This is a genomic window from Streptomyces sp. NPDC051921, assembly GCF_040680975.1.
GTDB lineage: Bacteria > Actinomycetota > Actinomycetes > Streptomycetales > Streptomycetaceae > Streptomyces.
On sequence record NZ_JBFAXU010000021.1, the window covers coordinates 114,306 to 164,478 of the forward strand.

General features: G+C 73.1%; 40 protein-coding genes (1 of these 40 running past the window's edge). 22 read left to right on the forward strand and 18 right to left on the reverse strand.

The genetic code is table 11. From position 1 onward, the window contains the following. The 3 genes from AB0M16_RS26240 to AB0M16_RS26250 all read right to left on the reverse strand — a co-directional run. Positions 1-79, reverse strand: the start of a protein-coding gene (locus AB0M16_RS26240) for a geranyl diphosphate 2-C-methyltransferase (protein WP_365346981.1). The gene continues 806 nt to the left of window position 1, outside the view; 79 of the gene's 885 nt are visible here — the first part of the coding sequence; it begins with the start codon at positions 77-79; its stop codon lies off the left edge, out of view. 18 nt (positions 80-97) lie between these two features. Next, positions 98-1,429, reverse strand: a complete 1,332-nt coding sequence (locus AB0M16_RS26245) for a family 2 encapsulin nanocompartment cargo protein terpene cyclase (RefSeq protein WP_365346983.1) — start codon at positions 1,427-1,429, stop codon at positions 98-100. Positions 1,430-1,521: 92 nt separating this feature from the next. After that, the gene (locus AB0M16_RS26250; protein WP_365346985.1) at positions 1,522-2,937 is read right to left on the reverse strand and encodes a family 2B encapsulin nanocompartment shell protein; all 1,416 of its coding nucleotides are present in this window, start codon (positions 2,935-2,937) and stop codon (positions 1,522-1,524) included. Positions 2,938-3,596: 659 nt separating this feature from the next. On the opposite strand from AB0M16_RS26250, the gene AB0M16_RS26255 reads away from it, so the two are divergent. The 7 genes from AB0M16_RS26255 to AB0M16_RS26285 all read left to right on the forward strand — a co-directional run bounded on the left by AB0M16_RS26255 (position 3,597) and on the right by AB0M16_RS26285 (position 12,166). Continuing rightward, positions 3,597-4,280 (forward strand): class I SAM-dependent methyltransferase, encoded by a 684-nt coding sequence (locus tag AB0M16_RS26255; RefSeq protein ID WP_365346987.1) that lies wholly within the window; start codon positions 3,597-3,599, stop codon positions 4,278-4,280. Positions 4,281-4,455: 175 nt separating this feature from the next. Next, the gene (locus AB0M16_RS26260; protein ID WP_365347093.1) at positions 4,456-5,001 is read left to right on the forward strand and encodes a hypothetical protein; all 546 of its coding nucleotides are present in this window, start codon (positions 4,456-4,458) and stop codon (positions 4,999-5,001) included. Positions 5,002-5,069: 68 nt separating this feature from the next. Beyond that, positions 5,070-5,906: a DUF4097 family beta strand repeat-containing protein gene (locus AB0M16_RS26265; RefSeq protein WP_365346989.1), complete on the forward strand. Its 837-nt coding sequence runs from the start codon at positions 5,070-5,072 to the stop codon at positions 5,904-5,906. 288 nt (positions 5,907-6,194) lie between these two features. Beyond that, positions 6,195-7,412, forward strand: coding sequence for a cytochrome P450 (locus tag AB0M16_RS26270; protein ID WP_365346991.1), 1,218 nt, complete (start codon positions 6,195-6,197; stop codon positions 7,410-7,412). Positions 7,413-7,414: 2 nt separating this feature from the next. After that, positions 7,415-7,630: a ferredoxin gene (locus tag AB0M16_RS26275; RefSeq protein ID WP_365346993.1), complete on the forward strand. Its 216-nt coding sequence runs from the start codon at positions 7,415-7,417 to the stop codon at positions 7,628-7,630. A gap of 90 nt (positions 7,631-7,720) precedes the next feature. Beyond that, complete coding sequence (locus tag AB0M16_RS26280; protein ID WP_365346995.1) at positions 7,721-9,961, forward strand: MMPL family transporter; 2,241 nt, start codon at positions 7,721-7,723, stop codon at positions 9,959-9,961. 210 nt (positions 9,962-10,171) lie between these two features. Next, complete coding sequence (locus AB0M16_RS26285; protein ID WP_365346997.1) at positions 10,172-12,166, forward strand: calcium-binding protein; 1,995 nt, start codon at positions 10,172-10,174, stop codon at positions 12,164-12,166. On the opposite strand, the gene AB0M16_RS26290 is transcribed toward AB0M16_RS26285, so the two are convergent. From AB0M16_RS26290 to AB0M16_RS26305, 4 genes are all read right to left on the reverse strand, one after another. Continuing rightward, positions 12,153-13,577 (reverse strand): tetratricopeptide repeat protein, encoded by a 1,425-nt coding sequence (locus tag AB0M16_RS26290; RefSeq protein WP_365346999.1) that lies wholly within the window; start codon positions 13,575-13,577, stop codon positions 12,153-12,155. The two genes, AB0M16_RS26285 and AB0M16_RS26290, sit on opposite strands and share 14 nt — an antisense overlap. Before the next feature lie 136 nt (positions 13,578-13,713). Then, positions 13,714-14,532 (reverse strand): pyridoxamine 5'-phosphate oxidase family protein, encoded by an 819-nt coding sequence (locus AB0M16_RS26295; RefSeq protein WP_365347001.1) that lies wholly within the window; start codon positions 14,530-14,532, stop codon positions 13,714-13,716. After that, the gene (locus AB0M16_RS26300) at positions 14,529-16,043 is read right to left on the reverse strand and encodes a globin domain-containing protein (RefSeq protein WP_365347003.1); all 1,515 of its coding nucleotides are present in this window, start codon (positions 16,041-16,043) and stop codon (positions 14,529-14,531) included. The genes AB0M16_RS26295 and AB0M16_RS26300 overlap by 4 nt, the downstream gene beginning before the upstream one ends. Positions 16,044-16,361: 318 nt before the next feature. Continuing rightward, positions 16,362-16,745, reverse strand: coding sequence for a VOC family protein (locus tag AB0M16_RS26305; protein ID WP_365347005.1), 384 nt, complete (start codon positions 16,743-16,745; stop codon positions 16,362-16,364). Positions 16,746-16,864: 119 nt separating this feature from the next. Between AB0M16_RS26305 and AB0M16_RS26310 the strand changes: the two genes are divergently transcribed. Both AB0M16_RS26310 and AB0M16_RS26315 read left to right on the forward strand, forming a co-directional pair. After that, positions 16,865-17,224: a hypothetical protein gene (locus tag AB0M16_RS26310; protein WP_365347007.1), complete on the forward strand. Its 360-nt coding sequence runs from the start codon at positions 16,865-16,867 to the stop codon at positions 17,222-17,224. A gap of 309 nt (positions 17,225-17,533) precedes the next feature. Next, positions 17,534-19,051, forward strand: a complete 1,518-nt coding sequence (locus AB0M16_RS26315; RefSeq protein ID WP_365347009.1) for a carboxylesterase family protein — start codon at positions 17,534-17,536, stop codon at positions 19,049-19,051. A 36-nt stretch (positions 19,052-19,087) separates the two neighbouring features. Here AB0M16_RS26315 and xdhC read toward each other — a convergent pair whose 3' ends face one another. The 5 genes from xdhC to AB0M16_RS26340 form a co-directional block, all read right to left on the reverse strand. Continuing rightward, positions 19,088-19,897, reverse strand: a complete 810-nt coding sequence (xdhC, locus tag AB0M16_RS26320) for a xanthine dehydrogenase accessory protein XdhC (RefSeq protein ID WP_365347011.1) — start codon at positions 19,895-19,897, stop codon at positions 19,088-19,090. A gap of 1 nt (position 19,898) precedes the next feature. After that, positions 19,899-22,304: a xanthine dehydrogenase molybdopterin binding subunit gene (xdhB, locus tag AB0M16_RS26325; protein ID WP_365347013.1), complete on the reverse strand. Its 2,406-nt coding sequence runs from the start codon at positions 22,302-22,304 to the stop codon at positions 19,899-19,901. After that, positions 22,301-23,776 carry an FAD binding domain-containing protein gene (locus AB0M16_RS26330; protein ID WP_365347015.1) on the reverse strand — a complete coding sequence of 492 codons (1,476 nt, stop codon included), beginning with the start codon at positions 23,774-23,776 and terminating at the stop codon, positions 22,301-22,303. Before AB0M16_RS26330 ends, xdhB begins: the two co-directional genes overlap by 4 nt. A 700-nt stretch (positions 23,777-24,476) precedes the next feature. Further along, positions 24,477-25,163, reverse strand: a complete 687-nt coding sequence (locus AB0M16_RS26335) for a methyltransferase domain-containing protein (RefSeq protein ID WP_365347017.1) — start codon at positions 25,161-25,163, stop codon at positions 24,477-24,479. Between the two features lie 132 nt (positions 25,164-25,295). Continuing rightward, complete coding sequence (locus AB0M16_RS26340) at positions 25,296-25,922, reverse strand: TetR/AcrR family transcriptional regulator (RefSeq protein ID WP_365347019.1); 627 nt, start codon at positions 25,920-25,922, stop codon at positions 25,296-25,298. Between the two features lie 211 nt (positions 25,923-26,133). Here AB0M16_RS26340 and AB0M16_RS26345 point away from each other — a divergent pair, with 211 nt between their 5' ends. Next, the gene (locus tag AB0M16_RS26345) at positions 26,134-27,462 is read left to right on the forward strand and encodes an ABC transporter permease (RefSeq protein WP_365347021.1); all 1,329 of its coding nucleotides are present in this window, start codon (positions 26,134-26,136) and stop codon (positions 27,460-27,462) included. Positions 27,463-27,708: 246 nt separating this feature from the next. Here the strand turns inward: AB0M16_RS26345 and AB0M16_RS26350 are convergent, their stop codons facing one another. Next, entirely contained in the window at positions 27,709-28,329 is a 621-nt protein-coding gene (locus tag AB0M16_RS26350) for a TetR/AcrR family transcriptional regulator (protein ID WP_365347023.1), read from the reverse strand. A 455-nt stretch (positions 28,330-28,784) separates the two neighbouring features. Between AB0M16_RS26350 and AB0M16_RS26355 the strand changes: the two genes are divergently transcribed. Continuing rightward, positions 28,785-30,263 carry an aldehyde dehydrogenase family protein gene (locus AB0M16_RS26355; RefSeq protein WP_365347025.1) on the forward strand — a complete coding sequence of 493 codons (1,479 nt, stop codon included), beginning with the start codon at positions 28,785-28,787 and terminating at the stop codon, positions 30,261-30,263. 56 nt (positions 30,264-30,319) lie between these two features. After that, a complete protein-coding gene (locus AB0M16_RS26360; protein ID WP_365347027.1) occupies positions 30,320-30,580 on the forward strand; it encodes a DUF1272 domain-containing protein in 261 nt (86 codons plus the stop codon). Positions 30,581-30,601: 21 nt separating this feature from the next. Here AB0M16_RS26360 and AB0M16_RS26365 read toward each other — a convergent pair whose 3' ends face one another. The 4 genes from AB0M16_RS26365 to AB0M16_RS26380 are packed head-to-tail and all read right to left on the reverse strand — an operon-like array spanning position 30,602 to position 34,039. Beyond that, positions 30,602-31,771 carry a helix-turn-helix domain-containing protein gene (locus tag AB0M16_RS26365; protein ID WP_365347029.1) on the reverse strand — a complete coding sequence of 390 codons (1,170 nt, stop codon included), beginning with the start codon at positions 31,769-31,771 and terminating at the stop codon, positions 30,602-30,604. A gap of 44 nt (positions 31,772-31,815) precedes the next feature. Beyond that, complete coding sequence (locus AB0M16_RS26370; RefSeq protein ID WP_365347031.1) at positions 31,816-32,397, reverse strand: NAD(P)H-dependent oxidoreductase; 582 nt, start codon at positions 32,395-32,397, stop codon at positions 31,816-31,818. Next, entirely contained in the window at positions 32,394-33,191 is a 798-nt protein-coding gene (locus tag AB0M16_RS26375) for an alpha/beta fold hydrolase (protein WP_365347033.1), read from the reverse strand. Before AB0M16_RS26375 ends, AB0M16_RS26370 begins: the two co-directional genes overlap by 4 nt. Continuing rightward, positions 33,188-34,039 carry an alpha/beta hydrolase gene (locus AB0M16_RS26380; protein WP_365347035.1) on the reverse strand — a complete coding sequence of 284 codons (852 nt, stop codon included), beginning with the start codon at positions 34,037-34,039 and terminating at the stop codon, positions 33,188-33,190. Before AB0M16_RS26380 ends, AB0M16_RS26375 begins: the two co-directional genes overlap by 4 nt. Positions 34,040-34,763: 724 nt before the next feature. On the opposite strand from AB0M16_RS26380, the gene AB0M16_RS26385 reads away from it, so the two are divergent. The 10 genes from AB0M16_RS26385 (at position 34,764) to AB0M16_RS26430 (ending at position 48,629) form a co-directional block, all read left to right on the forward strand. Next, positions 34,764-37,880 (forward strand): amino acid adenylation domain-containing protein, encoded by a 3,117-nt coding sequence (locus tag AB0M16_RS26385; protein WP_365347037.1) that lies wholly within the window; start codon positions 34,764-34,766, stop codon positions 37,878-37,880. Next, a complete protein-coding gene (locus tag AB0M16_RS26390) occupies positions 37,873-40,605 on the forward strand; it encodes a beta-ketoacyl synthase N-terminal-like domain-containing protein (protein WP_365347038.1) in 2,733 nt (910 codons plus the stop codon). Before AB0M16_RS26385 ends, AB0M16_RS26390 begins: the two co-directional genes overlap by 8 nt. A gap of 5 nt (positions 40,606-40,610) precedes the next feature. Beyond that, positions 40,611-42,218 carry an aldehyde dehydrogenase family protein gene (locus tag AB0M16_RS26395; protein ID WP_365347040.1) on the forward strand — a complete coding sequence of 536 codons (1,608 nt, stop codon included), beginning with the start codon at positions 40,611-40,613 and terminating at the stop codon, positions 42,216-42,218. Beyond that, positions 42,215-43,390, forward strand: coding sequence for an acyl-CoA dehydrogenase family protein (locus AB0M16_RS26400; protein ID WP_365347042.1), 1,176 nt, complete (start codon positions 42,215-42,217; stop codon positions 43,388-43,390). Before AB0M16_RS26395 ends, AB0M16_RS26400 begins: the two co-directional genes overlap by 4 nt. Before the next feature lie 43 nt (positions 43,391-43,433). Beyond that, on the forward strand, positions 43,434-44,708 hold the full coding sequence (locus AB0M16_RS26405; RefSeq protein ID WP_365347044.1) for an aminotransferase class III-fold pyridoxal phosphate-dependent enzyme: 1,275 nt from the start codon (positions 43,434-43,436) through the stop codon (positions 44,706-44,708). A 1-nt stretch (position 44,709) separates the two neighbouring features. Then, the gene (locus tag AB0M16_RS26410) at positions 44,710-45,156 is read left to right on the forward strand and encodes an SRPBCC family protein (protein WP_365347046.1); all 447 of its coding nucleotides are present in this window, start codon (positions 44,710-44,712) and stop codon (positions 45,154-45,156) included. Beyond that, a complete protein-coding gene (locus AB0M16_RS26415) occupies positions 45,156-45,635 on the forward strand; it encodes a hypothetical protein (RefSeq protein ID WP_365347048.1) in 480 nt (159 codons plus the stop codon). Before AB0M16_RS26410 ends, AB0M16_RS26415 begins: the two co-directional genes overlap by 1 nt. Continuing rightward, positions 45,632-46,627, forward strand: a complete 996-nt coding sequence (locus AB0M16_RS26420) for a DUF2156 domain-containing protein (protein WP_365347050.1) — start codon at positions 45,632-45,634, stop codon at positions 46,625-46,627. The genes AB0M16_RS26415 and AB0M16_RS26420 overlap by 4 nt, the downstream gene beginning before the upstream one ends. Positions 46,628-46,770: 143 nt before the next feature. Next, positions 46,771-47,730, forward strand: a complete 960-nt coding sequence (locus tag AB0M16_RS26425) for a VlmB-like protein (protein WP_365347052.1) — start codon at positions 46,771-46,773, stop codon at positions 47,728-47,730. After that, positions 47,727-48,629, forward strand: a complete 903-nt coding sequence (locus AB0M16_RS26430; protein WP_365347054.1) for an alpha/beta fold hydrolase — start codon at positions 47,727-47,729, stop codon at positions 48,627-48,629. The genes AB0M16_RS26425 and AB0M16_RS26430 overlap by 4 nt, the downstream gene beginning before the upstream one ends. A 43-nt stretch (positions 48,630-48,672) precedes the next feature. Here AB0M16_RS26430 and AB0M16_RS26435 read toward each other — a convergent pair whose 3' ends face one another. Continuing rightward, positions 48,673-49,884 carry an FAD-dependent monooxygenase gene (locus AB0M16_RS26435; RefSeq protein WP_365347056.1) on the reverse strand — a complete coding sequence of 404 codons (1,212 nt, stop codon included), beginning with the start codon at positions 49,882-49,884 and terminating at the stop codon, positions 48,673-48,675. Positions 49,885-50,173: the final 289 nt, after the last annotated feature.

Sequence of the window (50,173 nt, forward strand, 5' to 3'; positions counted from 1 at the left end):
TGTCCCCCTGGTAGGGCGTCGCGGGCGCAGGGACGAACGCGGAGGTGCCTTCGGCGGTGGTGAACTCGGTGCTGGTCACTGATGAAAATCCGTTTCTTTACCAGAAGTCGGGCAGGCTGTATCGATAGGTGTTGGTCTGGTGCCAGTAGTGGTTGCCGTCGAGCCACACGGCCACGCCCCTCAGGAAGCGGAGCACGTCGGGGACGGGGCAGGCGACGGCGAGGGCGGCCGATTCGGCCTCGAAGGCGTGCATGAGGTCGTTGTGGACCTCGACGGCCTTCAGATAGCCCTCCTTGGCGGAGCGGCCCTCGCGTTCGGCGATCACCACGGGCAGGTTGAGGTGCGTGCCGGGGCTGTCCAGCTCCTTGGTGTAGGAGTACAGGTCGTTCACGATGGTGGTCGCGTTCCCGGCGAGCGCGATGACCCGCTGCATGGCGGGCTGGGCGTGCAGGTCGGCCGGCAGCTCGTAGCCGCCGACGGTGTCGGTGATCGTGGGACAGGGGCGGAAGTTGTTGAACTGGCGCATCGCCAGGTACTCCCACACCTCCGGCACGTGGTCGCTCTCCGCCCAGGCCGCCTCGGCGAGGTAGCCCATGTGCAGGCGGGCCATGTCGTGCCGGTAGCGGTCGGCCTGTGACGGCGTGGCGATGGCGGTGAAGTAGCGCATCGCGGAGCGGTAGGCGCGCCGCGGGGCGTCCGACAGGAGCGATTCCTCCCAGGAGGGCTCGTACTCCTTCGTGGTGTGCAGGGGGTCGAGGGCCGTGTGGGCGAGGAGGAGGCGGCTCCCGAGACCGATGGGCGAGCCTCCGTGGTCCTCGCAGTAGCAGTCGTCGACGGCGTTCTCGGCCACCATCAGCCGCGTGGCGGCCATCAGGTGCTCGACCGTCGGGGCGTCGGGGTGGCAGGCCACCATGTAACGCCCGACGGAGAAGCCGTCGAACTGGTCCTCCCACTCCGGGGGGAAGATCTGGACCTCGTCCACGGCCCAGTCCTTGATCCGGCGGCTGACCTCCGCCACCCGCCCCGCGTCGGGCTCCGGAATCGGGTGGAAGTACAGGCCCGGGATGGGCGTGCCCTCCGCCGCGGACGTGGGGCCCGGCGGCTCCGGTGCGGCCGACGGCTCCGGACGGCGGGCCAGCGAGAGGGCCGCCGTGCCGAGACCGCTGGGGCCGCGCAGGATCCGGGCGATCTCGGGCCGCGCCGGTACGGGCGGTTCGACGGGCACCTCGACGCGCAGGTCGGCCAACGGGGGGACCGACGGGGTCGCCGGCGGGATCGCCGGCACCTCGACGGGCACCGCGTCCACCGACGGCGCGGGCGCCGGGGCGGTCACGGCCCCGAGGGCGGGGAACGCGGGGGACGGCGGACCGGGCAGCGGCGGCCGGGCGGCCGGTCCTGACTGCCCGGGGGAAAGCCCGGGATCGGGCATCCGTGGCTCCTTGCTGGGGTGGTGGGGCCGTCCCGGACCAGGACGGTCCCGGCCCGGCGCGGCCCTCGGGCGGTTTCGTCGCCGGACCTGGACTAGTCGCGCCTACGGGCGATCTGCACGTTCTCCAGCACGCCGAGCGCGTCGGGCACCAGGACGGCGGCGGAGTAGTACGTGGTGACGAGGTACGAGATGATCGCCTGCTCGCTGATGCCCATGAAGCGCACCGACAGGCCCGGCTCGTACTCCTCCGGCAGACCGGTCTGGTGCAGGCCGATGACGCCCTGGTTGTCCTCGCCCGTACGCATGGCGATGACCGAGCTGGTCTGCTCCTTGCTGATGGGGATCTTGCTGCAGGGCAGGATCGGCACGCCGCGCCAGGCCGGGACCGACTGCCCGCCGAGGTCGACGTGGTCCGGGTAGAGCCCGCGGGCGTTGAACTCGCGCCCGATCGCCGCGATGGTCTTGGGGTGGGCGAACAGGAACTTGGTCCCGCGGCGGCGGCAGAGCAGCTCATCGAGGTCGTCCGGGGTGGGCGGGCCCGAGTGGGTCTGGATCCGCTGCTTGAAGTCGGCGTTGTGGAGCAGACCGAACTCACGGTTGTTGATCAGCTCGTGCTCCTGGCGCTCCCGCAGCGCCTCGATGGTGAGCCGGAGCTGTTCCTCGGTCTGGTTCATCGGGCCGTTGTAGAGGTCGGCGACCCTGGTGTGGACCTTGAGCACGGTCTGGGCGACGGAGAGCTCGTACTCGCGCGGCTTGAGCTCGTAGTCCACGAAGGCGCCGGGGAGTTCGACCTCGCCGACGTGGCCGGCGGACATCGCGATCTCGGCCTCGCCGTGCTTGTTCTGCCGCTGCTGGGGCAGCGAGCTGAACTCCTGGATGTGGGTCTGCAGGCTCGGCGCGGCGGACATCACGGAGGCGAAGTCGGCGCGGGAGAGGGTGAGCAGGGTGCCGGGCGTCTCGGCGGTGGCGGTGTAGTCCCACCTGGCGTCGGCGTCCAGGAGGGCGTTCTCGCCGAACCGGTCGCCGTCGGCGAGGACCGCGACGGCGACCTCGTCGCCGTACTTGCCGACCGAGCTCTGGCTGACGCGGCCGTGGGCGACGAGGTGGATCTGCTCGGCGGGGGCGCCGCGTTCGACGAGCACCTCGCCGGCACGGAAGTCGCGCTGGACGCACCGGTCGGCCAGGGCGCGCAGCACCTCCTCGTCCTCGAAGCCGCGCAGCAGGGCGAGTTCGCCGAGTTCACGAGGGATCACGCGGACGGCGCCGCCGTCCTGGATGAACTCGATCACCCCGTCGCCGACGGTGTAGCTCAGTCGGCGGTTCACCCGGTAGGCGCCGCCCTTCGTCTCCACCCAGGGGAGCGAGCGCAGCAGCCACCGGGAGGTGATCTCCTGCATCTGCGGGGCGGACTTGGTCGTGGTGGCGAGGTTCCGGGCAGCCGCGGTGCTCAGGCTGGACTGCGGCCGCGGCTGCTCTACCTGCGTGTCCGGGCCGGTCTCAACGGTCATGGGACGAGCTCTCCTTGAAAAGAGGAAAAACCGACACAATCTCTGGGAATCCAGGGGAATCCGTCCAGATCCCGGGGAACAGTAACGGCCCGCTCACCCGGCACGCCCGGCGAGCCCGGGGGCATTACCTCGAAGCGGTGATCTTGCTTCGCGCGGGGTTTATCCGGGCCGACGACGACATTCGAGCCACGGGTGGAGCGCGCACGCCGGCGTACGGCACAGCCTGCAGGCCCTACGACAACTTTTATGCAAGCAGCCGCTTTTGACGACTCATCAGGGAGGGAGGCAGGGGGGCGCGGGACGACAGGGGCGCACGACCGCGTCCGCCGAACGGGGCGCCCCGAGCCGTCACGGCGAAGAGGTTTCAGCCACGGTCGGGCGGTCCGCAGGCCCCGAGCACGCCCGTTCGACGCCGACACGACCCGGCGCACGCCGCGCCGACGGGTCACGCCTCGCGCCTCCCTGGCCCTCGCGCCGTCCCGTCGCCTCCCGCCTCCCACCTCCCACCTCCCACGCCTCTCGCATCCCGTCACCCGTGGGCGCCCGCCGGCATGCGATGACATGACCGTTCCGCCCGATGGGTACGCGGTCCATGACCCCGGCGCGGACCGCGCACCCGGGGAGGCAGGGCCCGGACGGCCCGGAAGAGGGGGAACGGAATGCGCGACGAAGGGGCGGAGCAGGGGGCGCTGTCGGCGGCAGAGCTGTTCGACGGTCTGGGCCTCGACTACGAGAAGGCCTTCGGGCAGCTGCCGGAGCAACGGGCCGCGGTCGACTGGCTGACCGCACGTCTCGCCCCGGGCTCCCGCGTCCTGGACGTCGGCAGCGGCACCGGCCGGCCGGTCGCCGAGCTGCTCGTCCACGCCGGACACGAGGTCACCGGCATCGACGTGTCCGCGACGATGGTGGAGCTGGCGCGACAGCAGGTGGCCGGAGCCCGCTTCGAGCAGTGCGACGTCCGCGACTTCACACCCCCCGAGGGCGGCTACGCGGCCGTGTGCGCGTTCTTCCCGCTCCTCATGATGACCCGCGCCGAGGCCTCGGCGGCCCTGCGCCGCATGTCGACCTGGCTGGCCCCCGGCGGCTACCTGGTGAGCGCCACCGTGCCCGCGGACGTCGAGGACGTGGAGATCGTCTGGATGGGCCGCCAGGCCCGGGTCTCCAGCTTCTCCGCCGCCGACTACGTGCGCCTGCTGCGCGAGGACTGCGGCCTCGACATCCTCCACGAGTCCGTGTCCGTCTTCCGCCCGGCGGAGGCCTCGGCGGGACCGGAGGAGCACCTGTTCTGCTACGCGCGCCGCGGGGCCACCACCGCCGCGCCCCGACCCGCGGTCTCCCCCTGAGCGGCTCCGTCCCCACCATGGCGCCACCCTGACCTCGGATGGCGCCACATGGCACCGCCTGGCGCCACGCGAGTTCCCGCAGGGGGCCCATCATGGCGTCACCGCAGCGCCATCTCGTGCCAGATGGCGCCACATCCGCTTGCCATGGCGCCACGATGGTGCCATGATGATGCACATGGACCTGACCCCCTACGTCGATCACCTCCGCCGCGAGCTGGCGGTCGCCGCCGACGCGGGCGGGGAGGACGCGCGTGCCCTGGCCGAGCGCCTGACCGCCCCCTTGGAGTCCGCCGCACGACTCACCCTCCTGAACGCACTGTCCGCGGCCTCCGACGAGATCACCCGTGAGCTGGCGCCCGGCTCGGTGGACGTACGGCTGCGGGGGCTCGACCCGGAGTTCGTGGTCACGGCGCCGCCGGCCGCGGAGGTGCCTGCCGTCGGCCCGGCCGACATGGCGCCACCGACGGCACCGCCCGCACCACCCGCGCCCCTCCCGGCGGACGCCGACGAGGGCAACACGGCCCGCATCAACTTCCGCCTCCCGGCCCACCTCAAGGCCCGCGTCGAGGACACGGCCGGCCAGGAGGGCCTGTCCGTCAACGCCTGGCTCGTACGGGCGGTGGCCACCGCGCTGGACCCGGGCGCGGCCGCACAGCCGGCCGCCGCCCCGCGCTCCGTGCGTCCGGCCAAGGGCAACAGCTACCAGGGGTGGGTCCGCTAGCGGCCCCGACGGCCCGCACCTCCCCCACCTGCGCCTCCAGCCTTCACCGTCGAGAGGACGGCACAGCCATGCCTTCTTACGAAACACCCCAACCCATCACCGTCATCGTCGAGTTCGACCTCGGCAACGTGCAGCTCACCGCGAGCGGGCGCACGGACACGGTCGTCGAGGTGCTGCCGAGCACCGGCGTCGAGGACAACGACGTGAAGACGGTGCAGCAGACGAAGGTCACGTACGCCAACGGCGTCCTGACGATCAAGGGGCCCAAGAAGCGCTCCCCGTTCGGCAAGGTCGGCTCCATCGACGTCACCGTCGAGCTCCCCGCCGGCTCCCACCTCCAGGCCACCACCGCCATGGGCGACTTCGTGAGCCAGGGCCGACTCGGCGAATGCCGGGTCAAGACCTCGGTCGGCGACATCCGGCTCGACGAGACGGGCGTCGCCAACCTGCGCACCAGCCACGGCGACATCCGCGTCGAACGCATGGTGGGCGACGCCGAGATCAACGGTTCGGGCCGGATCGACATCGGCGAGATCGTGGGCGCGGCGACCCTCAAGAACGGCATCGGCGAGACCATGATCGGCACGATCACGGGCGACCTGAAGGCGAACACCTCCATGGGTCGCGTCACGGTCGGCCTCGCGGAGACGTCGGTCGACATCAGGACCTCCCAGGGCACCATCCAGGTGAACGAGGTGGTCCGCGGCAGGATCGACCTCCAGACCTCGCTCGGCGGTCTCGACATCGGCCTCCGCGAGTCCAGCGCGGCCTGGCTGGACCTCAGCTCCAAGGTCGGAGTCGTACGCAACTCCCTCGGCGCCGCGGAGGGCCCGGGCGACGCCGAGCACACCGTCGAGATCCACGGCCGCACGCACGCCGGCGACATCGTGATCCGTCGCGCCTGATCCGTCGCGCCTGATCCGTCGCGCCTCATCGCCCGGTCCTCACGCCGGCCGTCGGTGACGAGGGAGTCGGACGCCGCCGCCCCCGACGGCGTCCGGCCCATGCCTCCCCGTGTCCCGTACGCACATGTGACATGTCACATCGCATGGTGCCGAGTCCTGCTCCACGAGCTCTGCGGCCCCGCCCCTTCGCCCCCCTTCCCAGACCACGGACGACCACGGACCACCACGAAACCGCATGCCCCTCATCGCACAGGACCCACCGCAGTCCACTCGTCCACGGAGGACACCATGTCGCACACCCCGTCGCCGGACGCGCCGCTTACGCTCCCCACGGAGCGCGCGGCCGGCTGCCCCTTCGACCCGCCCGCCGGCCTGGCTGCGGTCCGCGATCGGGCCCCGCTGACCCGGCTCACCTACCCGGACGGCCACCTCGGCCGGCTGGCCACCGGCCACGCCGCGGTCCGGGCGATCCTGGCCGACCCCCGGTTCAGCTCCCGCTACGAGCTCATGCACCATCCCTTCCCCGGGGGCCCCGAGGGCCCGCTGCCACCCGCCCCCGTCGGCGACATGACCGGGATGGACGCCCCCGAGCACACCCGCTACCGCCGTCTCCTCATGGGCCGGTTCACCGTTCGCCGTATGCGTCGACTCAGCGATCGCGTACGGGAGATCACCACCGCACAACTGGACGCGCTGGAGCGCGGGGGCCCGGGCGCCGACCTGGTCGAGGTCTTCGCCCGCCCCGTCCCCGCCCTGGTGATCTGCGAGCTGCTCGGCGTTCCGTACACCGACCGCGAACGCTTCCAGGGCCACGCCGACACGATCATGTCCATGGACGTGTCGCCCGAGGACCGGTACGCGGCCATGGCCGGACTCCACGAGTACATGGCGGAACTGGTCCGCGCCAAGCGCGCCGAACCCAGCGACGACCTCCTCGGCGACCTCGCCCGCGACGTGGACCTCACCGACGAGGAGCTCGTCGGCATCGGCGGCTTCCTGCTCGCCGCCGGGCTCGACACCACCGCCAACATGATCGCCCACGGCACGTTCGCTCTGCTGAGCAACCCCGCCCAGGCGCAGGCCCTGCGCCAGGACCCGGACCTCGCCCCGCAGGCCGTCGAGGAGCTGATGCGCTTCCTGACGATCGCTCACACCAGCGTCAGGACCGCGCTGGAGGACGTCGAGGTGGACGGACGCCTCATCAGGGCGGGCGAGAGCGTCACCCTCTCGCTGGAGGCCGCGAACCGCGACCCGGAGCGCTTCGCCGACCCCGACCTCCTCGACCTGCGGCGCGCGGCCACCGGTCACCTCGGCTTCGGACACGGCATCCACCAGTGTCTGGGCCAGCAACTCGCGCGCGTGGAGCTGACGGTGGCCCTGCCCGCCCTCCTCGACCGGTTCCCCACGCTCCGGCTCGCCGTCCCGGCCGACGAGGTGCCCCTGCGCACCGACATGAACATCTACGGTGTGCACCGGCTGCCGGTCACCTGGGACCGGGACCGCTGACCGTGGAGGTCCGCACCGACCGCGACCGGTGCATCGGCGCCGGCATGTGCGCCCTGACCGCCCCGGCGGTCTTCGACCAGGACGAGGCCGAGGGTCTCGTCGACCTGCTGGACGCCCACCCGCCGCGGGACCAGTACACGGCCGTACGTCTCGCCGCCGGCACCTGCCCTGCCGCGGCCATCGGGCTCACCGAGCCGGGCCCCTCCGCCGCCGCGTAGTCGCGGCCGCATCCCACCTCAGGCGTCACCCGGAGCGATGTCCGCTCCGCGCTGCCCGCCGCACCCTTCTCACGACAGGATCCCGCCACCGTGGCAACGTTCCTCTCCAGACTCGGCCGCTTCTGCTTCCGCCGGCGTGGCCTCGTCCTCCTCCTCTGGCTCCTCGCCCTCTTCGGTGCCGGCTTCGCGGCCTCCACCGCCCCGCCGCCCCCCGCCGACACGTTCTCGATGCCGGGCACGGAGTCGCAGCAGGCCTTCGACCTCCTCCAGAAGAAGTTCCCGGACGCGCGCGCGGACGGTGCCGCCGCCCGCGTCGTGATCCGCGCCCCCGGCACGGAGCAGATCACCTCCGCCGCCCGCCGGGCACAGGTCGGGCGACTCGTCGCCGGCCTGTCCGAGGCTCCGCAAGTCGCCTCCGTGGCCGACCCGTTCGAGGCGAACGCGGTGAGCCACGACCGGACGACCACGTACGCCTACGTCACGTACGAGGCGACGGCCCTGGAACTCACCGACGCGGCGCACGACGGCCTCGACGAGGCGATGGACCGGGCCCGCTCCGAAGGCCTCGTCGTCGAGGCGGGCGGCGACGCGGTCGAGGTCGAGCAGGCCATGGACGGTACCGGCGAGAAGCTCGGCATCCTGCTCTCCGCCGTCGTCCTGCTCCTCACGTTCGGCTCCCTGGTCGCGGCCGGCATGCCGCTCCTGACCGCGCTGATCGGCGTGGGCATCGGCATCAGCGGCATCACCGCGCTCGGCAGCACGCTCGGCCTGTCGTCCACGACCTCCACGCTCGCGATGATGCTCGGCCTCGCGGTCGGCATCGACTACGCCCTGTTCATCGTCTCCCGCTACCGCTCCGAGATCGCCGAGGGACGTGAGCGCGCGGACGCCGCCGCCCGCGCCGTGGGCACCGCGGGTTCCGCCGTCGTCTTCGCCGGCCTCACCGTGATCATCGCCCTGGCCGGTCTCGCTGTCGTCGGCGTCCCGATGCTCACCAAGATGGGCCTGACCGCCGCCGGTACGGTCGCCGTGGCCGTCCTCGTGGCGGTCACGTTCGTCCCCGCGCTCCTCGGCTGGGCCCCCGTCAAGGTCCTCGCCCGCCGGGACCGCAAGCCGTACACCGGCACGCCCTTGACGAAGCGTCAGCAGCGCGTGGCCGCCGAGCGCGCAGCCCGTACCAAGCCCCGGCTCGGTGCCCGCTGGGCCGGCTTCGTCCTGCGCCACCCGGTCGCCGTCCTGCTGGTCGGCGTGGTCGGCCTGGGCGCCGTGGCCGCGCCCGCCGCGAGCCTCGAACTGGGCCTCCCGGGCGAGGGCACGATGGCCCCGCACACCACCCAGCGCAAGGCGTACGACATGCTGTCCGACTCCTTCGGCCCCGGCTTCAACGGCCCCCTGACGGTCACGATCGAGGCACGGGCCGCGAAGCCGGCGGCGGAGCAGGTCCGCTCGTCCCTGGCGAGGGTCCGCGGCGTGGCCGCCGTGTCCCCCGCCACGACGAACCCTTCGAACGACACGGCCGTCCTCACCGTCGTTCCGTCGACGGGACCGACCGACACGAGGACCGAGGACCTGGTCCGCTCCCTGCGCGCCATGGCCGGCGGTCTGGAGTCGCGGACCGGCGCGGCCACGATCATGGTCGCCGGGCAGACCGCGATGTTCCTCGACTTCTCCCGGACCCTGGACGAGGCGCTGCTGCCGTACCTGGGGCTCGTCGTCGGCCTGGCCTTCCTGCTGCTCATACTGGTCTTCCGCTCCGTGCTCGTCCCCCTCAAGGCGGCCCTCGGCTTCCTGTTGTCGGTGACCGCGGCCCTGGGCGCCGTCGTGGCCGTCTTCCAGTGGGGCTGGCTCGCCGACCTCCTGGGTGTCGACCAGCCGGGCCCGGTCATGAGCACCCTGCCGATCTTCATGATCGGCGTGGTCTTCGGCCTGGCGATGGACTACGAGGTGTTCCTGGTGTCCCGCATGCGGGAGGCGTACGTCCACGGCGCCCGGCCCGCAGAGGCGGTCGTCACCGGCTTCCGGTACGGCGGCCGGGTCGTCACCGCCGCCGCGATCATCATGGCCAGCGTCTTCTCCGGCTTCATGATGGAGGACAACGACTTCGTGAAGATGATCGGCTTCGGTCTCGCCGCCGCCGTCCTCTTCGACGCCTTCGTGGTCCGCATGGCCGTCGTCCCCGCCCTCTTCGCCCTCCTCGGCCGCTCGGCCTGGTGGCTTCCCCGATGGCTGGACCGTCTGCTGCCGCGCATCGACGTCGAGGGCGAGCAGCTGACCGCCCGGCGCGCGACGCCGACGGCCGACCCGGGACGGGACCGCCACCTGGTGGGCTGACCGCACCCTGCTCGCGGCGCTCCGTCCGGGGGCCGTTCCCGATCGTCGGGAACGGCCCCCGGTTCGGTCCGGCCGTGCCGGCCGCTCCTCACCCCTGGGGGTGGAACCACGCGGTCCAGTGAGCGCAGTCCGGCCCGCCGCGCCTTGGTCGGCCGCGGCCGTCCCAGAAGGCTGTGGTCCCCCATGATCCGACGGACGGAGTGGTCCCGCATGCCCCTGTTCCGCATGCCCCTGTTCTCCCCCTGGCGCCGGGCCGGGCGCACCGGCGCGGTGGGCGCCGCCGGCCTGGCGCTGGTACTGAGCCTGCCCCTGCCCGCGGCGGCCGCCCCCGGCGGGCTCGATCCCGCCTTCGGCGGCGACGGCAAGGTCGTCACGGACGTGACCGGCTACGACACCAGCCCGGGCATGGTCGTCCAACCGGACGGCAAGATCGTCACCATCGGCCGGGCCAACTTCGAAGAGACCTCCACCGACTTCTCGCTGGTGCGCCACAACCCCGACGGCAGCCTGGACACGACCTTCGGCGGCGGCGACGGCGTGGTCACCACCGACTTCGACTTCGGCAACGACGAGGGCACAGCCGTGGCCCTGCAGCCCGACGGCAAGATCGTCGCGGTCGGCGGCACCGCCAACCTCTCCGGCAACGGTGCCTGGCTGGCGGCCCGTTACACCCCTGATGGCAGTCTGGACCCCACCTTCGACGGCGACGGCAAGGTCGTCACCGAGATCGACGTCAACGCGATCGAGACCGCGCTGGCCGTCGTGGTGCAGCCCGACGGCAGGATCGTCGCGGGCGGTGAGAGCATCGGGGTGTGGTCGCTGGTGCGCTGGAACCCCAACGGCTCCCAGGACCCGACGTTCGGCGGGGACGGCATCGTCACGACGTCCTTCGGCCCCACCTGCTGCCAGGCCGTCACCGATCTCGCGCTGCAGCCCGACGGCAGGATCGTCGCCGCCGGGCACGCCGACGGTCTGGCGCTGACCCGCTACAACACCGACGGCAGCCTGGACACGAGCTTCGACGGCGACGGGCGGGTGACGACCGGCACCGGTGCCGCCGAGGGGGTGGCGTTGCAGTCCGACGGACGGATCGTGGCCGCCGGCAAGGAGGGCAACGCCTTCCTGGTGACCCGCTTCACCGCCGCCGGCGCCCCGGACACCAGCTTCGACGGCGACGGCCGGGTCACCACCTCCTTCGGCCCCGAGGACGGCGGCGCGGAGGACGTGGTGCTGCAGTCCGACGGAAGGATCGTCACGGCCGGCCGGTACGCGGGCGACTTCGCGCTCGCGCGGTACAACACCGGCGGCGGCCTCGACACGGGGTTCGACGGCGACGGCCGCGTGACCACCGACTTCGGAGGACCCGAGGACCAGGCGGGGGCGGTGGCGCTGCAGTCCGACGGAAAGATCCTCGCCGCCGGCAGCGCCGGCCCCGCGGTCAGCGTCGACACCGACCGGGCCCTCGCCCGTTACCTGGGCGGCGGGGGCGTCGAGCCGCCGCCCGGCGCGGACGTGTCGGTGACGAAGACCGGGCCCGGCACGGCCGCCATCGGCGACACCGTCACGTACACGGTGACGGTGAGGAACACCAGTGCCACGACGACGGCGACGGACGTGCAGCTCACCGACACCCTGACGGGCACCGCGACCCTCCTGTCGGCCACGACCGACCGCGGCACCTGCACCCTCGCCGCCGGCCGGGTCACCTGCGCGATCGGTTCGCTCGGCCCCGGCACCACCGCCACCGTGACGATCGTCGCCGAGCCCTCCCGCACCGGCACCCTCACCGACACCGTGACGGTCACCGCGGCCCAGAGCGACCCCGTGACGAGCAACAACACCGCGACCCGCACCACCACGGTGAGCAACAGCCGCGGCTGCACCGTCATCGGCACCAGTGGGAACGACACCCTCAACGGCGGCTACGCGAACGACGTGATCTGCGCTCTCAGCGGCAACGACACCGTCAACGCGGGCTACGGCACCGACACCGTCCACGCCGGGCCGGGCAACGACCGGGTCGACGGCGGCTATCACAGCGACAAGCTCATCGGCGGCCCGGGCGGCGACACGCTGATCGGCAACTACGGCAACGACACCCTCGACACCGTCGACGGAGTCTCCGGCAACGACACGGCGAACGGCGGCTACAACACCGACACCTGCACCACCGACACGGGCGACACCCGCATCAGCTGCCCGTGACGGCCACGCCCACGGCCCACCCCAGCTCATGGGCCCGTGCGCGGGCCGCCGTCGCCCGGGCCGGATCGCCCTCGGCCTCGGCGAGGCGGGCCTGGGTCAGCCAGTTGTACGTGCTCTGCGGGCGCAGTGCGGTGCGCTCGCTGAGCAGGGCGCGGGCGAGGTCGAGACGCCCGGCGTTCAGGGCGGCGTCCAGAAGGGTCTTCTGGACGGCGTCGCGCTGGGCGTGGCTGCCGCCGAACTCGTGCAGCCGACGGCGCAGCGGCCACAGGCGCTCGACGACCGTCGCGTGGTCGCCGCGCGCGTGGGCGATGACCGCTTCGCAGACCGGCAGCCCGATCTCGGCGGTCATCGCGCGGTTGGTGACCGTCCCCGGAGCGGTCCGGGCGAGCCATCGGCGTCGGTCGACGACGAGCCGCTCGGCCTCGGCGACGCGTCCGGCGCCGGCGTACGCCATGACGGCGTGCACGTCGTTGAAGGCGTAGAACGGCGGATCCGCGCGTGCGGCCCAGGCGTCGGCGAGCGCCTCCCAACGGGGCGTGAGATCCACACCGTTCAGGCGGAAGCGCCACAACAGGGCGGCTCCGTCGAGGAGTTCCATGGCGAGGCCGGGCGATTGCTCGTGGTGCAGGGTGGTGTCGTAGACGCGGAGCGCGGCGTCCGGGTCCCCCGCCTCCAGGGCGAACAGCGCGTAGTGCCACCAGTTGTGCACGGTCAGGAAGGTGTCGGCCGTCCAGTCGCCGGACCGCGTGTCGTACCAGGCGATGCCGTCGGAGAACCGGCCGCGCATCTCGTGCGCGTGGGCCACGGCGTGGATGGCCCACACGTCGCGCGCGTTCTGCTCGACGGCGGCCGTGCCCGCCTCGGCCGCTTCCGCGTAGTGGCCCGCCTCTTCGAGGCCGAAGGCGTACATGCCGAGGACCGGGCCGCGATGGGGGTCGTCCGGCTCCCAGGCGGACAGGGCCCCGCCCACCCGGTCCCGCAGGCGCACGGCGTCGCCGGTGAGGAAGTCCAGCTGGTGGCCCACGAAGAGGGCCAGCGCGTCTCGCGGATAGGCGAGGCTCGTCTCCTCCAGGATCCCGCTCGCCCGGTGCAGATCGCCCGCGAGCAGTGCCGCGGCGGCGGCCATGTGGAGGCGCTCGCGCGGCGGCAGCGCCGTGGGGTCCAGGCGCGAGCCGAACGCCTCGAACCGCTGCCGCGCGGCGGCCGCGTCCGCCGCCTCCGTGCCCAGGACGCCCAGGTAGGCGGCGAGCGCCTGCCCGACGGGCGCGTGGGGGTCGGTCGCGAGCAGGTCCGCCACGGCGGGCACCAGTTCGGGGCTGAAGAACAGCAGTGCTTCCACGGCGCGGTCCAAGTGCGCCGCGCCCTCCTTCGTCCCCTCGTGGAGCACATGGCCGTATCGGTCGGTCACCACGTCCGATCACCCCTCCGATGTCCGTGAACCGGCAGCGCGCCGCGTGGGCGGCGGCCCGTCCCATCAAGCCAGGCGGAGGCACCGCCGGACAGTCCCCGAAGGAGTGACAGGCGTACGGAGCGGGTCGGGCGGGCGCCTAACGAGCCGGGGCGCTCCTCGTGAACCAGCCTGTGAAGGAGGACCGCGTCCCGGCGAGCGCACCGGAGCCGGAGCCGTGCCCCGCGGCCCTCGCCAGGACCCGCTCCGCCTCGGCGCGCCAGCTCGCCGCGTCCGCGCGCGGCGGCGGCAGGTACGGTCCCCGGTCGGGCGCCTCGGCGGCCGCGCCGAAGAAGTCCCCGCCCTTGCGCCTGACGTCGTCCGTTCCCCAGGAGCGCCCGGAGCCGCGCGCCGGGACCTTCTGGAGGTGCGGGATGTGCTTGGCGCAGTGGATGTACGCCTCCTCGACCGTGATCTCGACCCACACCACGGCACGGCGGCCGGGCACCGGGTCGTCCGCGAGCCGTTGGTGGTCGCGGCGCATCACGGCGTCGTCCACGACCCTGGCGCGGCCGTTGACGTGGAGCCCGATGCGGTCCCGGAGGAAGTCGACGAGCAGCACCCCGACGTGCGGATTCTCCTCGATGTTGCCGAGGCTGGCGTGGACGCCGTTGCCCCGGTACTCGGGGTAGGCGAGCGTCGTGTCGTCCAGGACGTGGAGGAATCCGGGCGGTCCGGCCCGGAAGGTGTTGTCGCACTCGCCGTGCCGGTCGGCTGTGGCCAGGAAGAGCATCTCCTGGCGGCCCACGAACTCCCGCATGCGCGGGTTCAGTCGGTCGAGGACCTGGTCGGCGTAGAAGCGGTCGGCGCGGTCGGCGCTGCCCATGCGCTGCTGGACGGCGTGCTCGCCGTCGCTGCCGGGGCGGGTGGTGCGCAGCGGCGCCGCCGTCCGCCGTCCGGTCTGTTCGAAAGTGCTCACGTCGTTGCCCCGACCAGTTCCTCGATGGAGTCGTGCCGTATGCGGTGGGTGGGGACGCCGATGCCCAGGAGGGTGTCGACGCCGCGCCGGATCATTCCGGGCGGACCCGACAGGTACACGTCGTACGTGTGCCACGGGCCGTACTCGCGTACGGCCTCCGGGAGTCCGCCGGCCAGCGGTCCGGCCGGGCCGTCGTCCACGACGGGGCGGACGGACAGCCAGGGGTGCGACTGCTGCAGCCGCAGCATGGTGTCGATGTCGTACAGGTCGTCGTTCCGGCGGGCGCCGTAGAACACGTCGACGACGCGGCGCCTGCCGTGCTGCGCCACGTCCTCGACGAGGGCCTTGATGGGCGCGATGCCGGTGCCGCCGCCGAGGCAGAGCAGTCCGTTGCTGGTGGTGTGGTCCACGGTCATGGAGCCGGCGGGCGGGCCGATGCGGATGACGGCGCCGGGGCGGGCGCGGTGGACGAGGGCCTGGGAGACCCAGCCCGCCGGTATCGCCTTGACGTGGAAGGAGAGCAGTCCGTCGGAGCGGGGCGCGGAGGCGAAGGAGTAGTGCCGCCAGACGCGCGGCCACCAGGGCGTCTCGACGGCGGTGTACTGGCCGGCGAGGAAGGGGTAGGGCTGGTCGGGACGGACGGTCACGACGGCGACGTCGCGGGTGCGCATCTCGTGGGCGACCACCTCCGCCTGCCACGAGGCGGGGGCCCGCAGCGCGTCCTCGGTCGCGGCGTCGATCATGATCTGGGAGATCGTCGTGTAGGCGGCGACCCAGGCGGCTTCGGTACGGGGTCCCCAGCTCGCCGGTGCGTACCGCGCCAGGGCGCCGATCAGGGCCTCGCCGACGGCGGGATAGTGCTCGGGGAGGGTGCCGTACTTCCGGTGACCGCGGCCGAGGTGCGTGAGGTACGTGGTCAGGGTGGCGGGATCGTCCGCGTGGGTCGCCGCGGTGAGCAGGGCCGCGAACAGGCGGTCGCGCTGGGCGTCCATGGCGGCGGGGAAGAGCGCGCGCAGGTCGGGGTGGCGGAGGAAGAGCAGGGCGTAGAAGTACGAGGTCACCTGGTCGGCGATCGGATCGATCTCGGCCAGCGTGCGCCGCAGGAGCGCGGTGTCGGAGCCGGAGTCCGGTCCGGCCTGCGGGCCGCCCGTCGGACGGTTCTCCGGGCGGATTCCCGACCGGTCTCCCGGGCGGTTTTCCGGCCGGCCTCCCGGGTGGTCCCCGGACGGCGGGACGGAGCCGCCGTCCCAGGAGGGCGGCACGGAAAGATACGCGGGAGCCGGAGCGGGAGTCGGCCTCGGAGCAGGCGAAGGGGCCGGAGCGGGAGTCGGCCTCGGAGCAGGCGAAGGGGCCGGAGCGGGAGTCGGCCTCGGAGCAGGCGCAGGGCCCGGTGCGGGAGCCGGTGCGGGCGGTGTGCCGCCCGCCGGGCTGGGCCCGAACCAGCCCCCGCCCCCGTTCGCGTGCCCACCGTTTCGGTCGCCGTCAGCCGATGCGGCGGTCGGAGCTTCCATCGGTCTGCCTCGCCTCGAACGTCAGCGGTCGGTCCTCGCCGGCGGGGCCTCGAACGGGCTCCTCTCCCCGCCCCCCGGTTCACCCGGAGGAGTGAACGCGGCCGACCATACCCCGACTTCACGGAGCCGCCCCGGCCCCGCTCTCGCCGCCCCGCGGAGCCGTCACCGCAGGTCAAGGAAGGGTTACTGGCGAGTCGGGCCGATTTCACGAGCCGTCAGACGCCGCTCCGCGCGCGATTCGGCGACGGAAGACTCACCTCGTGCCCGGAATTCCTCCACATTCTCTGGGCGGTCTTCACGCGCACCGGACGGGCGGGCTCAGACGGGCTGGATCCGGCTGCGCAGGAGGCAGAACTCGTTGCCTTCCGGATCGACCAGGACGTACCAGCTCTCGTCGCCGGTCTGGCCGACGTCGGCGGGCTCGGCGCCGAGCGCGAGCAGCCGTTCCAGCTCCGCGTCCTGGTCACGGTCGGTGGCGTTGACGTCGATGTGCAGCGGGAGCTTCCCGGCGCGCGGGTCGCTGCTGGGGCTCAGGACGAGAACGGGCTGCGGACCGCCGAAACCCACGTCGGGCGGCCCGATCGCGATGCTCCCGTCGTCCTCGCGCTCGATCTCCACGTAGCCGAGGACCTCGCTCCAGAACGCGGCCAGGCGTTCGGCGTCGGCGCAGTCGAGGACCAGCTCACTGATGCGGCATGCCATGCGGGTCAGTGTAGGGAGTCGACAGCCCGGGAGTCGACGGTCGGCGGGTGCGGACGATGCCTCGTGGAGCGGGGCCGCACCGCGCGAACGGCGCCTGGGTGGCGTCCAGTTCACCGTCCGTGCGTCACCGCGGCGGCGGCAGGGTCGTCCCGGGCGTCCGGCAGCCCGCGCCGGACCTGCCGTACGCGGGGTTCTGGGCCCGGCCGGACGGGGCGGCGGCCCTGCTCGGCACCGACGGCGTGCTGATCGCGGGCTGCGAGGTCGGGCGTCGGCTGCCGGCCGACCGCCGCACGCCCCTCACCCCCTCCACCGGCGTCCGGACGTCCACGCCCCCGCTCCGGCAGGCCCTCCGCCTGCGCACGCCGACCCGCCTGGAGGAGGGCCGGATCCTGGCGGTCGGTGGTCTCGGCGCGGACGCTGCGGACCGCCGAGTTGTACGAACCCGACAGTCGGCGCTGGACACCGGTGCGCGGCCGTGACGGACGCCCGGTTCGGCCCCGACGGTGCGGCTCGTCGACGGCCGGGTCCCGTCGGCGGGGCTCGCCGGAGGAGCACGCCCGTGGCCTCACGCGCACCGTCGCGCCGCGCGCGCCGTCGCGCCTCGCCGCGCGCTCCGGTCGGCCCGCGAGCCCCTCGGCCCAGGCCCTGACCACGCGCGGCGATTGACACCACGGGTGAGTGAATCATCGTGATCAAGGTGTTGGCACCGGAGTGCCGCCCGCTGCCAAGCTGAGTCCGAAGTCGCCGACCGACCAGGCGATGCGGCGCGGAAGCGAGGGGCATTCCTTTTGAACACCACCTTCACCACGACGAGCGGCCCGGTGCGCGGCTTCCCCACCTCCGGCGACGTCGTCGCCGTGCTGGGCATCCCCTACGCGGCCCCGCCGTTCGGCGCCAACCGGTTCCGGGAGCCTCTCCCGGCCGCGGTGTGGACGGAGGTGCGCGACTGCACGTCGTTCGGCCCCGTCGCCCCGCAGTCGGCGGAGCTGCCGGGCGCGCCCGCGTGGGCGCCCGGCGACGAGGACGTACTGACCGTCAACATATGGACGCCGACGCCGGACGGGCCGGGCGACCGCCCGGTCCTGGTGTGGATCCACGGCGGCGCCTACACGTTCGGCTCCTCGGCCCAGCCCGACTTCGACGGCACCGCCCTGGCCCGGGCGGGGCTCGTCGTGGTCACGCTCAACTACCGGCTCGGCTTCGAGGGCTTCGGCCATGTCCCGGCCGGCGCGGACCACGCGTACCCGGACAACCGGGGGCTGCTCGACCAGGTCGCCGCGCTGCGGTGGGTGCGCGAGAACATCGCCGCGTTCGGCGGGGATCCCGACAGCGTCACGGTCGCCGGCCAGTCCTCCGGTGCCGCCTCGATCGCCTGCCTGATGGTGATGGACGGTGCCCGCGGCCTGTTCCGCCGTGCCGTCGCCCACAGCCCCGCCAGCCCCTGCTACACCCTCGACATCGCGGCGGCCACCACTCGCGAGGTCGCCCGGGCGGCGGGCTGCGCGGCCACGCCCGAGGGTCTGGCATCGGTGTCCCCGGCGGCACTGGTCGCCGCCTCCGACCGGGTGGTCGACCAGTACCGGCGGGACCCGTTCTCCGGATCCCGCCACTACGACCCCTCGCTCTACGCGCCGGTCCTCGACGGCGACGTCCTGCCCACGGACCCCCTGACGGGGATCGCCGGCGGTGCGGCCCGCGAGCTGGACCTGCTGGTCTGCCACACCACGGAGGAGTACTGGCTGTTCGACGCCGTCGGCAGCAGCGCGAAGGTCACCACGGAGGCACAACTCGATCTCTTCGCCGCGGACTTCGGTCTGCCCGACGGCCTGGTGGTCGGCTACCGCGAGGCGTTGCCGCACGCCCCGGTGCTCGACGTCTACCTCGCCGTCTTCGGCGACCTCCTGTTCACGGAGTACGCCGACCGGCTCGCGGAGGCCCATGCCGGGGCCGGCGGCCGGGCGTACCGGTCGCGCTTCGACCGCCGCCGCACCGGGGCGGACGGGGCCGGAACCGTACGGGCGTGGCACTGCGCCGACGTCCCGTTCGCCTTCGGCAACCACGCCGACGACTCCGCGGCCTTCCTCGTCGGAGGGTCCCCCACCCCGGCGGACCACGAACTGGCCCGCCGCATGGTCCGCGCGTGGGCCGACTTCGCCGCGACCGGAGAACCGGGCTGGTCCCCGGTCGACGCCCCCGCCGCCCGGACGAGGACATGGACCACGGACGCCCGTCCGGCCGGTGACGAAGGGCGCGCCGCCGTCCGCGCCCTGTGGGCCGGGGCCGAGTTCCCGCTGCTGCGCGCGTGACCGGGCAGCGAGCGTGCTACGCCGCTCGACGGGCGCTCAGCGGCTTTCCTTCTCGAAGGTCAGCAGCAGGTCCGCCGCGACGCTCACCGCGATCGTGGCGGGTTCCTTGCCGGTGATCTCGGGCAGGCCGATGGGGGTCTTGATCCGGTCGATGGTGGCGGCGTCGTGGCCGCCCTCGTCGGCGAGCCGCTTCCGGAAGCGCGTCCACTTCGCGGCCGAGCCGATCAGCCCGATCGAGCCGAGCCCGGGGGTGCGCAGGGCCGCGTCGCACAGGGCGGCGTCCTCGGCGTGATCATGCGTCATGATCAGCACGTGGGTGCCGGGTGCGAGCTCTTCGAGCACTTCCTCCGGGAGCAGCGGGGTGTGGTGCACATGGGTCTGCGCCACCGCGTCCGCGAGCCCGGCGAGCCGTTCGTCGGTGAGCATCTCGGCGCGCGAGTCGACGAGGTGCAGGTCCAGCTCGTGCCGGGCCAGGATGCGGGCCAGCTCCAGGCCCACGTGCCCGATGCCGAAGACCGCCACCGCGGGGACCACCGGCAGCGGCTCCAGGAACACGGAGACGGCCCCGCCGCAGCACTGCACGCCGTGACGGCCGGTGACCTTGTCGTTGAGGGCGAACTCCATCAGCTCCGGCTCCGCGTCGGACATGCCGATCAGCTCCCGGGCGCGGTCGATCGCGACGGCCTCGATGTTGCCCCCGCCGATCGAGCCCCAGGCCTCGGTGCGTCCCACGACGAGTTTGGCGCCGGCCTTGCGAGGTGCGTGACCGCGCACGGTCGCGACGGTCACCAGCACGCCGGGTTCCCGGCGTGCTCGCAACCGCGCGACCGCGGCGACCCAACTCATGTCAGGCATTGCTCAAAGCGCTTGCGCCGACGGGGCTTTCGCTGCCCCCCTGCGCAAGGCCGTCCGGCTGCACGTCGCTCGCGCGGGCGGCCTCGACCGCCCAGAACACCGCCTCGGGAGTCGCGGGGCACCCGAGGTCCACGCTGACTCCGGTGGGGCCGAAGGCAGCGGCGGCCTGCCGCAGCGCCTCGCGCACCGAGAAGGCGAGCATCAGCGGAGGCTCGCCCACCGCCTTGGAGCCGTACACGGCGCCCTCTTCGGTGGCGTTCTCGAGCAGCGTGACGTTGAACTCCTCGGGCATCTCCGAGAAGCTCGGCAGCTTGTAGGTGCTCGCCGCCTGGGTCAGGAACCGGCCGCGGTTCGGGCCGTCGCTGGTGTCCCAGCGCAGGTCCTCGAGCGTCAGCCAGCCCGCGCCCTGCACGAAGCCACCCTCGACCTGACCGATGTCGATCATCGGGGAGAGGCTCTCGCCGACGTCGTGCACGATGTCCACGCGCCGGATGCGGTACTTGCCGGTGAAGCCGTCGACCTCCACCTCGGTCGCCGCGGCGCCGTAGGCGAAGTACTTGAACGGCGTGCCGCGGAAGGACTTCGCGTCCCAGTGCAGCCCCTCGGTCCGGTAGAAACCGGACGCCGACAGCTGGACCCGCTGGAAGTACGCGGTGTGCACCAGGTCGTCCCAGGCCAGCTCCTTGTCGCTGCCCAGGACGGTCGCGACGCCCTCCACGATGCGCACGTCGGAGGCGTTCGCACCCAGCTGGCTGGCGGCCACCTGCAGCAGACGCTCGCGCAGCTGCTCGCAGGCGTTCTTGATCGCACCGCCGTTCAGGTCCGCACCGGAACTGGCGGCGGTGGCAGAGGTGTTGGGCACCTTGTCGGTCCGCGTCGGCGCCAGCCGCACCTTGTGCAGCGGGATGCCCAGCGTGGTCGCGGCCACCTGCATCATCTTGGTGTGCAGGCCCTGGCCCATCTCGGTGCCGCCGTGGTTGATCAGGACGGAGCCGTCCTTGTAGATCAGCACCAGGGCGCCGCCCTGGTTGAAGGCGGTGAGGTTGAACGAGATGCCGAACTTGATGCCGGTGATCGCGAGGGCCCGCTTGGTGTGCGGGTGCGCGGCGTTGAAGGCCGCGATCTCGCGCTTGCGGTCGGCGATGCCGGCGTCGTCCTGCACCTGCCGCCAGATGGTGGAGATCCGTTCGGCCTGCGTGACCGGCTGCCCGTACGGCGTCGTCTGCCCCTGGCCCGGCTGGTAGAAGTTGCGCTCCCGCAGCTCCATGGGGTCCAGGCCGAGCTGCGGCGCGCAGCGCCCCAGGATGTCCTCGATCACCAGCATGCCCTGCGGTCCGCCGAAGCCTCGGAAGGCGGTGTTGGAGACCGTGTTGGTCTTGGCGATGCGACCGGCGACGCGTGCGTTGGGGATCCAGTACGTGTTGTCGATGTGGCACAGCGCGCGGGCGAGCACCGGCTCGGAGAGGTCCAGGCTCCAGCCGCCGTCCGCGACCAGGCTGGCGTCCAGGGCCTGGATGCGCCCGTCGGCGTCGAAGCCGATCTTCCACGTGGCGTGGAACCCGTGCCGCTTGCCGGACATGGTCATGTCCTGGGTCCGGTTGAGCCGGAACCGGACGGGCCGACCGGTGAGCTTCGCGCCGAGCGCGGCGACGGCCGCGAAGCCGTGCGGCTGCATCTCCTTGCCGCCGAAGCCGCCGCCCATCCGCAGGCACTGCACGGTCACCTCGTGGGCCGGCACGCCGAGCACGTGGGAGACGATCTCCTGGGTCTCCGACGGGTGCTGGGTGCTGCTCTGGATGAACAGCTGCCCGTTCTCGTCGACCTGGGCCAGCGCGGCGTGCGTCTCCAGGTAGAAGTGCTCCTGACCGGAGAACTGGAACTCACCGGTGAACACGTGCGCGGAGTCGGCGAAGCCGGCGTCGATGTCGCCGTGCACCATGAGGGGCTGGGCACCGTGGTAGCTGCCCGCCGCGATCGCCTCCTGCAGCGAGACCAGGGAGGGCAGTTCCTCGAGTTCCACCTCGACGGCCGCGGCACCGAGCCGCGCCGCCTCCAGGGTCTCGCCGAGCACCCAGGCGACCGCGTGGCCGTGGAACATGACCTCGTCGGGGAACAGCGGCTCGTCGTGCTTCATGCCGGCGTCGTTGACGCCGGGCACGTCGGCACCGGTCAGCACGCGGACCACGCCGGGCACGGCCAGCGCGGGCTCGGTGCGCAGGGCGGTGATCCGGCCGCGGGCCTTCATGACCTGGACCGGGTAGGCGTGCAGCACGTCCTTGGTGCGCTGGACCAGGTCGTCGGTGTAGAGCGCGGTACCGGTGACGTGCTGGAAGGCACTCTCGTGCGGCATCGAGACACCGACGACAGGCTTCTGGGGACGCTCGGACAGATGACTCATGACGACACCGCCTCGGTGGTCTGTGCGTGCAGCTTCAACAGGCTCTGGCCGAGCATCGCGGAACGGTAGAGGGAGCTGGCGCGATGGTCGTCCATCGGCGTGCCCTCGCCCCTCAGCACCCGGGCCGCGGCTTCGACGGTCTCCGCCGACCAGGGCTTGCCCTCCAGGGCCGCCTCGGTGGCGAGCGCGCGGATCGGGGTGGCGGCCACGCCGCCCAGGCCGATGCGCGCCTTGCGGACGATCCCGTCCTCGATGTCGAGGGCGAAGGCGACCGCCACGCTGGAGATGTCGTCGAAGCGGCGCTTGGCGATCTTGTGGAAGGCCGTGACCCGCGACAGCGGCAGCGGGATGCGGACGGCGCGGATCAGCTCGTCGGGACGACGCACGCTCTGCCGGTAGCCGGTGAAGTAGTCGGCCAGCGGGACCACGCGCTCGCCGTCGGCGTCGGCGAGCACCAGCGACGCCTCGAGCGCGAGCAGCACCGGCGGGCTGTCACCGATCGGGGAGCCGGTACCCAGGTTGCCGCCGAGGGTCCCGCTGTTGCGGATGAGCCGCGAGGCGAACTGCGGGAACAGCTCCGCGAGGAGCGGGACCTCGCCGTCGAGGCGACGCTCGATCTCGGTCAGCGTCAGGGCGGCGCCGATCTCGATGTGGTCGGACTCGACGCGCAGCTCACGGAGTTCGGGCAGCCGGTCGATGGCGACCACGCAACCCTCCCGGCGGGAGCGGATGTTCACCTCGACGCCGTAGTCGGTGGAGCCGGCGACCACGACCGCGTCGGGCCGCTCGCGCAGCAGCTGCAGCGTCTCGGCCAGGGTGGTGCGGCGCAGGAACGTGCTGTCGTCCTGGGTGTACTCGGTGGCGACCGGGGCCGGCGGGGCTTCGTCGCGGCGCTGCGCCAGCGGGTCCTCGTCGGTGGGCTCACCGACGGCGAACGCGGCGTCGCGGATCGGGCGGTAGCCGGTACAGCGGCACAGGTTCCCGCTCAGCGAGTGCAGGTCGAAGCCGTTCGGACCGTGCTCGTGGTCGTGGTCGGTGCCGTCGGCCGACTCCGGGTCCTCGTGCGCGCAGCGGTCGGGCCGGTAGTACTCCGACGCCATGCTGCAGATGAATCCGGGCGTGCAGTAACCGCACTGCGAACCGCCTCGGACCGCCATCTCCTCCTGCACCGGGTGCAGCGTGGGCGGCGTGCCGGGCTCGCCGGGGGTGGCGAGGCCCTCGGAGGTGATGACCTCCTGGCCGTCGAGCGCCGCGACCGGGACCAGGCAGGCGTTGACGGCCACCCAGTCCGTGGGCTTGTTCACGCCCGGCCGGGCCACGAGCACCGAACAGGCGCCGCACTCGCCCTCGGCACAGCCTTCCTTGGTGCCGGTGAGGCCGCGCTCGCGCAGAAAGTCGAGCACCGTCGTGTGGGGCGAAGCGGGTGCGATCGCCGCATCCTGCCCATTGACGGTAATCCGTGCAGCTACCATGACATTTCCTCATTTCGGTGCACGGCAGTTATGGGTGCCCTAGTCGCCATTTCAGGACTTTCTGTTTCGGTGGCGCAAGTGGAGAACGCGGAGCGCACATCGGTGGTTGCACGACGTGACGCCGCAGGCGGTAACAGAAATCAAAAGAAGCCGGGGCCGCGAGCGGGCACGCCGGAGAAACGGCTGTTAGCAGCCGTGCGCTACACGACCCGGGACCCAGGCGGTCCGGTGAGCGAGGCGATTCAGGTCGGAGAAGATCGACATCCGACTTCGCCTCCTTTCCACAGCTCACGGGTCGGTTCGCTCGAAAGTACGATGCCGGACGCGTTTCGGTCAAGCATCCCCTCCGGGACTCTGAGCTGCCGCTTCTCCCGCGGTCGGCGTCCCGCACAGCGGCCGGGACGCCCACTCCGGGGGAAGGTGCTCGCATCTGCGCCCGAAAGGGCGGGAGCACGTTATGAACTGTGTGATGCGGCCTGCCCGACACCCGGGGCGCGGGCGGACCGGCTCCGCCGGGATGCCGCCCGCCGAGGACGCACGGCGACGGCCGGATCGTGCCCGCGGTCGCCGTCGGCGGCGCCGGCGCTCTCGCCGACGGCGACCGACCGGCACGGGGCTTCCCCGCGTCGCCGCCACGGCGTCCGCCGCCCTCGGGTTCGCCGCCGGCCCCGCGCTCCGGCTCCTGGAGAGCCCGGCCCGCTCAGTACGTCGCCGCGCCGGGCCGACGGCGAGGCCCCGGGCCGCCGGGCACGGCGGTGCCGAGGATGTGGGTACCGGCCGGAACGGGGACGCGGGTCTCGGGGAAGGCGAAGCGGTCGACGGCCGTGACGGTGAAACCGGCCGCGGTGATGGCGGCCTGGGTGTCGCGCCCGGTGTGGCAGCCGCCCGCCAGCCGCGGCCAGACGGTGGCGTCGAGCACGCGCTGGACGCGCCGCATGGCCGGCGTGCCGGAGCGCACGTGCTCCAGGAACCGCAGCTGTCCGTCGGGCCTGAGGACTCGACGGAGCTCCGCCAGGGCCGCCCGCTGGTCGGCCACCGAGCAGAGGGTCAGACACACCACGGCCGCGTCGAAGGACGCGTCGCGGAAGGGAAGCCCCTCGGCGCGACCGCCCGCCACCTCGACCGGGACGGCGGCCTCGCGGGCCCGCCGTACGGCCAGGGCCCGCAGGTTCGGTTCCGGTTCGACGGCGACCAGTCGGGTCACCTCGGGCGGGTAGTGCGGGAAGTTCAGCCCGTTGCCCGCTCCGACCTCGAGGACCACGCCGCCGAGGCCGGCCAGGAGGCGCCGTCGATGCGCGTCGATGCCCGCCCTTTCCAGCGCGGGGCCGGCGACCCCGGCGTAGAAGCGGGCGAAGAGCGGGTGGGGTTTGGTCGGACGGGGAGTCATGACGTCAACGATCCGTCGTCGTGGCGACCGGCGCGAGGCGGGCGGGAGGGCGGGCGAACCGCCTGCTCCGCCCGGCTGCCCGGCCTCCGGCCGTCACCACGACGGGCGTGGTGCGCCGGGACCGGGCGGTGTTCACGAAGCGGGACCGGCCGATGAGGGGGCTGGGGAGGGGGCGCAGCCGGCGGCACCGTTCATCAGCAGGGTGACGATCTCCTGAGCGAAGCCTTCGGTGACTCCACGACGGCGGACGAGGATCCGGAGCCAGAGGGCGCCGGCGAGTGCGTCGACGAGGAGCGCCGGATCGAAGGACGTCGGGAGCTCCCCCCGGGCCACGGCGCGCACGAAGATCGGCTGGTGCCTGCCGAGGCGATCCTCCAGGAAGGAGGAGACGAGGTCGCGCATGGCGGGGTGTCGCACGGCGCCGACCAGAGCGGACTCGACCACGGCGCGCTTGTGCTCGCTCGCGAGCAGGTCCTGGACCCGGGCGCCGAGGGCGGCGAGGTCGCCGGCCAGGCTGCCGGTGTCGGGAAGATCGAAGGCGAGCAGGCCCGAGTTGAGCAGGGCGTCGCGCAGCAGCTCGGACTTGGACGGCCACCAGCGGTAGATGGTGGTCTTGTTGACGTTCGCCCGCTGGGCGACACCTTCGATCGTCAGCAGGTCGTAACCGTGCTCGGCCAGGAGATCGAGGCAGGCCGCGAAGATCTCGTCACGGCGGCGGGGGCCGCCGCTCCTGGCTGGTGTCCGCGTGTCATCCGTCATCGCGGCCCACCGTATCAAGCAAAACGCAACGGTGCGTTGCAGTCGTGGGCGGTCGGCTCCTAGTATCGCAACGCACCGTTGCGTTGCGATGTCCACGACTCTTCTCCACTCCTCGCCCGGGAGCCGGGAGCCAGGTCCTCGACAGCTCCGCGTGCCTGACGACCGGCGATCCCCGGCAGCACGCTCGACCCCCAAGGAAAGGTGGTCCCCCATGCGGGCCGCGACATTATGGAAACACCCTCTGGCCTGGGCCCTGACGTTGCTCGGCTGCGTGGTCGCCGCCGTGTCCACGCTCAGCTATCTGGGACCCGCGGCCGACCCCGAGCGGCATCTGCACGGGCTCCCGCTGGTGCTGGTGACGGAGGACCAGGGCGCCCGGGGGCCCGCGGGCGCGGTGAACTTCGGCGACCGGGTCGCCGGGGAGCTCACGCGGGCCGCGGACGACGGGCGGCTGCGGTGGCAGCGGGTCGCCACGCGGGCGCAGGCCGAGCGGCTCCTGGACGACCAGGAGGCGTACGCCGCGCTCGTCGTCCCCGCGGACTTCAGCCGACGCTCACTGGCCCTGCTCGGCGGTTCCGGCCCGGCCGGCCGGCGCCCGTCCCTGGAGATCCTCGGCCACACCGGGACCGCCGGAATGGCCACGTCCATGGCGGACAAGGTGCTGCGGACGGCCGCCGCGCAGGTGTCGCGACAGGTGGGCGACGCCCTCACGGCACAGGCGTCGCATCCGGGCAAGGCCTCCGCCGCCGGCTCGTCCGGCGCTCCGCCAGCGGGCTTCCTGGCCCTGCTGGGCGACCCGGTCGAGGTGAAGGAGACCGTCCGGAGCACCGGCGGCGCGACCGGCGGCGCGACGTCGGGGGCCGTCCCCCTGTACTTCGCCATCGCGCTGCTCGTGTCCGGGCTGGTGCCGGCTTCCCTGCTGACGATGATGCTGGACTCCCGGCTCGGCTACGTCCCGCTCGAAGTGGGACCCCGCCGCCGGCAGCGGCCCGCCGTCCGCATCACCAGGACCACGACGTTCCTGGCCAAGTCCCTGCCGGCTGCCGTGATGGGCTTCGCCGCGGGCGCGGTCGTCGCACTGCTCTGCCTGTGGATCACGGACCTGGACGCGTCGGACGGAACGCAGTTCGTGCTGTTCGGCGGCGCGGCCTGCGCCTCGGTCACGCTGGTGACGCTGGCGCTGTTCGCCGCCTTCGGTGCCCCGGGCCAGGTGGTCGCGCTGCTGCTCCTGACCCTGCTCGGCATCCCGTTGTCCGGAGCCGCGCTGCCCGTGGAGGCGCTGCCCGGCGCACTCGACACCCTCGGTGGCCTGCTCCCGGCCCGGCACATCGCCGCGGGAGCACGCAGCCTGCTGTTCTTCCGCAGCGGCGACGTCTCGGTCCAGGCGTGGACGGTCGTGGCCGGGTACGGCCTCGGCGCCCTGGTGCTCGGCCTGGGCGTCAGCAGCTGGTACGACCGCAGGGGCTACCACCGTGCGGCGGAGCACGAGTTCCAGCACCGCCAGTCAGCCGTGCAGGAGCCGGTGCCCGTTCCGTCATAGGCGCGAGGCCGACGTGCCGGTGCGGGACGGTGACGGCGAAGCGGCTCCGGTACGGCGCGTCCGCGCGTCGTACCGGAGCCGCTTCTTCGCTCGGTCGATCCCCCGACCACCCCCGTAAGCGGGTCGTGGAAGTGACGGAAGTGACGGGTGAGGTTTCGGGGATTTCCCAGTGGGCGGGAGTCGGCGCGGCTGGCAGGATGGTCACGCAACAAGTTGCCGGCGACCGCGCCGAACCGCCCGTCGAGGTCAGGCGTCAGGGAGCCGCGGGGGTGAGGACATGGTGGCGGTGACCATGCGTTCGATGGCGTCCTCGTCGAACGCGCCGCCGTAGAAGACGCTGCGGAACATCATCGCGCCCGCCCACATCTCCAGCAGCATGGGGATGTCGGTGCCGTCGGGCAGGTCACCCCGCTCGATGGCGCGTTCGAGCACGGTGCGGGCGCGGGCGCGCCGGGGCTCGATGATGTCCTCGCGCAGGCGTTCCCGCAGCTCGGGGTTGCGGGCGGTGTCCGCGATCAGCGCGGGAAGGATGACCTGGACCTCGGGCGAGCAGAAGAAGTCGGCCAGGGCCTGACGCGCGACGGCGAGGATCTCCTCCGTGGAGTCGCCGGTCTCGTCGACCGGGACGTCCTTGAGCCGGGTGCGCACCGCGTCGAGGACCAACTCGGCCTTCCCGGGCCAGGATCGGTACAGCGTGGCCTTGCCGACCTTCGCGTCCGTCGCCACCTCGCCGATGGTGAGGTTCGCGTACCCCTCCTTCTTGAGGAGTTTGAGCGTGGAGGCGAGGATCCGCTTCCTCGCCTCCAGGTCGCGGCGTTGCAGGCCGGACGGGGCCATGACGCTGTGCAGCGTGCGCTTATCCCCCATACCGGGATCTCCTCTTCTCTCGGGCAGCCTCGTCGGACCAGGTGGTCACCGACCCGGTGGCGGGTGGTCGGGCCCGGGGCAGGTGTCGCCGTGCGGTGTGCGCGGGGCGAGACGATCAGGGCAACGGTTTTACCACCCGGGCACGACATGCCCGCGCGGCGGGGCGCCGGGCTGCCGCACCCGGTTCGCGTCCGACTGCTCGGGCCGGTACCGCGGGGCGGGATCGGCGTGGCCGACCGGAGCACGATCTCCATCAACTACGCCAGGAATAAAGGCCGGCGGGACGGCATGGACCCTCCAGCACCTCTGGTCAGAACGGATCGTTTCGTTTTAGGCTAGGTGTGTGCCACAGCACTGTCAAGGTGCCGTCCGGGCGGGCCCGTACGGGGTTCTTCCCCTGCTCCGACGGGCGTCGTGGCCCTGCGGCTTCCCCTCTTCCCGAAAGGCAGGCCCCTATGACGGCCATCGACGACACGGGCACGCTCCCGCGGTTCGCCTCGCTCGACCCGGTCAGCGGCGAGGAGATCGGCTCCTTCCCCGTGGACGACGAGCGGACCGTACGGGAGAAGGTGGCCCGGGCCCGAAGGGCCTCCGGGGCGTGGGAGCGCCTCGGTCACTCCGGACGGCGGCCTCTCCTGCTCGCCTGGCGTCGCGTGATGGCCCGTCGGCTGCCGGAGATCATCACCCTGATGGAGCGCGAGAACGGCAAGGTGAAGGCCGACGCGCTGATCGAGATGACGGCGGCCCTGACCCATCTGGACTGGGCAGCGCGCCACTCCCGCAAGGTCCTCGGACGGCGCCGGGTCCCGTCGGGGCTGCTCATGGCCAACCAGTACGCCACGGTGGAGTACCGGCCCTTCGGCGTGATCGGGGTGATCGGCCCCTGGAACTACCCGGTGCACACCCCGCTCGGCTCCATCGCCTACGCGCTCGCCGCCGGGAACGCCGTGGTGTTCAAACCCAGCGAGTACACGCCGGCCATCGGCGCGTGGTTGGCGGACACCTTCGCGGAGGCGGTGCCCGGCCACGAGGTCCTGATCCTGGCCACGGGCGACGGCCGCACCGGAGCGGCACTGTGCACGGCCGGAGCCGACAAGATCGCCTTCACCGGCTCCGCCCGGACCGGCGCCCGCGTCCTGGCCTCCTGCGCGCCGTCCCTGACCCCCACCCTGCTCGAACTGGGAGGCAAGGACGCGCTCGTGGTCGCGGCGGACGCCGACGTCGACGCCGCGGTGGAGTCGGCGCTGTGGGGCGCGTGCAGCAATGCGGGCCAGTCCTGCGCGGGCATCGAGCGCGTCTACGTCGCCGCCCCGGTGTACGAGCGCTTCCTCGCCCGGTGCGTGGAGCGCGCCCAGGAGCTCCGGGCCGGCACCGACTTCGGCCCCGTCACGATGCCGGGTCAGCTGGACGTGATCCGGCGGCACATCGACGACGCCCTCGCGCGCGGGGGCCGCGCGGTGGTCGGCGGTCCGGAGTCGGTCCGGCCGCCGTACGTCCACGGTCCGGTCGTCCTCGCCGACGTGCCGGAGGACTCAGCGGCCGTCCGGGAGGAGACGTTCGGGCCGGTGCTGGTGGTGAACCGGGTGGCCGACGCCGAGGAGGGCGTCGCGCGCGCCAACGACTCCGCGTACGGCCTGGGCGGCGCCGTCTTCGCCCGCCGCGACGCGCGTCGCCTTGCGGAGCGGATGCGCACCGGGATGGTGAGCGTGAACGACGTCCTGTCCTTCCCCGCCGTGCCGTCGTTGCCGTTCGGCGGGCGCGGCGCCTCCGGCTTCGGACGGATCCACGGCCCGGACGGGCTGCGGGAGTTCACCGTTCCGAAGGCCGTGACCCGCAAGCTGTTCGACGTACCGCTCGCCGTGTCGACCTACGCGCGCGGCGCGAAGGACATGCAGCGGCTGCAGCGCCTGGTCACGTTTCTCAACTCCCGCTGACCCAGCGGAATCCGGTGGACTCCGGTGGACTCCGGACGGACGAAGAGGAGAAGGACATGTTGCGGATGCGCCCTCGCTGCATGGGCTGCACGCAGGAACTGGCCGGGGATTCCCTGGCGTTCATCTGCAGCTACGAGTGCACCTGGTGCCCGCCCTGCGCGCGGGGCTTCGCCGAGGTGTGCCCCAACTGCAAGGGCGAGCTGACGCGCCGGCCGCGCCGCACGACGGGGGCGGCCGCGATCGCCTCCCGCATGCCGGACCGGATGCGGCGCTTCGCCCGGAGGGTGGGCGGACGGGGCGGAAACGGAGGGGCCTGAGCGGGCGGCCGTGGGCGACGCTCAGCTGAGCTCCACGGCCGCGCGCGAGGTGAGGAGGCCCGGGTAGGTCCGACAGTCGAGACCGGTCAGCTCGTGCCAGCGGTCCAGGCGGTAGGTGAGGGTGTTGGCGTGCACGTTCAGGGCCCGGGCTGCCGCCGCGACCGAGAATCCGTGATCGGCGAACTCCCGTACCGCCTCGGCGAGATGGGGGTTGGACCGGGCCGTTTCGAGGGCTTCGTCGAGCAGCGGGACACGCCCCGCACCGGCGTCGGCGACGAGCGCGAAGGGCCAGATGTCCGCGTAGCGGTGCACCCCCGGGCGTCCGCCTCCCGCGCGGAGCGCACGTCGCGCGTCGTCGATGCTCCTGCGGACCCCTGCCGGTCCGGAGCGGACCAGGCCGGCACCGACCGGGCCGTCCCCGTCCGCCAGGAGGGCGGTCTCGACCTGGGTGGCAGGCTGCCGGTCCTGTCCCACGACGACGACCTCGCCGGGGGTGTCCAGGACGACGAACTGCCCCGGTCCGCCCTCCAGGCGCGACTGGATCGCCCGCAGCCGGGACGCGTCCACCTCCTGCCGGCTGACCCACAGCTGGAAGTCGCCCTCCGGGTCGAAGTCCAGTCGTTCCAGCGCGGTGTGGAGTTCGCTCTCCGGCACGGCCGGGTCGTCGAGCACCTCGGCAAGGCGACGGCCCGCGGCCAGTCGGGCCATCGAGGCACCCGCCTGGGCGTCGCGGTGTCCGGCGCCGACCTCGCTGGTGATGTACTGCACCCACAGCATCGTTCGTTCCATGGCCGGGAGCAGATCGCCGAGGTCGTCCCGCTGGGCGAGGGCGTCGCAGGTCTCCTCCCACACCGAGCGGAACGCCACGTAGAAGCTGAGCATCACGTCCTCGGCCGGCACGCCGTCCCCGGCGCGCCGCGCCCCGTAGGTGCGTGCCGCCTCGCGTTCGGCCTCCGTGGCGGCGGTGCGTCCTTCCCCGAGCGCGCGGATACCGGCGTCGAGGAAGAACCGCACGTGCGCGTCGAGGTCGGCCCGGGGCAGGTCGTGGTCGCGGAAGCTGACGATCTGGCTCAGGATCTCGGCCGTGGCCCGGTCGGCCAACCGCGCGATGTCGGCCTGCAGGTGCGCGGCCACGGACGCCGCCGCCGTCGGGTAGGTGTCCGGCCGCTGGTCCGTCGTGGCCAGGTCCACGGTACTCGGCCCCCCTCAGATGATCTTCTCGCCCTCCCTGGACCCTACCCGTGCCGGGGTGCTGTCGGACGTCGATGTGACGCAAGGCCGGTGTGAGCTGGGTCGCGCAGCATCCTGGCGAACCCCGCGACGGCCCTGTCGAGAGCCGTGGCGCCGGGCGGGGGCCCGCCGTCGAGGTCCTTGGCGGTGAGACAGCACAGGGGCGCCACGCGCGGCCCGCCCATGGACGCGAGCACCGGCTCGAGTCCGCGCATGAGCGGGGTTCCGTGCCGGCGGTCGTGCGCGGTGGCGAGCGGCAGCACGACCTTGCCTGCGAGCGCATGGCGGGGCAGGACGTCGAGGAAGACCTTGAGGAGCCCGGTGAAGGAGGCCTTGTGCACGGGTGTGCCGATGACCACGCCGTCGGCGTGCTCCAGTCGCCGGACCGCCGAGGCGAGGGCCGGATGGCCGGCATCACCGTGCACGAGCGCCTCCGCGGGGAGCGGGCGCAGCGCGAGCGCGCTGACGTGCAGGCCGAGGCGGGCCAGGTGCGGCGTCACCAGGTCGTCCAGGACGCGCTGGGTCGTGGAGGGGGTGGAGGGGCTGGCACAGACCGCCAGCACGGTGCGCCCCGCGGGCCTGGTCATCGGGCCGCCGCCGCGGGGACGGGGATCGTGCGGGCCAGTTCGTTCAGGAGGTAGCCCACGTCCTCGCTCTGCCAGGGGAAGAAGTGGTCCCCGTGCAGCACCCGCATCCCGAGCCACTGCTTCGTGTGCCGTTTCCAGTCGGCGACGAAGTGGGACGGCTGGATGAAGTCGTGCTGTCCTGCCAGGGCGAGCACGGGCACGTCCAGCGGGGTCGCCGCCGGGGCGGGGATGTGCGCCAGCAGCTCGAAGTCCGCCCGGGCCGGGCGCAGCACGAGCTCGCGCATCTTGGGCGATTCGAGGACCTCCGGCGGGGTCTGGCCCAGTTGGCGGATGTGGTCGATGAGAAGGTGCTGGCGTTCGGCGAGGAGGCCGTTCGCCTTGCGGTCGAGGCGGTCCGCCGGGCACATGCCCGAGACGACGAGGGCGGCGGGAGGGGTGCCCCGCTCGCACAGGGCGCGGCACAGCTCGTAGGCGAGCAGGGCTCCCATGCTGTGGCCGAACAGGATGGTGCGCGGGACCGGCAGCAGTCTGTGCTCGCGGGACAGCTCGTCCGCGAGGGGGCGGATCACGTCTGCGGACCGCCGGACCGGCTCCTCCGCGAGGCGCAGTCCGTGGCCGGGCAGTTCGACCGCCCGGAGCTGGACGTTCGGCGGCATCACGGACGCCCAGGACCGGTAGGCGGACGCGGTGCCGCCGGCGTACGGCAGGCAGAGGACGCGCGCGTCGAGGAGGCCGGGGTCGCGCGTGTCCGGGAGGCCGGGGGCCGAGGGCAGGTTGCGCATCCAGGTGCTCATGAGGACTCCTTCTTGCCGGCCTGGCCGGAGCACCCGGCCAGCCGGGCGAGCTCGGTGTGGCCGCGGAACAGGATGCGGCCGTACTGGTCGGGGTCGGTCAGACACGTGACGTGGCCGCCGGGGACGAGGGCCAGGCCGGCGGGGGTGCCGTCGGCGCGGACCGCGTCGACGAAGGCGTGTTCGTCCGTGCGGAACCTGCGGTCACGACGGCCGTTGACGAACTGGACAGGGGTGGTGCAGGCGCGGGCGAGGGCGAGGAAGTCCCGTCGGCCGAGGTCGGCGACGACCTCGGGGAAGGCCTCCATGGCCAGGCCGCCGTGGAGGACGGCGGCGGCCGTGTCGTACGGCAGGAAACGGCGGAAGAGCGCCTCGTTGATCCGTACGGCGCGCTCGCGGCCGACCCGGTCGATCAGCCGGGACATGGCCGTGAACTCGCGGGCCACCCGGCCGCCGGTGCGCGCCGTGGCGCCGTTGACCAGGAGTCCCGCCGCCTCGCTGCCGCCGGAGGCGCCGTAGGCGAGCGTGGTGTACCCCCCGAGGGAGACGCCCGCCACCCAGGGGCGCCGCCCGGTGGCGCGCGCGGCCTCCCGGACGGCCGCAGCGACCTGCTCGACGGCGCCTTCCAGCGTGAACGGGCGCCCCCTGAGGGCGCCGTGGCCGGGCAGGTCGCAGGCGGTGAGGCGGAAGCGGGGGGCGAGCCGGGCCGCATACGGCTGCCACATCCACGCCGACAGCCGGATGCCGTGGACCAGGACGAGCGGTTCGCCGTCCCCCGGACCGGCCGTGTACAGCCCCGGCTCCGTCGGCACGGGGCGCCAGCCGTCTGCCGGGCGCCGTTCGTCGGACATACAACGCTCCCTGAATTTCTCGCCGTGCGGGCACGCATGGGTGCCCCGGTGGTCTGCGGAAGGAAGGTGGTGCGTGCGCTGATTTCGACGGCGCGGGCCTTGCACGGAGGCGGCCGGAATTCACGGGCGCCGACCCGAGGCCAAAGAATTACCGTCGGCAACCCATGCACGCTAACTCGCCAGTAACCAGCGCGCAACAGCTTTTGACGGAGGGTCGCCCCACACCCCGCCATCACCTCTGGATCGTCACGCAGTTCACCCGCCCGTCACTTGACGAAGTACCGCCCCGCTCCTAGGTTAGAACGCGTCGTCTCGTTCTGAACGCAGGTTGGCCCCCCTCTGGGCGCCACCCACGGAACGACGTAGGCAGCCCGACAGCACCGGCCTCACCTGGTGCTTCGACTGCGACAGTGATCAGACGCCACGGGGGATTACATGATCGAGCGAGCCATCGGGCCATGCCCGCCAACCACGACTCACCCTGCCTGTGCCCACCTCACGGGCATGTCGTGCCACTGACGTCCCACCCTTCGCCGGTGGGCAGCCGGCGCCTCTGAGCGTGCCGCTTCCCGGCACTGCCTTTCCTTTTGTTCCGTCGGCCGCCGACGCGCCCGGAACCTCTTTTCCGTACGCAATTCTCCTGTCTCGCGAACGGCAGAATTCAGGCACGCAGATTCGTGCCGCGCACGTCCATGACACCGAAGTCCTGATTGGTGTGGAACCAATGCAGATCGATGCTGTGCACCACCCGGCCACCCCGGCCGAACTCAAACTGTTCACCCATGCCCTGCTGTCGCCGCAGGACGCCTCCTACAACCTCGCCGCGGTCTTCCGCATCACCGGCGAGCCCGACCTGCCGCGGCTGCGCCGGGCACTGGGCCGCCTCGCCGCGGGCATCCGCGCGCTGAACACCACCTTCGAGCAGCGCGACGGCGTCGTCCACGCCGTGTACCGGCCGCACACCGGCGACAGCGACGACCTGGTCCCGGTCACGACCCTGCCGGGCGAGGGCGCCGGGCCCACCGTCGAGCGCCTGACGGCCCTGGCCGACACTCCCCTGCCGCCCGACGCCCCCCGGCAGTACGACTTCCACATCCACCGGGCGACGGACGGCACCTACGTGTCGATGCTCTTCTCCCACCTGGTCGCCGACGGCTACAGCCACTTCAACCTGGTCCACCTGCTCGGCAGGCTCTACGCCGACCCGGACGCCGAACTGCCCGACTCCGTACAGGACTCCCCGTCCCTCCTGGTCGAGCCGAAGCCGGCCCGCGCGGAGGCACTGGCCTTCTACCGGGAACGCCTCAGTCACGTGGACGGCCTCGGCGACGACCGGCTGCGCGGGCACCGCGCGAGCGACGGGACGCTGCTCGGCGAGGAGCGCCGGCTCGACCTCGGTCCTGAGCTCAGCGAGCAGGTGCGCCGCCGCGCCGAGGAGCTCGGCTGCACGCCGTTCACCTTCTTCCTCTCCGCGTACCTGATGACGTACGCCCGGACCACCGGCGGTCGTCACCCGGTGGTGGGCATCCCCGTCGCCAACCGCCACGGACACCGCCAGCGCGCGGCGTTCGGCTACTACGTGAACACCCTCCCGCTGGGCTGCGACCTCACCGCCCACCGCAGCTTCGCCGACCTGTGCCGTTGGGCGGAGGCCTCCAAGTCCGAGATGCTGCGCCACCAGGGCTTCGACCTGTCGGCCCACGTGCACGAGGTGTGCCCGAAGGCGGCGGGCAGCCCGCTGCGGGTGGACCAGACGTTCACCTACTACCGTCAGCCGCTCGCATTCGCCCTCGACGGCTGCACCGTGGAGCAACTCCCGCTGCACAGGCGGATGGTGAAGTACCCGATGTCGATGAACGTCGAGGACCTCGGGGACCGCTTCGTCGTCAACGCGGAGTGCTCCGACGAGCACTGGCACACCCGGCCGCTGGAGGTCATGCGGCATGTGGTCGCCCTCGCGGCGGCCGATCCCGACCGCCCCCTCAACGGCATCCCCGCACTCCCCCCTGCCGCCGAACAGGCCCTGCACGCCCTGGTCAACGCCGACGCCCTGCCCACGGCCGACGAAGGGCTTCCCGCCTCGCTGGCGGACTGGTTCGCGCGGACGGCGGCCGAGCACGCCTCGCGGACCGCGGTCGTCCACGAGGGCACCGCACTCACCTACGGCCTCCTCGACGAGCTGTCCGACAAGGTCGCCGCCGCACTCGGCGCGCGGGCCCCCGGCCCGTACGTGGGTGTCGCCATGCGCCGCGGCCCCGAACTGATCGCCGTGATCCTCGGCGTGCTCAAGGCGGGCAAGGCGTACGTGCCCCTCGACCCGAACTCGCCGTCCTCGCGCATCAGCCGGATCCTCGACGCCTTCCCCGACGGACTGACCGTCGTCGAGGACGAGCACCGCTGGCCGGAGGCGCCCGCACGGTGGCTGGACGCCTCGAGCACGCTCGACACGACCGAGCCGGCCGGCGACGCGTCCCCGGCGACGTCCGCCGACGACGCCGCGTACGTCATCTTCACCTCCGGATCCACCGGCAAGCCCAAGGGCGTCCAGGTCACGCACCGCAACGTCATGGCGCTGATGCGCGCCTGCGAGGGCTCGTTCGGCTTCGGCCCGCAGGACACCTGGAGTCTGTTCCACAGCTACGCGTTCGACTTCTCCGTCTGGGAGATCTTCGGGGCCCTGCTGTACGGCGGCCGGCTGGCGATCGTCCCGGAGACCGTGGCCAAGTCGCCCGAGGAGTTCCGCGGCTTCCTCGTCCGCGAGCAGGTCACCGTCCTGAACCAGACGCCGTCCGCCTTCGGCCAGCTGCTCAAGGTGCTGCGCCCCGGCGACGGCGGCGAACTCGCCGTACGCCACGTGGTCTTCGGCGGTGAGGCACTGCGCTACGCCTCACTGCGCCCCTGGTACGACGTCATGGGCGATCGGGCCCGGCTGGTCAACATGTACGGGATCACCGAGACCACCGTGCACGTCACCTACCACGCGGTGACCCGCGAGGAGGCCGAGACCGAGACCGCGTCCCTGATCGGCCGCCCGCTGCCGCACCTCACGGTGAGCGTGGTGGACGAGGACGGGCACGTCTGCCCGCCGGGCGTGCCCGGCGAGATCGTCGTGGGCGGCGCGGGGGTCACCCTCGGGTACCTCGGCCGGCCGGAACTGACCGCCGAGCGCTTCCCCGTCGTCGACGGGCGGCCCCTGTACCGCAGCGGCGACCTGGGCGTCGTCCGGCCCGACGGGGCGCTGGTCCACCTCGGCCGCATGGACCAGCAGGTCCAGCTGCGCGGCTTCCGGATCGAACTCGGCGAGGTCGAGTCCGCGTTCCTCGCGGTCAGCGGCGTGCAGGAATGCGCGGTCCGCCTGGACGAGCGGGACCCCGAGCACCCTGCCCTCGTCGCCTTCGTCACCGGGGACGCGGCACCGGCCGAGGAGAAGCTGCGCCACGAGGTGCGCCTGCGCCTCCCGGCCTACATGGTCCCCTCGCGCATCGTCAGGACCGACGCCCTGCCCCTGACCATCAACGGCAAGGTCGACACCTCCGCCCTGCCGTGGCCCCAGGCACGGTCCGCGGGATCGCGGTCCGCCGAAGGGACCTCGGTGTCGGAGGACGACACCGCCTCGGCCGTGCGCAGCGTGTGGTCCGAGGTGCTCGGCACCGACGACTTCGGCCCGGACGACAACTTCTTCGACATCGGCGGCACCTCGATGCACGTGGTCCAGGTGCACCAGCTGCTCGTCCAGGACCTGGGCGCCGCCGACCTGCAGATGATCGAGCTCTTCACCCACACCACCGTGCAGCGCCTCGCCGCGCACATCGAATCGATACGAGGGACCACGCATGAGTGACCGTACGACGGACGACGCGATCGCCATCGTCGGCATGGCGGGACGCTTCCCCGGCGCCCCCGGCACCGCCGAGCTGTGGCAGTTCCTCGTCGAGGGCAGCGAGGCCGTCCGCGAGTTCTCGGCCGACGAACTGCGTGCGGCCGGTGTCCCGGCGGACCGCGCGGCGACCGCGAACTACGTGGCCCGGGGAGCCGCCCTGGAGGACGCCGACCTGTTCGACGCCGCCTTCTTCGGCGTCACGCAGCGCGACGCCAAGCTGATGGACCCGCAGCAGCGGATCTTCCTCACCTGCGCCTGGGAGGCACTGGAGGACGCCGGAACGCCCCCGGGTCCCGAGTACGGCCCGATCGGCGTGTTCGCCGGCTCCAGCCTCAGCAGCTACCTGCTGGCCAACGTGCTGCGCTCCGCCGAGTACGCCGACGCCGCCCTGAGCTACCCGGTCCTGCTCGGCAACGACAAGGACTTCCTGGCCACCCGGGTGTCGTACAAGCTCGACCTGCGCGGCCCGAGCATGAGCGTGCAGACCGCCTGCTCCAGCTCCCTGACCGCGGTGCAGCTGGCCTGCGCCGCGCTGGCCCGCGGGGAGATCAAGGCGGCGCTCGCCGGCGGTGTCAGCATCACCTTCCCGCAGACCTCCGGGTACGCCCACCAGGAGGGCGGCATCCTGTCCCGGGACGGCCACTGCCGGCCCTTCGACGCCGAGGCGTCGGGCACCGTCAAGGGCAACGGCTGCGGCGTCGTCGTCCTCAAGCGCCTGCAGGACGCCCTCGACGAGGGCGACCGGGTCTACGCGGTCGTACGGGGCATCGCCGTCAACAACGACGGTTCCGACAAGATCGGCTTCACCGCGCCCGGCACGGCGGGCCAGCAGGCGGTCGTCCGCGCCGCCGTGACCGCGTCCCGCATCGACCCGGCCGACATCGGCTACGTCGAGGCGCACGGCACCGGAACCGCCGTCGGGGACCCGCTGGAGGTCACCTCGCTGGCCGCCGCGCACGCCGCCGTCGGCGGCCCCGCTCCGGGCTGCCTCATCGGCAGCGTCAAGGCCAACCTGGGCCACCTGGACGCGGCGGCCGGCGTCTCCGGCCTGATCAAGGCCGCCCTCGCGCTGTACCACCAGACCGTTCCGCCGCAGATCAACCACACCCGGCCCAACACGCACGTGGCCTGGGACAAGCTGCCGTACACCGTCCCGACGGAGCCCGTGCGCTACACCGACGCCGCCCCGCTGAAGGCGGCCGCCGTCAGCGCGTTCGGTCTCGGCGGCACCAACGCGCACTGCGTGCTCTCGGCACCGCCCGCCCCGACCGCGCCCGCTCCGGCCGAACCCGGTGTGCGCTACCCGATCGTGATCAGCGCCCGCACCGTCGCCTCCCTGCGGCGACTGGCCGACACCCTGGCGCAGCGGATCGCGGACGGCCCCGAGGCGATCGAACTCGCCGACCTGGCGTACACGTTGACCGCCGGCCGGTCCCTGCTCCCGGTGCGGCACAGCTTCACCGCCGCCACCCTCGACGAGGCCCGCGCCGCCCTGGAGGCACTGGCCTCCGGCGGCGAGCCGGACACCACCCCGGTCACCTGGCAGGGGCCCACCCGGCGCAAGATCGCCCTCCCCGGGCAGCCGCTCGACCCGCAGCGGTACTGGATCGAGCCCGACGCCCCGCAGGGCGCGGACGCGCCCGAGCCGGCCGCCGCACCCACCCGGAAGCCTGCCGCGGCCGACGCACGGTCGGTCCTGGCCCAGGTCCTCGCGGTCGTCGCACAGCACCTCGACGTCCCGGACCTCTCCGCCGACGCCGACTTCTACGACCTGGGCGGCGACTCCATGCTCGCGGTCGAGGTCGTCACGGCGCTGTCCGAGGAGTTCGACCTCGACCTGGACTTCGACGTGTTCTCCACCCTGCGCACCCCCGAGCAGATGGCCGGCCGGATCCACCAGGCCCTCGGCGGCACGGAGGACCCGCGGCACGGCGTGCTCACCCTGCGCGAGGGTCAGGGCCGCGCGCTGCACATGGTGCACCCCGCGGGAGGCACCAACTTCATCTACGCCGGTCTCGTGGACCACTCCCGCTCCTCCGTGCCGCTGCGCGCCCTGTCCTTCCCGGTCCAGGACCCGCCGGCCACCCTCCGCGACCTGGCCGCCCTCTATCTGGAGCGCGTGCGGCGCGATCAGCCCACCGGCCCCTACCGCCTGGGCGGTTACTCCTTCGGCGGCAACGTCGCCCTCGAGATGGCGCTGCAGCTCCAGGCGGCGGGCGAGGAGGTCGAGACCCTCGTCCTGCTCGACAGCTACCCGCCCGAGACGTACGTGGGCCGCCACCTGACCGACGAGGAGTTCGCCGACGCGTTCCCGCTGCTCCTGAACGCGGTCGGGGACAGCAAGCTGGACCTCGACGCGCTGCGGGAGAAGGGGTTCTTCCGCATCTGGAAGCACAACTACGACCTGCTCAAGGGGCACTACCCGGACCGTGCGTTCCAGGGCGACATGGTGCTGCTGCGCGCCGAGGAGGCGGGCGGCACGCTCGACCTCGACACGGCGCTGCGGATGAACCTGGTCGACAAGTCCTTCTGGCAGGCCCACGTCACCGGCACGGTGACGCAGGACAAGGTCCTGGGCGACCACTTCTCCATGTTCGAGCCCGGTGAGCGGATCACCAGGCTGGCCGAGGCGTTCGACACCGCCGTGGCCCCCTTCGACGAGGCCGACGCGGCCGGGGAACGGTGAGGCGCATGCACTCCTACGGCTCCTACATCGCGGGGCAGGACGTCCCCTCGGACCGCTGGGTCTACACGGTCCGCGCCTCGGCGATGCTCACGGACATGATGGGCTCCATCCGGCTCAAGCGGGACCTGGAGCAGGGCCGACTGGCACCCGAGGAAGCGCCGGCATCGGTCATCGGGCGCTGCTCGGTGGGCGACGCCACCGACATGGAGGCGGCGCTGCGCGGTGCGGCCGGCGCGGTTCCCACATGGGCGGCCGCTCCGCTCGACACCCGGCTCCGGTTCGTCGCCGCGGTCCACGAGCTGACCCGGAGCAAGCGCGACGAGATCGTCGAACTCCTCATCGCCGAGGGGCATCCGCGGGCCCTGGCCGAGTGGGAGACCACCGGCATCATCGCCAACACGGCTCCCAGCACCCGCGCCTACCTGGCCGAGCAGCTGGAGCACCGCACCGTCGTCGGCCCCCGGGAGCTGATCGTCCGCCGGGTCGCCGACGGCGTGGTCTGCCTCAACCCTCCGCAGAACGCGACCGTCGCCAACTCCGTCCTCGGGGTGTGGGCGCTCGCCGCCGGCAACGCCCTCGTGGTACGCGCCCCGCTGAGCGCCCCCCTCGGGGTGCTGCGCATCGCGCACGAGCTGCTGATCCCCGCCCTGCGCGAGGTCGGCGCCCCGCCGGAGGCCCTGTCGGTGGTCTGCGCCGAGGCCGGGCAGACGCTGCGGCAGTGGCTCGACAGCCCGCACGTGAACGACGTCATGTACTTCGGCGGCAGCGAGCAGGGCGTCGCCTTCGGCGCCGAGTGCGTGGCCCACGGCAAGAAGCCGGTGCTCGAACTCGCCGGCAACGACACCTGCGTCGTCTGGGACGACGTGGACGTGGACCTGGCGGCCGAGGCGCTCGCCGAGGCCTTCTACGGCTCCGGGCAGATCTGCATGGTGCCCAACTGCGCCGTCGTCCACCCCTCGATCGCCGACGCGCTGATCGAGCGGCTCGTCGAGCGGGTGCGCGACATCCGCCCGGGCCTGCCCGAGGAGCCGGAGGCGCTCCTGTCGCCGGTACGGCGCACCGAGGCGTACGAGGAGATCCTGAGGGACGCCGTCGAGCTCGGCGCGAGGGTCGTGACGGGCGGCCGGCGGCTCGGCCTGGACGGCACGCCCGACCCGGTCGGGGGTGTGTTCGTGGAACCCACGGTGGTGCGCGTCGACGGGCTGAAGGCGGCCCGGAACGTGCGCGCCGTCCGGGAGGAGACCTTCTTCCCGCTGCTGCCCGTCGTCGTGGCCGACGACGTGCCCGAGGCCGAACTCCTCGACTCCGTCGTGGACTTCGTCAACACCAACGCCTACGGCCTGCGCAACTCGCTGTGGGCCCGGCACGCGGACGTCATCGACGGTTTCGTCCGCGGGGTCCGCAACGGCGGCCTGCTGAAGGTCAACGACTCCCACATCGGCTTCCTGCCCGTGCTGCCGACCCACGGTGGCACCGGCCTGACCGGCGGCCCCTGTGGCGAGGCCAACTACCCGGCGCTGCGCACCAGTCACGTGCAGGGGGTGAGCATCGCCTCCGGGATCCGTCCCACCGAGGCGGTCTTCGCCGCGTCCGTTTCCGAGGAGGCCCGGTGAACCTCACCACCACGCACCACGACCGGTCGGCGCTGCGCTGCATGGAGACGGCCCGGGAGGCCTGCGCCAAGGCCCTGCCGGGCCTGGCGGAGGAACTGCGCGACCTCCCCCTGGCCGAGCTGGAGAGTGCGGGCAGCCCCGCCCTCGACGCCTTCAAGCGGGCCGGCGGCGCCGGACTGCTGGTGCCGATGACGTACGGCGGCGGCGGCGCGACCGCCCTGGAGGCCGTACGGGTCGCCCGGGCGCTCGGCGCGCTCTCCCCCTCCCTCGCCGTGGCCACCGCGATGCACAACTTCTCCGTCGCGTCCCTGGTCGCCCTGGTCGCGTCGAGCGACGCGAGCGGCCTGGAATGGATGCTGATCGAAGGCATCGCCCGGGACAGGCTGCTCGTCGCCTCCGGCTTCGCCGAGGGCCGCACCGGCGCCAGCGTCCTGGACTCGGCCGTGACGGCACGGCCGGCAGGGGCCGGCGGCTACGTGGTGAACGGGTCCAAGAAGCCGTGCAGCCTGTCACGGTCCATGGACCTTCTCACCGCCGGCGTGGCGATCCAGCAGCCGGACGGCTCCTCGCAGTTGGGCGTGGCGCTGATCCCCGCCGCGTCTCCGGGCATCACCCGCCGTCCGTTCTGGGGCGTGCCGTACCTGGCGGGCGCGGAGAGCGACGAGGTCGTCCTCGAGGACGTGCACGTTCCCGAGGAGCTCATGCTGCGGCCCGAGGTCGAGCTCGGCACCGGCCTGGACACCCTGCAGACCGTCGGGTTCGTCTGGTTCGAGCTGCTGGTCACGGCTGCCTACACCGGTGCGGTGGGGCGGCTCGCCGAGGCCGCGCTGCGGGCGGGCCGTGGCAGTGCGACGGACCGCGCGGCCGTGCTCGTCGCCGTCGAGGCGGCCGCGGGGCTGGCCGAGAACGTGGCGCACGTCGTGGACTCCGGGACGATCGGCAACACGGAGCTGGCCGCGGCGCTGACGGCGCGCTTCGCCGTCCAGGACCTGCTGGTCCGGGCGGCGGACCAGGCGGCGGAGCTGCTGGGCGGGGTCAATTTCGTCACCTCCCCGGAGGTGGGCCATCTGCTGGCCGTCAGCCGGGTCCTGGCCTTCCACCCCCCGTCCCGGTCGTCGAGCGCCGAGGCGCTGCTCGACCACCACGCCGGCGCGCCGCTGCGCATCGCATGACGCCGCGTCCGTCCCACCGCCGAGACCGATCCAGGAGGCAACGATGAGCGGCCGCGAGGCCACGGTCGACGGCAGGAGCACCGCCGACCTCTACAAGACCCATCTCAGCAGCGGACGGGGCCGGCTGGGCGAGATGTTCGGCGGTCACGTCGAGGCGTCCTCGTCCGGGGCCCGGGTGTCCACCGAGGACGGCCGTTCCTTCCTCAACTGCGGCGGCTACGGCGTCTTCCTCACCGGCGCCTGCCACCCGCGCGTGGTCGAGGCGGTGGAGCGCCAGGTCCGTACCCACCCGCTGTCCACCCGGATGCTGCTCGACCCCGCCGCCGGACGGGCCGCCGCCGCGCTGGCCCGCATCACCCCTCCGGGCCTCGACCGGATGCATTTCAGCGGTTCCGGCGCCGAGGCGGTCGAAGCGGCGCTGAAGCTGGCCCGCAGCCACGGCCGGCACCGCATCGTCGCCATGCGCAACGGCTACCACGGCAAGACGCTCGGGGCCCTGTCCGCGACGGGCAAGGACCTCTACCGCACCCCGTTCCTGCCGCTGCTGCCCTCGACCACGCACGTGCCGTACGGGGACGCCGCGGCCCTCGCGGAGGCGCTCGGCGCCGACGCCTCGGACGCCGTCGTGATCCTGGAGCCGGTGCAGGGCGAGGCGGGCGTGGTGATCCCGCCGGAGGGCTACCTCCGCGAGGTGAGCGACATCTGCCGCCGGCTGGGCGCGTTCCTCGTCCTGGACGAGGTGATGACCGGCCTGGGGCGCCTGGGCACCTGGTGGGGCGCCGACCGGGAGGGCGTCGTGCCCGACGTCCTGCTGGTGGGCAAGGCGCTCAGCGGCGGGGTGATCCCCGTCGCCGCCACGGTCGCCACCGAGGAGGCCTTCGCCCCCTTCGACCGCGACCCGTTCATCCACACGTCGACGTTCGCGGCCGCGCCCGTGGCGATGGCGGCCGTGGAGGCGGCGGTCGGCACGATCCAGGAGGAGGGGCTCGTCGACCGTGCCCGCACCCTCGGCGAGCGGATCCTGTCCGCGCTGCGCGAGGCCGTCGCGCAGCACTGCCCCCACCTGGTGCGCGAGGTCCGCGGTGCGGGACTGCTCATCGGCGTCGAGTTCCAGGACCCGGGCCTGGCCGGGGAGTTCCTGCTGGAACTCCTGCACCTGAACGTCATCGTGAACCACTCGCTCAACGCCCACGCGGTGGTGCGCCTCACCCCGCCGGCCGTGCTCGACGAGGCGGACGTACAGGAGCTGACGGCCGCGCTGCACGCGGCGGCACGCGCCCTGGGCGAACGCTTCTCCAACCAGAAGGGAACCTGCTGACATGCGGTCGGTCCACCTGACCCACCACTCCTCGAACGTCACGGCGCGGGACGCCTACGCCCGCATCGGTGACTTCGCGCGCTACCCCGACCTCGTCGACACCGTGCGCCGGGTCTCCGTCCGGCAGGACGCCGGCGACGGCGTTCTCCTCAGCGACTGGGAGGTCGACTTCCGCAACGGCGTCCTCGCCTGGGAGGAGGAGGACGTCTTCGACGACACCGCCATGACGATCGCCTTCCGCCAGATCCGCGGCGACTTCGACACCTTCGACGGCCGGTGGCTGGTCACCACCGAAGCGTCGGGGTGCCGGGTGGAGTTCAGTGCCGAGTTCGACTTCGGGCTGCCGACCCTGGCCAACATCGTCGACCCGGTCGCCGAACGAGTGCTGCGGCAGACCATCGGCCACATCCTGCACGCCCTGATCGGCGGGCAGGAGGTGGCTGCCTGATGGACCCGGTCAACCGGTTCGAGACCCGGACGACCTTCCGGCTGCTGCGCGCCGAGTACCTGGTCGGCATGCTGCTGAGCGCGGGACTGCTCGTCGCCCACTGGGACGAGGTGCGCTGGCCGGTAGCCGTCGCCCTGTTCGCGTACATCGACGTCCTGGGGTACCTGCCCGGCGCGTTCGCCCACCGCAGGGCCCGCGGCGGGCGGGTGCCCAAGGCGTACTACATCCTCTACAACACGATGCACAGCTGGCTGACCGCCGGCGCCGTGGTCGCGCTGTGGGCCTGGCTGGTGGGTCCGGAGTGGGCGCTGCTGGCCGTCCCGCTCCACCTCTGCGGCGACCGCGGGCTGCTCGGCAACTTCTTCAAGCCGTTCAGCGTGCCCTTCGAGCCCGAGGTGCACCCGGCGTTCGCCGCCTTCGAGAAGGAGCTGCACCGGCCCGCGGCCCCGGCGGGCACCGCGGGAGGCGGGGCCCGATGACGGCACCCGCGGCGCCGGACGTGCTCGGTCTCGTCGCCGCCCACGCGGACCACCCGAGTGGGGTGCTCGCCCTCAACGCGGGAACGATCCGCCGGCCCGGCACGAGCGTGCCGGGGGTCGTCGCCTACCGCCGAGGGCGGCGGCACACCGTTCAGTTCGCGGGGCCGTTCGCGGCCCCGGCGGACCGGGACCGCCTCCTCGAGGAGTTCCTGGGGGAACTGGCCGGGGGAAGCGGCAGGCCCGCCCGGCTGACGTCCGCGCAGCTCCGTGCCGACGACGTCGCCCGGTACGAGGCGCACGGCTTCCGCGTCAACCAGATCGGTACGTCGTACAGCGTCGACCTGGAGCGTTTCACGGTCCGCGGGAAGGCGCTCGCCAAGGTGCGGCAGAACGTGTCGCGCGCCCGCCGCGAGGGCGTGGTCGTCACGGAGGAGGACTCCCTGGCTCCACAGCCCGAGCTGGACGCCATCGACGCGGCGTGGCTGCGCGCCAAGGGGAGGCACGTGAAGGAACTCGACTTCCTCATCGGGGAGCGCGGCGGGCTCGCGGCGCCCCTGCGGCGGACCTTCGTCGCACGGGTCGAAGGCCGCGCGGTCGGCTACGTCACGTACTCCCCCGCCTGGGGCGACAGACCCGGCTACCTGTACGACCTGACGCGCCGCTCGCCGGCGGCACCCGTGGGCACGGTGGAACTCGTCAACCTGACCGCGCTGGAACGGTTCCAGGCCGAGGGCGTGGGCTGGCTCCATCTGGGCCTGACCCCTTTCGCGGGGCTGTCCGACGCGCACGCCCCGGCATCCGCGTCACCGGTGCTCGACCGCGCCCTGCGGTGGATCGCCGAGCACGGCAAGGCCGTGTATCCGGCCCGCACGCAGGAGGCGTTCAAGCTCAAGTGGGCGCCGCACGTGATCGAGCCGGAGTTCGCCGCCTTCCAGGGCGGTCCGACGCCGGGCAGCGTCTGGAACCTGCTCCGCATCACCAACTCCGTCTGAACCACGCCTTGCACGCCCGCTCCCCCCTTCCCCTCCCCCTTCCCCCCTTCCCCTCCCCCCTTCCCCCTCCCTCTCCCCTGCCCCCTCCCTCTCCCCCCTCATCTCACCTCACCCCTCACCCCTCACCCCACTCGGAGGAACCCATGTCGCACATCCAGCCCGTCGAGACCGACTGGGACCGGGCGCCCGGCGTCCTGGAAGGGGCGGCCGACCTCGAACTGACCCCGCAGCAGTGCGACTTGCCGTACTGGCTGGAGCACGTCGCCGGCACGATGCTGCGCCGGCTCTCGGACGGCACCGTGAAGGACGCCGGGCCGACCGACCTCGTCCGCAACCCCGGCCCGCTGCGCGACGCGGTCATCGACGAGTTCGCCTTCCGTCACCTCGCCGAGGAGAAGGCGACGCGCGCCCTGAGCTTCCTCGTGCACCACGCGCCCGACTCCACGTGCCTGGAGTTCTTCACCACCCAGCTGGTCGACGAGGCCCGGCACGCGAGGGCGTTCCGGGACCACCTGCTCACGCTGGGCGTACCCGCGGAGGACCTGGCCCGGACCGTCGAGGAAGTGGCCGGCCAGGCCGCCGCCGACGTGCTCGACCCGCTGGAGGAGTTCGGCCTCACCGTCCTGCGCGACCAGGGCGACTTCTACGGCGGAGTCCTCGTCCTGACCGTGCTGGTCGAAGGCGTGCTCGCGCCGGCCGCGGAGCTGAGCGAGCGCAAGTGGCGGCTGCTCGACCCGGGCGCGGCACTCGTGGAGCGGGGCGCCAACATGGACGAGATCCGGCACCTGGCGGTGGGCAGCGCGATCGTCCGGCAGCACCTGATCGACCGCCCCGAGGAGCAGGGCCGACTCCTCGACGTCATCCGGCGCGGCCGCGAACTGTGGACGAACCTGCCCATGGAGCGTGTCCTCCACCGGCGCGAGAGCCTCTTCCAGGAAGGACTGCGGGACGCCGCCGCCCTCCTCGGCGACTACGAGGTGTGGGAGGGCCGCCGGCTCGTCGACACCACCGCCGAGGAGCGCATGGCCACGGCCGAGTCCTGGTCGGCGCGCACCCAGGACACCCGGCTGCGGTACATGCTCCTCGACGGGGCCGTCGGATGACGGAGCGGCGCACCCTCACCGACGAGCTCGTGGTCCCGTACCCGGACGGCTCCGGCGGCGAGGGCCGGATCGTCGCGCGGGTGACGCGCCCGGAGACGGGGCCGACGCAGGCCGTGGTGCTGCTCTGGCCGGCCCTCGGCGTCTCCGCGTCGTACTACGCGCCGCTGGGCGAGGAGCTGGCCCGTCAGGGCTACGCGACGGTCGCCGTCGACCTGCGCGGTCAGGGGCGGTCCCGTCCCCGCTGCGGACGCGGCACGCGCCACGGCTACCAGGAGTTCGCCGCACAGGACTGGCCGCGGCTCGTGCGGACGGTACGGGCGCTCTTCGCGCCCGGCACGCCCGTGCACCTTCTCGGCCACAGCATCGGCGGCCAGGTGTCGCTGCTGTACGTCGCCCGACCGGAGGCCGACGTGGACGGTCTGATCCTGGTCGCCTCGGGAACCGTGCACCACCGCAGTTTCCCGGGCGCGCGCCGTGTGGGAGTGCTGCTGGGCACCCAGCTGGCCGCGCTGCTGAGCGTCGTCCTCGGGTACTACCCCGGGCACCGGCTCGGTTTCGGCGGCCGTCAGGCCGGTGGCGTGATGCGTGACTGGGCCAGGATCGGACGGACCGGCAGATTCGAGCCGACCGGCGCCGACATGGACTACGAGGGGGCCTTCGCCAAGGTCCGGCTGCCCGTGCTCGCGGTGTCGGTGGCCGGCGACACGCTGGCCCCGCCGACGGCGGTCGACGCCCTGTGCGACCGGCTCACGGGCTGCACGGTCGAACGCGTCCACCACACCCCGGCCACCCCCTCCCTGCGCGGCCACACCCGCTGGGCACGCGACGCGCGGGCGGTGGCACAGCACCTCACCGCCTGGCTGCGCCAGGTGTCCGCGTACCCCGGTCCGGGGCACTAGCTGAGCGGGCGCGGACCCCGGCGGGGTCCGCGCCCGCGCGCCTTCACGGCGCGGGCCGCTGTCCCAGCGGCCGGGCCGGCAGGCGGAAGCCGTCGAACAGGTCGTCCATGCCCCGCAGGGCCAGCCGGGTCGGGGTGGCACGGACCGCGAGGTCGCGGGCCGCCACGGCGAGCGGGTGCCGGAGGGCGCCCAGCCGGCCGACCCGGCGGGCGCGGACGCGCACGGCGTCGGTGCGGTCACGGCGGGCGGCCGTGTACGCGGCGAGCGCCGCCGGGATGCCGGCGTCCGCGCCGTCACCGCTGTCCCCGGCGGGCATCAGGTGCGCGAGGACCACCGCGTCCTCGACGGCCTGGCAGCCGCCCTGGCCGAGGTTCGGTGCCATGGCGTGGGCGGCGTCGCCGAGCCAGGCGATCCGGCCGTGGTGCAGGCGCGGGAGCGGGGCGGCCAGCTCGTGGAGGTCGTGTCGCAGGACGTCGGCCGGGGCGAGCCGGTCGACCAGGTCCAGCAGGTCCGGAATCGGGTCGTGCCACGAGCCGAATCGTCGGCGGAGTTCGGCGCGGGGGTCGGACGACCGTGTGCCGGGCGGAACGGCCGCGGTGGCGTAGAGGTAGAACCGGCCGTCGGAGAGCGGGGTCACACCGAACCGCTCGCCCCGCCCCCAGGTCTCGCTCATGGCCGGTATCCGCAGGTCCGGAGCCTCCACGAGGGCCCGCCAGGCGGTCTCACCGAGGTAGCGCAGGCCGGGGTGCGCGGGAAAGAACGCGCGTCGCAGCGGGCTGTGGATGCCGTCAGCCGCGACGACCAGGTCGACGGGCAGGTCCGGACCGGTCTCCGTACGCGGGACCGGTCGGCCCCCGGGATCGTCGACGCCGGTCACGGCGGTGCCGTGGCGGAGGGCCTCCGCCGGCAGGGCGGCGGCCAGGGCGTCCGTGAGGGCCGGGCGCGGGACGGCGATCGGCGGCATCCCGTAGCGCGCCGCGAGGTCGGCGGTGGCGGTCCGGGTGAGCCACCGGCCGTCGGAGCGACGCACACCCATCGTGGCGGGCACGGCGCTGCCGGTGACCTGGGTGACGTCGACGCCGATGGCGTGGAGTGCGCGCAGCGCGTTGGGGGCGAGGCCGATACCGGCCCCGGTGACGGGGGGTTCGGGGGCGGATTCGCAGACGGTCACGTGCCATCCGCGGCGGTGCAGCGCCGCCGCGGCCGTGAGGCCGCCGATCCCCGCTCCGACCACGACCGCACGACGTCTCGGCATGGAGCCGCTCTCCCTTCGGTCCGGGCACGAGCCGCCGCCGTGGAGCCGCGGCCGGTCCACGCCGACTTCGGCGCACCGCGTGACCTCCGTCCGCGGGCGACGGTCACGCCGCCGCCAACTCGACGTGCGCCACCTCGCATTGTGGCAGCCGCCGCCGGGCAGGGAGGCCGGCCCCCGCCGCCTGCCCCGGCTCCCGGCTCCCGGCTCCCGGCTCCCGGCTCCCGGCTCCCGGCTCCCGGCTCCCGGCTCCCGGCTCCCGGCTCCCGGCTCCCGGCTCCCGGCTCCCGGC

Excerpts from the sequence above, each read along its gene's own strand:
- AB0M16_RS26350 (WP_365347023.1), bottom strand. The coding sequence starts at position 28,329 with ATGGGGGATAAGCGCACGCTGCACAGCGTCATGGCCCCGTCCGGCCTG.
- AB0M16_RS26245 (WP_365346983.1), bottom strand. The coding sequence starts at position 1,429 with ATGCCCGATCCCGGGCTTTCCCCCGGGCAGTCAGGACCGGCCGCCCGG.
- AB0M16_RS26270 (WP_365346991.1), top strand. The coding sequence starts at position 6,195 with ATGTCGCACACCCCGTCGCCGGACGCGCCGCTTACGCTCCCCACGGAG.
- xdhC (WP_365347011.1), bottom strand. The coding sequence starts at position 19,897 with ATGAGTTGGGTCGCCGCGGTCGCGCGGTTGCGAGCACGCCGGGAACCC.
- AB0M16_RS26330 (WP_365347015.1), bottom strand. The coding sequence starts at position 23,776 with ATGGTAGCTGCACGGATTACCGTCAATGGGCAGGATGCGGCGATCGCA.
- AB0M16_RS26340 (WP_365347019.1), bottom strand. The coding sequence starts at position 25,922 with ATGACGGATGACACGCGGACACCAGCCAGGAGCGGCGGCCCCCGCCGC.
- AB0M16_RS26405 (WP_365347044.1), top strand. The coding sequence starts at position 43,434 with ATGAGCGGCCGCGAGGCCACGGTCGACGGCAGGAGCACCGCCGACCTC.
- AB0M16_RS26435 (WP_365347056.1), bottom strand. The coding sequence starts at position 49,884 with ATGCCGAGACGTCGTGCGGTCGTGGTCGGAGCGGGGATCGGCGGCCTC.
- AB0M16_RS26390 (WP_365347038.1), top strand. The coding sequence starts at position 37,873 with ATGAGTGACCGTACGACGGACGACGCGATCGCCATCGTCGGCATGGCG.
- AB0M16_RS26375 (WP_365347033.1), bottom strand. The coding sequence starts at position 33,191 with ATGAGCACCTGGATGCGCAACCTGCCCTCGGCCCCCGGCCTCCCGGAC.
- AB0M16_RS26355 (WP_365347025.1), top strand. The coding sequence starts at position 28,785 with ATGACGGCCATCGACGACACGGGCACGCTCCCGCGGTTCGCCTCGCTC.
- AB0M16_RS26345 (WP_365347021.1), top strand. The coding sequence starts at position 26,134 with ATGCGGGCCGCGACATTATGGAAACACCCTCTGGCCTGGGCCCTGACG.
- AB0M16_RS26380 (WP_365347035.1), bottom strand. The coding sequence starts at position 34,039 with ATGTCCGACGAACGGCGCCCGGCAGACGGCTGGCGCCCCGTGCCGACG.
- AB0M16_RS26395 (WP_365347040.1), top strand. The coding sequence starts at position 40,611 with ATGCACTCCTACGGCTCCTACATCGCGGGGCAGGACGTCCCCTCGGAC.
- AB0M16_RS26300 (WP_365347003.1), bottom strand. The coding sequence starts at position 16,043 with ATGGAAGCTCCGACCGCCGCATCGGCTGACGGCGACCGAAACGGTGGG.
- AB0M16_RS26285 (WP_365346997.1), top strand. The coding sequence starts at position 10,172 with ATGCCCCTGTTCCGCATGCCCCTGTTCTCCCCCTGGCGCCGGGCCGGG.
- AB0M16_RS26265 (WP_365346989.1), top strand. The coding sequence starts at position 5,070 with ATGCCTTCTTACGAAACACCCCAACCCATCACCGTCATCGTCGAGTTC.
- AB0M16_RS26305 (WP_365347005.1), bottom strand. The coding sequence starts at position 16,745 with ATGGCATGCCGCATCAGTGAGCTGGTCCTCGACTGCGCCGACGCCGAA.
- AB0M16_RS26260 (WP_365347093.1), top strand. The coding sequence starts at position 4,456 with ATGGACCTGACCCCCTACGTCGATCACCTCCGCCGCGAGCTGGCGGTC.
- AB0M16_RS26335 (WP_365347017.1), bottom strand. The coding sequence starts at position 25,163 with ATGACTCCCCGTCCGACCAAACCCCACCCGCTCTTCGCCCGCTTCTAC.
- AB0M16_RS26255 (WP_365346987.1), top strand. The coding sequence starts at position 3,597 with ATGCGCGACGAAGGGGCGGAGCAGGGGGCGCTGTCGGCGGCAGAGCTG.
- AB0M16_RS26250 (WP_365346985.1), bottom strand. The coding sequence starts at position 2,937 with ATGACCGTTGAGACCGGCCCGGACACGCAGGTAGAGCAGCCGCGGCCG.
- AB0M16_RS26410 (WP_365347046.1), top strand. The coding sequence starts at position 44,710 with ATGCGGTCGGTCCACCTGACCCACCACTCCTCGAACGTCACGGCGCGG.
- AB0M16_RS26420 (WP_365347050.1), top strand. The coding sequence starts at position 45,632 with ATGACGGCACCCGCGGCGCCGGACGTGCTCGGTCTCGTCGCCGCCCAC.
- AB0M16_RS26425 (WP_365347052.1), top strand. The coding sequence starts at position 46,771 with ATGTCGCACATCCAGCCCGTCGAGACCGACTGGGACCGGGCGCCCGGC.
- xdhB (WP_365347013.1), bottom strand. The coding sequence starts at position 22,304 with ATGAGTCATCTGTCCGAGCGTCCCCAGAAGCCTGTCGTCGGTGTCTCG.
- AB0M16_RS26430 (WP_365347054.1), top strand. The coding sequence starts at position 47,727 with ATGACGGAGCGGCGCACCCTCACCGACGAGCTCGTGGTCCCGTACCCG.
- AB0M16_RS26385 (WP_365347037.1), top strand. The coding sequence starts at position 34,764 with ATGCAGATCGATGCTGTGCACCACCCGGCCACCCCGGCCGAACTCAAA.
- AB0M16_RS26370 (WP_365347031.1), bottom strand. The coding sequence starts at position 32,397 with ATGACCAGGCCCGCGGGGCGCACCGTGCTGGCGGTCTGTGCCAGCCCC.
- AB0M16_RS26360 (WP_365347027.1), top strand. The coding sequence starts at position 30,320 with ATGTTGCGGATGCGCCCTCGCTGCATGGGCTGCACGCAGGAACTGGCC.
- AB0M16_RS26415 (WP_365347048.1), top strand. The coding sequence starts at position 45,156 with ATGGACCCGGTCAACCGGTTCGAGACCCGGACGACCTTCCGGCTGCTG.